Genomic DNA, 57,671 nt, shown 5'->3' on the forward strand with positions numbered 1-57,671 from the left:
CCATGGGACGGTTGTAGGCGGCGCTGCCCGGCTGCAGCTGATCAAGAAACCACAGCCGCTCCTGCGCGAAGCTCAGGCGCATGGCGTCCGTGCGCGCCACCGGCGTCACCGGGGGCAGCAGGCCCTGCTGCTTGCGGCGGATTCCCTCCACCCGCGCCGCCAGCCCGGCCACGGTGGGCGCCTCGAACAGATCGCGCGGCTTGATGGGGGTGCCGAACACGGCCCGGGCCCGCGCGCCCACGCGGGTGGCGTTCAGCGAGTGGCCGCCCAGGTCAAAAAAGCTGTCGTGGATGCTGACCTGCTCCACCTTGAGCACGTCGGCAAAGATCCCGGCCAGCACCTCTTCCACCGGCGTGCGCGGGGCAGCGAAGGCCTGCGCGGCGGGTTCCGGCGCGGGGAGCACGGCGGGCGCGGGCGCCGTCTGCGCGGCGCGGATCTGCTCCACCCGCGCGGCCAGCTTGGCGACGGTCTCCGCGTTGAACAGGTCGACGGGCTTCAGCGCCACGCCCAGCACGCCCTTGGCCCGGGCCAGCACGCGCGTCGCGTTCAGCGAGTGGCCGCCCAGGTCGAAGAAGCTGTCATCCACGCTCACGCGGTCGATCTTGAGGACCTGCGCGAAGATTCCCGCCAGCACTTCTTCCACCGGCGTGCGCGGCGCCACGAACTTGGGTTCCGCGACTTCTTCCGCGTCCGGGCCGGGGAGCACGGGAGGCGCGATCCCCGTTTCCGCCGCGCGGATGTTCTCCACGTGCGCGGCCAGCTTGGCGACGGTCTCCGCGTTGAACAGGTCGACCGGCTTGAGCGCCACGCCCAGCACGCCCTTGGCCCGGGCGAGGACGCGCGTCGCGTTCAGCGAGTGGCCGCCGAGCTCAAAGAAGCTGTCATGCACGCTCACGCGGTCCTTCTTGAGCACCTGCGCAAAGATCCCGGCCAGCACCTCCTCCACCGGCGTGCGCGGCCCGACGATCTTCGGGCCGGCGGGTTCTTCCGCGTCCGGGCCGGGGAGCACGGGAGGCGCGATTCCCGACGCCGCGGCGCGGATGCTCTCCACATGCGCGGCCAGCTTGGCGACCGTCTCCGCGTTGAACAGATCGACCGGCTTGAGCGCCACGCCCAGCACGCCCTTGGCGCGGGCCAGCACACGCGTCGCGTTCAGCGAGTGCCCGCCCAGGGCAAAGAAACTGTCGTGCACGTCCACACGGTCGCGCTTGAGCACCTGCGCAAAGATGCCGGCCAGCACCTCTTCCACCGGCGTGCGCGGCGCGGTGAAGCGCGTGACCGCGTGCGCGGCGGCCGTGGGCGCGGGGAGCGCGGCGCGGTCCACCTTGCCGTTGGCGGTGAGCGGAAGGACGTTCATCGAGACGAACGCCGAGGGCACCATGTACTCCGGCAGCGTGCGGCCCAGCTCGGCGCGCAGCGCGCCCGCCTCGGCGGTCCCCACCACGTACGCCACCAGCTGCACCTCGCCCGCGGCGTCGGGGCGCGCCACCACGGCCGCGTCGTGCACGCCGGGGCGGGCCCGCAGCGCCGCTTCCACCTCGCCCGGCTCCACGCGAAAGCCGCGCACCTTTACCTGCTGGTCCATGCGCCCCAGGAACTCCACGTTGCCGTCGGGGAGCAGGCGCGCGCGGTCGCCGGTGCGGTACAGCCGTCCCGCGCCGAAGGGATTGGGGATGAACCGCTCGTCCGTCAGCTCCGCGCGGCGCAGGTATCCGCGCGCCACGCCGGCCCCGCCGATGAGCAGCTCGCCGGGCACGCCCACCGGCACCGGGCGCAGCCCCGTATCCACCACCATCACCTGGTAGTTGGGAAGCGGGCGGCCGAGGACGAGCGTCCGGGACTGCGTATCGGGACGATCGGGGGTGACGCGGAAGGTGAGGGCGCCGACGGTGGTTTCCGTGGGGCCGTAGTGGTTGAAGACGGCGCACTCCGGCGCGGCGCGGACAATTTCGTCCACCCAGGGGAGCGACGAGGCCTCGCCGCCCAGCACCAGCCAGCGGCGCGGCAGTACCCGGCGCGGATCGCCGCCGGTCTGCAGCGCGGCCAGGTGCGACGGGGTGATCTTGAGGCAGTCGATGCGGTGCCGGGCAAAGTACTCGGCCACGTCGTCGCCGCTCAGAATGCGCGCTTCGGCAATGACGTGCAGCGTGCCGCCCCAGGCGAGGGCGGAAAACACGACGGTGTTGCCCAGGTCCGCGGCCAGCGTGGAAACCGTGGCGTAGCTGGCGCCGGGCTCCAGCCCCAGCGTGTCGCGCAGGCCGAACAGGTAGTTGGACAGGTTGCGGTGCTCCACCGCCACGCCCTTGGGCTGGCCGGTGCTGCCGGAGGTGTAGACCAGGTACGCCAGGTGCTCCGCCCCGGCGCCGCCCTCGGGATTCTCCGCGCTTTCTCCGGCGAACGCCGCGGACTCGTCCAGCAGCACCACCGGTACGGCACCGGCGCCCACGCGGCCGGCCAGCGCGCCGCGCGTGATCAGCGCCGCGGCGCCGGAATCCGCCAGCATGAAGGCCAGCCGCTCCGCCGGATAGCCGGTGTCCAGCGCCACGTACGCGCCGCCGGCCTTCATCACCCCCAGCAGGGCGACGATCATCTCCGGGCCGCGCTCCAGCAGCATGGCCACGGGCACATCCGGCCCCACGCCCAGCCCGCGCAGGTGGTGGGCAAGGCGGTTGGCCCGCTCGTTGAGCGCGCTGTAGGTGAAGCTCTCGTCCTCGCACACCAGCGCCACGGCGTCCGGCGTGCGGGCGGCCTGCGCCTCGAACATCCGGTGCACGGTCGCGTCCGCGGGAACGGCGGATTCGGCGCCCTTCCCCGCGTCCAGCAGTTCGCCGCGCCCGGCGGCGCCCAGCAGGTCCAGCTCGGCCAGCGGCACGTCGGCGGCGGCCATCTGGTCCAGCACGCGCTCCATCTGCCCCATCAGCCGCTCCACCGTGGACTGCTCCAGCAGGTCCGCGTTGAACGTGCAGTGCAGGATGAACTCGCTGCCGGTGTCCGCCGCGTCGATGTGGATGTCCCAGCGGGTGAACGCGGGCCCGAAGCCCTCCACCGGCGCCATCTCCATCCCTGCGAAGCGCGGCGTTCCGTCACCGCCCGGCGCGCCCGGCTCCATGTTGATTTCCACGGAGATGAGCGGCGCGGCCGACGGGTCGCGGCGGCCCTGACGCTTCTCGTGCAGGCGGCCGTAGGCGAACACCTCGTGCTCGTACGCGTCCAGCAGCCAGCCGCGCACCTGCTTCATGAAGCGCTGCGCGCCGATATCACCCTCGGCGCGGCTGCGGACGGGGAGCACGTCCACGCAGTGCCCCACCAGCGACTCGCTCCCGGTGAACGGGCGGCCGGAGGAGGAGATGCCCAGGACGAGGTCGTCCTGCCCCGTGGCGCGGTGCAGCGTGGCCAGCAGCCCCGCCGTCAGCGTCATGAACGGGGTGCACCCCTGCCGGCGGCCCAGCTCGCGGATGCGCGCCGAGACGTCCGCGGGCAGCCACCACGCCGTGTATCCCGCGCGCTGCGTGGGGAACAGGGCGCGCGGCCGGTCGAACGGAAGCGCCGTGGGCCCCGCGCCCTCGAAGCCCGCCAGCCACTCCGCCTCGCGCGCCGCGTAGGATTCCGCGTGCTCCGCAAAGAGCCGCTCGTACTCGCTGAACTGCATGGCCGGCGGAAGGACGGGCGCCCGCCCCGCGCTGCGCGCCTCGTACGCCGTTTCCAGGTCGCGCTTGAGCAGGTCCAGCGACATGCCGTCCGCGGCAATGTGGTGCACCACGAACTGAAGGACGGTGTGCTCCGGCCCGTTGCCGTGCACGTACACGCGGAACAGCGGCCCCGTCTCCAGGTCGAACACGCCGGCCACCCCGTGCGCCAGCTGCTCCGGCCCGGACGCCCCGGCCGGCGCGTCGTTCACGAACAGGGGGATGTCGACCGAGGGGAGGACGTGCTGCACCTCGCCGGACGCGTCGAACACGGTGCGCAGCGATTCGTGGTGCGCCACCAGGTCCGCCACCGCCGCGCGCACCGCCCCCACGTTCAGCGCGCCGCGCACCCCGATGACGAAATGCTCGTTGTAGGCGCGCGACTGCTCATCGCCGAACTGCGCGTGCACCCACACCTGGCTCTGCGCCGGGGTCAGCGCAAAGGTGCGCGGTCCCCGCGCCGCGGCGGGCGCGATCGAATGTCCATCCACCGGTTCGCCGCCCGGGCGCGGGGGAAGGAATCCGCCGTCGCGCAGCGCGTGAATGCTGTCGCGCAGCGCATCCACCAGCGCGTCGCAGTCCTCGTCCGTGTGCGCGGTGCTCAGGAAGCAGCCGCGGCCCTCCCAGACGTAGATCCCGCGCTCCAGCATGTGGTAGAACAGCAGGTCCACGAAGGGGTCCTGCGGGCGGAACACGAAGCGGAACGACGAGTGCGCGTGCGTGACCTCCACCGGCACGTCTTCCTCCGCCAGCACGGCGCGCAGCCCGGCCACCAAGCGGTCCATGCGCGCGTGCAGCCGGTCGTACAGCGCCGGACCCTGCTCCTTGAGGTGCGTGAGGACGGCGTACGCGGCCGCCATCGTCGCCGGGTGCTTGCAGAAGGTGCCCGCGAAGAAGGTCTGGTTGGCGGCGGGATAGCTGTCGTCGCCAAAGGACCACTGTCCGCCGTCGATGGCGTCCATGAACTTCGCCTTGCCCGCCAGCACGCCCGCCGGCATTCCGCCGCCGATCACCTTGCCGTAGGTGGCCAGGTCCGCCTCGATGCCGTAGTGGCCCTGAGCGCCGCGGTGGCCCATGCGCAGGCCGGTGATCATCTCATCAAAGATCAGCACCGTCCCGCTCCGTTCCGTCAGCGCGCGTACCTCGTGCAGGAACTCGCGGGGCTGGTTGCCGGTGTTGTTGTTCTGGATGGGCTCCACCAGCACCGCCGCGAGCTCGCCGGCGTGCGCGCGCAGGTACTCCAGCGTTTCCGGCGCGCCGTAGGGCAGAACGACAATGTCGTCCACCATCCCCTGCGTGGTGCCCGGCGCCACGGGGCGCGAGCGCGGCGCGGCGGCCTTGCCGGGAACGGGGCGGGCCAGGATGCCGTCAAAGCAGCCGTGGTACGACGTCTCGAACATGAGCACGCGGTCCCTGCCGGTGGCGGCGCGCGCCACGCGCAGCGCCGTCATCACCGCTTCCGAGCCGGTGTTGCAGAAGGTGACGCGCTCCATCCCGGTCAGCTCGCGGAACAGCTCGGCCGCGGGGCCCGCCAGGTCCGACTGCGGCCCGGTGTGAAAGCCGCGGCGCAGCTGCTCCTCTACCGCGGCGACGATGAAGTCCGGGCGGTGGCCGAAGAAGTGAACGCCGAAGCCGCTGGTGAAGTCGATGTACTCGTTGCCGTCCACGTCCCACAGGCGCGAGCCCTGGCTGCGCTCGCCCACGATGGGGTACAGCAGCTCCTTGGTGGCTAGGCGGAAGCCCAGCGCGGCGCGGTTGTCGGACAGGTGCGGGCGGTGATGGGCCGCGTACTCCTTGCTGCCGCGGGTGCGCTGCGTGTAGCGCTGCACCAGCGACCGGAAGTGCGCCTCCTGCCGTTCATCAAATCCCCCGCCCTGCCCCATGGTGGCGCTCACGGGGCGGTGCGGGCCGTGCGTGGCCGGCGCCGCCGCGGTTTCCGGCGTGGCGCTGTCCGCCGTCTCCAGCGCGGCCTGCACGCGCTCCAGCCGCGCGGGCGGATGATGGCCGTTGGTGGAGGGATGATGGCCGTTCCCCCCGCCGCCGTTCGTCGCACCGCCGTTCGTCGCACCGCCGTTGGACAGGCCGCCGTTGGACAGGCCGCCGTTCGACGCGCCGCCGTTCGTCACACCGGCGCTGGCAAGGACCGGAGCCGCGGGCGCGCCGCTGATCAGCTCCAGCTGCCGCTGCATGATGGCGAGCTGCTGGGCAAACAGGTCCTGCATGGCCGAACCGCCCGCGGCCACCTGAACCTGCGCCTGCGCCTGCGCCGCGGCGGGCGCGGAGACGATCGCCATCGCCGGGACTTGGTTCACCGGAGCCGCGGGGGCATCGTGCACCGCTTCCGCCGGCGCGGGCGCGGCGGGCTCTTCGCCCGGGAGGGCGAAGTCCGCGGCCACCTCGCCCTCCAGGTGCTCCGCCAGCGCGTCGATGGTCGCCAACTCGCCCAGCAGGCGGCGGAACGGCACGCGCACGCCGTACGCCGTCTCCACGTTGCGGCTCAGCTGCATCAGCAGCAGCGAGTCGGCCCCCAGGTCCAGGAACTCGGCGGCGGGGTCAATCTCCCCCGGCCCCGTCCCCAGCAGGCGGGCAAAGGACTCCGTCAGGTGAAGGACGATCCGGGACAGGCGTCCCGAAAGCCGGGTCGGTTCGGTGTGCACGGGCGGTTGCGTCAGTTCGGGGGAGCGGGGCGCGTCGGAACGCACGGGGTCCGGCATGGGCGTCTCCGCGGCGGGCGCGGGCGAAGCGGCTGCGCGCGGCTGCACCCGGTGCACCGTGCGCTCGAACGGATAGGTGGGAAGGTGAAGCTTGCGTCGCGCCTGGCCCCCGCGCGGCGCGGACCAGTCCAGCGCCACGCCCGCGGCCCACAGCGCGCCCGCGGCGTCCAGAAAGGCCAGGTCCGCCGGGGCCGGCCTGTCCGGACGCGGCAGGCTGCGGACGATCACCCGCCCCGCGCCGCCCGCGCTGCGCCGGGCAAAGGTGCCCAGCGTTTCGCCCGGGCCCACTTCCAGCAGCACGCGGTCCGCGTCTTCCAGCAGCCGCGCCACGCCGTCGCCAAAGCGGACGGTTTCGCGCAGGTGGCGCACCCAGTACCCGGCGTCCGTCGCCTGCGCGGCGGTGATCCAGTCGCCGGTGACGTTGGACAGAAAGGGGATGGACGGCGCGGCCGGACGGGCGGCGCGCACTTCCCCGGCAAAGGCGGCCAGGATGGGCTCCATCGCCGCGGAGTGGAACGCGTGCGAGGTGTGCAGCCGGCGCGCATCCACGCCGCGCCCGGCCAGCAGCGCCTCCATGGCGTCGATCTCCGCCATCCCGCCCGACACCACGCAGTGCGCCGCGCCGTTGACGGCGGCCATCGACAGCGAGGCGGGAAGGAGCGCGGCGAGTTCCGTTTCCGGCATGGGGACGGCGAGCATGGCCCCGGCGGGAAGCGACTGCATCAGCCGCCCGCGCGCCGCCACCAGCCGCAGCGCCGCCTCCAGCGAAAACACGCCGGCCAGGCAGGCGGCCACGTACTCGCCGATGCTGTGGCCCAGCATGGACTCCGGCTGCACGCCGCGGCTCATCCACAGCCTGGCCAGCGCGTACTCCGTCACGAACAGCGCGGGCTGGGTGATGCGCGTTTCCCGCAGCAGCGCGTTGGCCTCGTCTTCGCCGCCCGCGGCGGGAAAGAGGGCGTGGCGCAGGTCCATCTCCAGGGCGGGGGCCAGCAGGGCGGCGCAGCGGTCGATCTCCGCGCGATAGACGGGCTCGCGCTCGTACAACTCGCGCCCCATTCCCGCGTACTGGCTTCCCTGCCCCGGAAAGAGAAAGGCGACCGGCGGCGTGCGGCCGGCGGCCCTGCGCGCGGCGGACGCGGGACGGGCCAGCGCCTCGCGCACGGCATCCACGTCGCGCGCGGCGGCGGCCCAGCGGTACGGGTGCTCGGCGCGCCCGTCCTGGAGCGTGTACGCCACGTCCGCCAGCGCGAGACCGGGATTCTGCTCGAGGTGGGCGGCCAGGTTGGCGCGCATCCGTTCCAGCGCGGCCTCGCTGCGCGCGCTCAAGGCGATGAGCTGCGGCGCGTCCGTGGCGGGCGGGGCGGCGGCCTCCGGCGCTTCCTCAAGCACCACGTGCGCGTTGGTGCCGCCGATGCCGAACGAGCTCACCCCGGCCATGCGCGGCGCGCCATCGCTCTCCCACGGACGGAGCTGGGCGTTCACGTAGAAGGGCGAATCGTCCAGCCCCGTCTCGGGGTTGGCGGAGCGGAAGTGCAGCGTGGGCGGCAGGGCGCGGTGCTTGAGCGCCAGCACGGTCTTGATGAAGCCGGCCACGCCCGCCGCCGTGTCCAGGTGCCCGATGTTGCTCTTGACCGCGCCCAGCGCGACGGAGGCCTTTGCCGCCGGGCCGAACGCGCTGCGCAGCGCCGCGATCTCGATGGGGTCGCCCAGCGGCGTGGCCGTGCCGTGCGTTTCCACGTACGAGATTTCCGACGGATCCACCCCGGCCAGTGCGACCGCTTCGGTGATGGCCCGCGCCTGCCCCTGCACGCTGGGCGCGGTGAAGCCGATCTTTTCCGCGCCGTCGTTGTTGATGGCGGAGCCGCGCACCACCGCGTGGATGGTGTCGCCGTCGCGCAGTGCATCCACCATCCGCTTGAGCGCCACCACGCCGGCGCCGGAGCCCACGATGGTGCCCGCCGCGTCCGCGTCGAACGAGCGGCAGTGCCCGTCCGGCGACTTGATGCCGCCTTCCTGGTACAGGTAGCCGCCCACCTGGTCCGGCCAGATGGACACGCCGCCGGCCAGCGCCACGTCGCACTCGCGGTTCAGCAGGCTCTGGCAGGCCAGGTGAATGGCCACCAGCGACGTGCTGCACGCCGTCTGCACCACCACGCTGGGGCCGCGCAGCCCCAGGCGGTACGACACGCGGGTGGTGAGGAAGTCCTTGTCATTGCTGAAGACGGCAAGCTCGCCCGGGACCGACGACGCGATCTCGGGGTCCGCCATGACCCACGACAGGTACGGGCTGAAGCCGGAGCCCGCGTACACGCCGATGTCGCCGGCAAAGCGCGCCGGGTCCACGCCCGCGTCTTCCAGCGCGCCCCAGGCGCACTCCAGAAACACGCGGTGCTGCGGATCCAGCACCTGCGCCTCGCGCTGGCTTACGCCAAAGAAACCGGCGTCGAAGGCGAAGGCGTCGTCCAGCGCGCCGTGCGCGCCCACGAACCGCGGGTCGCGCAGCAGCTCCGGCGCGATCCCCGCGCGCACGAGTTCGTCCTGCGCAAAGAAGGTGATGGATTCCACCCCCGCGCTCAGGTTCTTCCAGTATTCATCCGTGTCGCGGGCCCCGGGAAAGCGACCGCTCATTCCCACGACGGCGATGTCGCTTTCCCGATCTTCCTGCTGCTGCATGTGACTTCCTCTGTGGTTTACCGGAACCGGCCGTTCACCGCCCCGGCGGGCGCATCAGGTGAATTCCGTCCTCTTTCGGGAGCACCGAACCGCGTGTCGGGCCCGCGCCGCGAAGCATCCGCGGCGCGGAACCCGGGGTCCATCCAAACGCGTGGGGTCCAGCGGGTACTGCCCTGCTTCCAGTCGGATACTGACGATCGGGTACGGCCCGTGATCAGCCGCGTCGGCGCGCGGACCGCCGTTCCTGCGCCCGCGCGCGGCTCGCCGCCAGCGCGGGGTCTTCGCCCTGCTCGCCCTCGCCCAGAAAGGCGGCGAGCGCCTCCACCGTGGTGTGGCGGAACAGGTCCACCATCTTCAGCCCGCCCTTGATCTCCCGCAGGCTGCTGAACACGCGGTACAGCAGCAGGCTGGTTCCGCCCAGGTCAAAGAAGTTGTCCGTCACGCCCGGCGCGGGCACGCCCAGCACTTCCCGCCACACCTCGGCCACCTTGTGCTCCAGCGCGTTGCGCGGCGGAAGCGCGTCCGCCGTCCCCGCGAACTCCGGCGCGGGAAGCGCCTTGCGGTCCAGCTTGCCGTTGGGCGTCAGCGGCAGCGCGTTCATGATGACGAACGCGGCGGGCACCATGTACTCCGGCAGGCTCTGCCGCAGGTGCGCCCGCAGCGCGTCCGCATCCACCTCTCCCGCCACGTACGCGGCCAGACGCTTCTCGCCCGGCGCGTCCTCGCGCGCCACGACCACGCAGTCGCGCACGGCGTCGTGGCGGCGCAGCGCCGTCTCGATCTCGCCCAGTTCGATGCGGTAGCCGCGCACCTTTACCTGCGCGTCCACGCGGCCCAGGTATTCCAGATTTCCGGTGGATGTCCAGCGCACGCGGTCCCCCGTGCGGTACATCCGCTCGCCCGGCGCCGTCGTGAAGGGATCGGGGATGAAGCGCTCCGCCGTCAGCGCCGCGCGTCCCAGGTAGCCGCGCGCCAGCCCGCGTCCGGCGAGGTACAGCTCGCCCGCGACGCCGACGGGAACCGGCCGCTGCCCCGCATCCAGCACGTACGCCCGCGTGTTGCTGATCGGCCGACCGATGGTCGGCGCGGCGCCTGCGAGGCGGTGCGTCCACGTGCTGTACGTCGTGTCCTCCGACGGGCCGTACAGGTCGTATACGCGCTGGATTCCATGCGCGTACAGTGCATCCACCAGCTCCGTGCGCAGCGGCTCGCCCGCCAGGTTGACGGTCGATACGCCCGCCGGGATGCCGCCGTTGGCCAGCAGCGCCGCCGCGGCGCTGGGGACGGTGTTCAGCAGCCGCACCTCCGCGATCGCGGGAGCCGTGGGAAGCGCCAGCGCGTTCTCCACGATGATCACCCGTCCGCCGAGCGAGAGCGGCAGGAACAGCTCGTAGACGGAAAGGTCGAAGCAGATGGAGGTGCAGGCGAGCATTCCGCCCAGTTCCTCCGCCGTGTGCAGATCCGTCGCCCAGGTCAGCAGCGCGACGGCATTCTCGTGCTCGATCGCGACGCCCTTGGGGACACCCGTGCTGCCGGACGTGTAGATCAGATACGCGAGATTACGCGCATCCGCCCGCTTCCCGAGCCCATCCGCCGATTCCGCCGCGATCGCCGCCGCCGTGACGGCTTCATCGACCGAGACGATGCGAACGCCGTCCTCCACCGGCAGCGATCCGCGCAGCGACTCCTGCGTCAGCATCACGGCCACGCGTGCGTCGCGCAGCGTAAACGCGAGGCGGTCCGCGGGATACGCGGGGTCCAGCGGCACGTACGCCCCGCCCGCCTTGAGGACGGCCATCATCGCGACCAGCATCTCCACGCCGCGCACCAGCCCGATCGCCACGCGCGTCTCCGCACCCACGCCCAGCGCGACGAGGTGGTGCGCCAGGCGGTTGGCCCGTGCATCCAGCTCCGCGTACGTCACCGACTGCGTGCCGTCCGTCGCCGCCATCGCATGCGGCGTCCGACTGGCCTGCGCCTCGAACAGCGTGTGAATGCAGGCGTCCGCCGGATACGGCGCTTCGGTGCGATTGAACTCATCCACCACCACCGCGCGCTCGGCGTCGTCCAGCAGGTCCAGCTCGCCGATGCGCACGTCCGCATCCGCCGTCACCTGATCCAGCACGCGGTACAGGCGGTCCAGCATCGTCACGATGGAGGCGCGGTCGAACAGGTCCGACGCGTACTCCATCTCGCCGTGCACCGCGTCGCCGTCCGGCGCCAGCGCCAGGGAGAGGTCGAACTTGGTGGTGGCGATCTCCATCTCCACCGGGCGCGTGCGCGGACCGGCGCCGTCGTCGCCCGCGTGGTCCATGTTGAGCGCGAACGTCACCTGCACGACCGGCGCGTGGCTCAGCGAGCGCTCCGGCTGCAGCGCCTCCACCAGCCGCTCAAAGGGCAGCTCCTGGTGCTCCCACCCGCCCAGCGTCACGTCGCGGACGCGGCGCACCACCTCGCGAAATGTGGGGTTGCCGCCCAGGTCCGTGCGCAGCACCAGCGTGTTGACGAAGAAGCCGATCAGCTCCTCCACCTCGCGGCGCGTGCGTCCCGCGATGGGGCTGCCCACCACCACGTCGTCCGTCGCGGCGTACTTGCCCAGCAGCACCTGAAACGCGCCCAGCAGCACCATGTACAGCGTGGCGCCCTCGGCCCGGGCCAGCGCGCCCAAGCGCTCCACCACATGCGCGGGGATATGCACCGGCTCGTGCCCGCCGCGGTAGCTCTGCATCACCGGGCGCGGGCGGTCCGTGGGCAGCTCCAGCAGCGGCGGCGCATCTCCCAGCCGCTCCGTCCAGTACGCCAGCTGCCGGTGTAGCGCGTCGCCGCGAAGCTGCTGGCGCTGCCACACCGCGAAGTCGGCGTACTGCACCGCCAGCGGGGCCAGCGGCGACGCGCGCCCGGCGGTGAACGCGTCGTACAGCGTCCACAGCTCGCGGAACAGCACCGGCAGGCTCCACCCGTCGGTGACGATGTGGTGCATGCACACCAGCAGCACGTGGTCGTCATCCGCCAGCCGCAGCAGCGCGGCCACCACCAGCGGGCCGGCCGCCAGATCGAACGGCCGCGCCGCCGCCTCGCCCACCATCCGCCGCACCTCCGCCTCGCCATCCACCTCCACCACGGGAAGCGAGACGCCGGCAAAGGGGTTGATGACCTGCACCGGGGCGCCGTTCGCCTCGGGGAACACCGTGCGCAGCGCCTCGTGGCGATGGACCACCTCGCCCAGCGCGTGCTCCAGCGCGGCCGCGTTCAGCGCGCCCTCCACCCGCACCGCGACGGGCACGTTGTACGAGGCGCCGTCCGGCTCCATGCGATCCAGAAACCACAGCCGCTCCTGCGCAAACGACAGCGAAAGCCCGCCGTTACGCTCCACCGGCACCACCGGCGGAAGCTGCGGCAGCCCCGCGCGGCGCAGCGCCTCCACCCGCTCCGCCACGCGCGCCACCGTGGGCGCCTCAAACAGCTGGCGCAGCGGCAGCTCCACGCCGAACACGGCCCGCACGCGGGACACCACGCGCGTGGCGAGCAGCGAGTGCCCGCCGAGCGCAAAGAAATCGTCGTGCACGCCCGCGCGCGGCACGCCCAGCACCTCGGCCCAGATCCCGGCGAGAACCTCTTCCGCCGGGGTGCGCGGGGCGGCGTACGCGTCGGCCTGCGCGGCGAAGTCCGGGTCCGGCAGCGCCCGGCGGTCCACCTTGCCGTTGGGCGTAATGGGGATGGATTCCAGCGCCACGAAGGCGGCGGGCACCATGTAATCCGGCAGCGTCCGCCGCAGGTGCGCGCGCAGTTCCTCCGCGTCCGCGGCGCCCACGATGTAGGCCACGATCTGCCGCGTGCCGGCCGCGTCCACGCGCGTGGTCACCGTGCACTCCGCCACCTGCGGGTGCCGGCCCAGCGTCGCCTCGATCTCGCCCAGCTCGATGCGGAATCCGCGAACCTTTACCTGGCCGTCCAGGCGGCCCAGGTACTCCGTCGCCCCGGCGGACGTCCACCGCACGCGGTCGCCGGTGCGGTACATCCGCGCGCCCGGCTCCGCGCTGAACGGATCGGGGACGAAGCGCTCCGCAGTCAGCGCCGCGCGGCCCAGGTAGCCGCGCGCCACGCCGTGCCCGCCCACGTACAGTTCGCCCGGCACGCCGATGGGCGCCGGCTCCAGCGCGTCATCCAGCACCAGCAGCGTGCTGTGCGCCACCGCGCGGCCGATGGGCACCGTGGCCGCGTCGTCCGCCAGCCCCGCGGGATCGTGCCACGAGCTGAACGTGGTGTTTTCCGTGGGCCCGTACAGGTTCAGCAGACGGGGCGCATCCGCCGCCGCCATCACGCGCCGTACGGCCACCGGGTCCGCCGCCTCGCCGCCGAACATCACCGTCGCCAGCGGGGTGAACACGTCCGGCCGCTCGCGGGCGATGCCGTTGAACAGCGAGGTGGTCAGGAACAGCGTGTTGATGGCGTTCACCCGGATCGCGTCCGCCAGCGCCTCCGCGGAAAGGGCGACCTCGCGGGGGATGACGACCAGCGCGCCGCCGTTGAGCAGCGCCGCCCAGATCTCGAACGTGGCCGCGTCGAACGCCGCGTTGGATGCCTGGCCGATGCGGTTGCCTGCATCCAGCGTCATGTAGTCCGTGCCGCGCACCAGGCGCACGACGGAACGGTGCTCCACCGCCACACCCTTGGGCGTTCCCGTGCTGCCGGAGGTGTAGATGACGCACGCCAGCCCGCGCGGCCCGGTCTCCACGCGCGGATCATCCGCCCGCGCCGCGGCGATCGTGTCGCGCTCCTCGTCGATGCTCACGACCCGGACGACGCCGTCATCCACCGAACCGCGGAGACTCGCCTGCGTCACCAGCACGCGCACGCCGCTGTCCGCGATCATGAAGGCCAGCCGTTCGCGCGGATATTCCGGGTCCAGCGGCACGTACGCGGCGCCGGCCTTGAGAATGCCCAGGATGGCGGCCAGCAGCTCCGCGCCGCGCTCCAGGCACAGCCCCACCCGCGCCTCCGGCGTCACCCCCAGGCTGATGAGGTGGTTCGCCAAGCGGTTGGCGCGCGCGTTCAGCTCGCCGTACGTCACCGGCTGGCCGTCCGCGATCACCGCCACCGCGTCCGGCGCGCGCTCCGCCTGCGCGGCAAAGAGCGCGTGCACCGTCGCGTCCGCCGGATACGTGGTCTCCGTCCGGTTCCACTCCTCCACCACTCGCGCGCGCTCCGCTGCGTCCGGCAGCGCGATGCGGGAAACGCGCACGTCCGCGTCCGCCGCCACCTGCTCCAGCACGCGGCGCAGGTGCCCCGCCATCCGCCGGATGGTTTCCGCGCCGAACAGGTCGGTGCTGTACGACACCTCTCCCGCCAGCCCGTCGCCGTCCGGCGCCAGCGCCAGCAGCAGGTCGAACTTGCTGGTGCCGCTCTCCACCTCCACCGGGGCCATGCGCAGCGCGGGCACGCCGCCCGCCGGCTCCGCGATCTCGTTGAGCGCGAACATCACCTGAAACAGCGGCGACCGGCTCAGGCTGCGGTCCGGGTGCAGCTCGGCCACGAGGCGCTCGAACGGCACGTCCTGGTGCGCGTACGCGCCCAGCGTCACGTCGCGCACGCGGCGCAGCACGTCGCGGAACGTGGGGTCGCCGCCCAGGTCCGTGCGCAGCACCAGCGTGTTGACGAAAAAGCCGATCAGCCCCTCCACCTCCGGCCGCGTGCGCCCGGCGATGGGGCTGCCCACGACCACGTCCTCCGTCCCCGCGTACCGGCCCAGCAGCACCTGAAAGGCGCCCAGCATCAGCATGTACATCGTGGTGCCCTCGCGGCGCGCCACCGATCGCAGCCGGTCCACGAGTTCCGCGGAAAGCTCCACGGGCTCGCTGGCGCCGCGGTAGCTCTGCACGGCGGGACGCGGATGGTCCGTGGGCAGCTCCAGCAGCGCGGGCGCGCCGGCCAGCGCCTGGCGCCAGTACGCCAGCTGCCCGTCCAGCACCTCGCCGCGCAGCTGTTGCCGCTGCCACACCGCATAGTCCGCGTACTGAAGCGCCAGCGCGGCCAGCGGCGACGGGCGGCCCTCCGCAAACGCGCCGTACAGCGTCCACAGCTCGCGAAAGAGCACGCCCAGGCTCCATCCGTCGCTCACCACGTGGTGGATGGAGACCAGCAGCACGTGATCGTCATCCGCCAGACGCAGCAGCCCGGCGCGGAACAGCGGCCCGGCCGTCAGGTCGAACGGGCGCGCGGCCTCCGCGGCGGCGTGGCGGCGCACCTCGGCCTCGCGCTCGTCATCCGCCAGCCCCGACAGGTCGCCCACGCCCAGCGAAAAGCCGGTGAACGGGGTGATGACCTGCACCGGCGCGCCGCCCTCTTCGCGGAACACGGTGCGCAGCGCCTCGTGGCGATGAACGATCTCGCCCAGCGCGCGCTCCAGCGCCGCCACGTCCAGCGCGCCGCCCAGCCGCACCGCGGCGGGGACGTTGTAGAACGGGCTGTCCGGCTCCATGCGGTCCAGAAACCACAGCCGCTCCTGCGCAAACGACAGCGGCAGCCCGCCCGTCCGCTCCACCGCGACGACGGGCGGCAGCTGCGGCACTCCCGCGCGGCGCAGCGCCTCCACCCGTTCCGCCACGCGGGCGACAGCGGGCGCCTCGAACAGGTCGCGCAGCGGCAGCTCCACGCCGAACACGGCGCGGATGCGGGAGACGACGCGCGTGGCCAGCAGCGAGTGCCCGCCGAGGGCAAAGAAATCGTCATGCACGCCGGCGCGCGGCACGCCCAGCACCTCCGCCCAGATCCCGGCGAGAACCTCTTCCGCCGGGGTGCGCGGCGCGGCGTACGCGTCCGCGTGGGCGGCGAAGTCCGGGTCCGGCAGCGCGCGGCGGTCCAGCTTGCCGTTGGGGGTGATGGGGAGCGCGTCCAGCGCCACGAACGCGGCGGGCACCATGTACTCCGGCAGCGTCCGCCGCAGGTGCGCGCGCAGCTCCTCCGCGTCCGCGCCGCCGGTGACGTAGGCGACGATCTGCAGCGTCCCCGCCCCGTCCATCCGCGTCACCACCGCGCATTCCGCCACGTGCGGATGACCGCCCAGCGCGGCTTCGATCTCGCCCAGCTCGATGCGGAATCCGCGCACCTTCACCTGGCCGTCCAGGCGGCCCAGGTACTCCGCCACGCCCGCGGACGTCCACCGCACGCGGTCCCCCGTGCGGTACATCCGCGCACCGGGCTCGGCGCTGAACGGATCGGGGACGAAGCGCTCCGCCGTCAGCGCCGCGCGGCCCAGGTAGCCGCGCGCCACGCCGTGCCCGCCCACGTACAGCTCGCCCGGCACGCCGATGGGCGCGGGCTGCAGGGCGTCATCCAGCACCAGCAGGGTGGAGTGCGCGATGGTGCGGCCGATGGGCACCGAGGCCGCGTCGTCCGCCAGCGCCTCCACGCGGTGCGCCGCGCTGAAGGTGGTGTTTTCCGTGGGCCCGTACCCGTTCACCAGCCGCGCCGGAGCGCCGGCCCGCAGCACGCGCCGCACCGCCACCGGGTCCGCCGCCTCGCCGCCGAATACCAGCGTGCCGAGCGGGCGGAACACCTCCGGCCGCTCACGCGCGATGCCGTTGAACAGCGACGTGGTCAGAAAGAGGATGGTGATGCCGTGCGCACGGATCGTCTCGTCCAGCGCCCGGGCCGAGAGCACGGCGTCGCGCGGGATGACGACCAGCCGCCCGCCGTTCAGCAGCGCGCCCCAGACCTCGAACGTCGCCGCGTCGAACGCCGCGTTGGACCCCTGTCCCACGCAGTCTCCGGCGCCGAACCGCACGTAGTCCGTGCCGCACACCAGCCGCACGACGGAGCGGTGCTCCACCGCCACGCCCTTGGGCGTTCCCGTGCTGCCGGAGGTGTAGATGACGTACGCCAGCCCGCGCGGCCCGGTCTCCATCCCCGGATCGTCCGCGCGCGCCGCGGCGATGGACTCGCGGTCGCCGTCCACGCTCACCACGCGCAGCCCCGCGCCGCCGATCGATCCGCGCAGGCTTTCCTGCGTCAGCAGCACGCGCACGCCGCTGTCCGCCAGCATGAACGCCAGGCGCTCGGCGGGATAGTCCGGGTCCAGCGGCACGTACGCCGCGCCCGCCTTGAGAATGGCGAGCATGGCGACGATCATCTCCGCGCCGCGCTCCACGCACAGCCCCACCCGCGCCTCGGGCGTCACGCCCAGGCTGAGCAGATGATTCGCGAGGCGGTTGGCGCGCGCGTTCAGTTCGCCGTACGCCAGCGATTCGCCGCCCGCGACGACCGCCACCGCGTCCGGCGCGCGCCGCGCCTGCTCCGCCACGAGACGGTGGATGGAGGCGTGCGATGGATACGAGGTTTCCGTGCGGTTCCACTCCTCCACCACCATCGCGCGCTCCGCGGCGTCCGGCAGCGCGATGCGGGAGATGCGCACGTCCGCGTCCGCCGCCACCTGCTCCAGCAGGCGCACCAGGTGGCCGCCCATGCGCCGGATGGTCCGCGCGTCGAAGAGGTCGGTGCGGTACACCATCTCCCCCGCCAGCCCGCCCCCGTCCGGCGTGAGCGCGAGAAGCAGATCGAACTTGCTGGTGACGATGCGCGCGTCCACGGGCGACATCTGCAGCCCGTGGACGGTTCCGGCGCCGCCGCGCGCGCCTTCGTTGAGCGTAAAGACCACCTGGTACAGCGGCGAAATGCCCGGCGTGCGCTCCGGCTGCAGCTCGGCCACGAGGCGCTCGAACGGCACGTCTTGGTGGGCGTACGCCTCCAGCGTGGCGGCGCGCACCCGTCCGATCACTTCGCGGAACGACGGGTCGCCGCGCAGCTCCGTGCGCATGGCCAGCGTGTTGACAAAGAAGCCGATCAGCTCCTCGATCTCCGCGTCGGCGCGGCCCGCGAACGGGCTGCCCACGACCACGTCCTCCGTCCCCGCGTACCGCCCGAGCAGCACCTGAAAGGCACCCAGCACCACCATGTACAGCGTGGCGCCCTCGCGGCGGGCCACGGCCTGCAGCCGCTCCACCAGCGCGGCGGAAAGCGCGATGTGCTCGCTGGCGCCGTCCTGGCGCTGCACCGCCGGGCGCGGATGGTCCGTGGGCAGCTCCAGCAGCGCGGGCGCGCCAGCCAGGCGCCGCTTCCAGTACGCCAGCTGCGTGTTGAGCGCGTCGCCGCGAAGCTCCCGGCGCTGCCACGCCGCAAAGTCCGCGTACTGCAGCGGCAGCGCGCCCAGCGGCGAGGGGGCCCCGTCCGCAAACGCGCCGTACAGCGCCCACAGCTCGCGAAAGAGCACGCCCATGCTCCATCCGTCGCTCACCACGTGGTGCAGGCACAGCAGCAGCACGTGCTCGTCATCCGCCAGACGCAGCAGCTCCGCGCGGAACAGCGGGCCCGCCGCCAGGTCGAACGGCCGCGCGGCATCCGCATCCGCGGAGCGGCTGACCTCGGCCTCGCGCTCCGCGGCGGGGAGCGCGCGCAGGTCGCGCACCGGCAGCGTGTAGCCGCTGAACGGGCGAATCACCTGCATGGGCGTGCCGTCCACCTCGGCCAGCGTGGTGCGCAGCGCCTCGTGGCGGTTCACCACCTCGCCCAGCGCACGCTCCAGCGCGGGCGCGTTCAGCGCGCCGCGCAGGCGCAGCGCCTCGGGCATGTTGTACGTGGCGCCCGCGTTCTGCATGCGGTCCACGAACCACAGCCGCTCCTGCGCGAACGAGGCGGGCTCAGTGCGTGTCCGGCTGATGCGCTCCAGCAGGAGCCGGCGGATGCGCTCCTGCTTTTCGGCCAGCGACAGCGCGGCGGGCGGGGGCGGCACCGTCATCGAAGAGGCTGCAGGTCGGGGTGTGCTTCCAGAAGGCGGTCCAGCTCGTCGTCGCCCATGTCGTCCAGCATTTCCAGCAGGCGGCTGCTGCCGGCGCGGCGCACCGGCGCGTCAACCGCGCGACGCGAGCGGCGCGGCGACAGTCCCGGCGCAATGGCCTCGATGGTCGGCGCGTTGAAGAGGGTGACGACATCCAGCTCCCCTTCCATCGATTCGCGGATGCGCCACACCAGGCGCGTGGCCAGCAGCGAGTGCCCGCCCAGCGCAAAGAAGTCATCCGTCACCCCCACGCGCTCCACGCCCAGCACTTCGGCCCAGATGCCGGCCAGCTCCGCTTCCACCGGGGTGCGCGGCGCGGTGTAGCCCGCGCTCTCCGCGGCGAACTCCGGCGCGGGAAGGGCCTTGCGGTCCAGCTTGCCGTTGGGTGTCAGCGGCAGCGCGTGCAGGATGACGAACGCGGCGGGCACCATGTACTCCGGCAGGCTCTGCCGAAGGTGCGCCCGCAGCGCCTCCGCCTCCACCTCGCCCGCCACGTACGCGGCCAGCCGCTTTTCCCCCGGCACGTCCTCGCGGGCCACGACCACGCAGTCGCGCACGGCGTCGTGGCGGCGCAGCGCCGTTTCGATCTCGCCCAGTTCGATGCGGTAGCCGCGCACCTTTACCTGCGCGTCCACGCGGCCCAGGTATTCCAGGTTTCCGGTGGATGTCCAGCGCACGCGGTCCCCCGTGCGGTACATCCGCTCGCCCGGCGCCGTCGTGAAGGGATCGGGGATGAAGCGCTCGGCGGTCAGCGCGGCGCGTCCCAGGTAGCCGCGCGCCAGCCCGCGTCCCGCGAGGAACAGTTCGCCGGCGACGCCGACGGGAACCGGCCGCTGCCCCGCATCCAGCACGTACGCCCGCGTGTTGCTGATCGGCCGTCCGATGGTCGGCGCGGCGCCGGCCAGCCGGTGCGTCCACGTGCTGTACGTCGTGTCCTCCGACGGGCCGTACAGGTCGTACACGCGCTGGATTCCATGCGCGTACAGTGCATCCACCAGCTCCGTGCGCAGCGGCTCGCCAGCGAGGTTGACGGTCGTCACACCGGCCGGAATGCCGCCAGACGCCAGCAGCGCCGAGGCCGCGGAGGGCACCGTGTTCAGCAGCCGCACGTCCGCCACGGCGGGGGAGGACGGGAGCGCCAGCGCGTTCTCCACGATGATCACGCGCCCACCGAGTGAGAGCGGCAGGAACAGCTCGTAGACGGAAAGGTCGAAGCAGATGGAGGTGCAGGCGAGCATCCCGCCCAGTTCCTCCGCGGTGTGCAGGTCCGCCGCCCAGGTGAGGAGCGCGACGGCGTTCTCGTGCTCGATCGCGACGCCCTTGGGGACGCCCGTGCTGCCGGACGTGTAGATCAGGTAGGCCAAGCTCCGTGCATCCGCCCGCTTCCCGAGCCCATCCGCCGATTCCGCCGCGATCGCCGCAGCGGAAGCGGGTTCATCGACCGAGACGACGCGCACGCCGTTCTCCACCGGCAGCGATCCGCGCAGCGACTCCTGCGTCAGCATCACGGCGACGCGCGCATCGCGCAGCGTAAACGCGAGCCGGTCCGCGGGATACGCGGGATCCAGCGGCACGTACGCGCCGCCCGCCTTGAGGACGGCGATCATCGCGACCAGCATCTCCACGCCGCGCGCCAAGCCGATTGCCACGCGCGTCTCCGCCCCCACGCCCAGCGCGACGAGGTGGCGCGCCAGGCGGTTCGCCCGCGCATCCAGCTCCGCGTACGTCACCGACTGCGTGCCGTCCGTCGCAGCCAAGGCATGGGGCGTGCGGGCAACCTGCGCCTCGAACAGCGTGTGGATGCAGGCATCCGCCGGATACGGCGCGTCCGTCCGATTCCACTCATCCACCACAACCGCGCGCTCGGCGTCGTCCAGCAGCGCCAGTTCGCCGATGCGCACGTCCGCGTTCGCCGACACCTGATCCAGCAGGTTGTGCAGGTGGCGCAGCATGCGCTGGACGGTGCCGCGCTCGAACAGGTCGGTGCGGTACTCCAGGTCCGCGCGCAGCCCGTCCGCCCCGCGGATGAAGGAGAGCGTAAGGTCCAGCTTGGCCGATTGCGGATGGTTCTCGCGCACGGTCGCCGTCATCCCGGGCAGCAGGGGGCCGGGGCCGCCGGTCTGCAGCACCATCATCACCTGAAACACCGGCGAGTGGCTGAGCGAGCGCCCGGGATGAAGGGCGCGCACCACCGCCTCGAACGGCGTCTGCTGGTGCTCGTACGCGCTCAGCGTGACGTCGCGCACGCGGCGCAGCACCTCGCGGAACGCCGGGTCGCCGCCCAGGTCCGTGCGCAGCACCAGCGTGCTGGTAAAGAAGCCGATCATCTCCTGCAGTTCGCGGCGCGTGCGCCCGGCGATGGGGCTGCCCACCACCACGTCGTCGCTCCCCGCGTACCGCCCCAGCAGCACCTGAAAGGCGCCCATCAGCACCATGTACAGCGATCCGCCCGTGGCGCGGCCCAGCGCCTCCAGCCGCTCCGCCAGCTCCGGCGGAAAATCCACCGTCTCTCGCGCGCCACCAAAGCCGCGCGCCGTGGCGCGGGGATGGTCCGTGGGCAGCTCCAGCAGGGCGGGCGCACCCTCCAGCCGCGCCTTCCACCACGCCAGCTCCGCGTCCATCACCTCGCCGCGCAGGCAGGCGCGCTCCCAGGCCGCGTAGTCGGCGTACTGCAGCGCCGGTTCCGCCAGCGGCGACTCGCGCCCGTCCAGGTACGCGGCGTACAGGTCGCCCAGTTCGCGGTACAGCACGTCCATGCTCCACCCGTCGGTCACGGCGTGGTGCAGGCTCAGCAGCAGCACGTGCTCGTCATCCGCCAGCCGCAGCACGCGGCCGCGCACCAGCGGCCCCGCGGCCAGGTCGAACGGCACCGCCGCCTCCTCCGCGGCGCGGCGGGACGCCGCGGCGCGACGCTCCTCCCCATCCAGCGCGGACAGGTCCTCCACGGGAAGATGGAAGCCGATAAAGGGGTTGATGACCTGCACCGGCTCGCCCGCGCGGTCCTGGAACACCGTGCGCAGCACCTCGTGGCGGCGGATGATCTCCCCCAGCGCGCGCGCCAGCACCGGCACATTCAGCGGCCCGGAGATGCGCATCTCCACCGGCACGTTGTACGAGGCGGGCGCCTGCTGCACGCGGTCCAGAAACCACAGCCCTTCCTGCGCGAACGAGAGCGGCGGCGACACGCTCCGTTCAACCGGCACCAGGGCGGGAAGCCGGGGCGCGTCCGCGCGGCGGGCGGCGTCCACACGCCCGGCCAGCAGTGCCACGGTGGGCGCCTCGAACACCGCGCGCACCGTCATCTCCACGCCGAACACCTCGGCCACGCGCGCCACCACGCGGGTGGCCAGCAGCGAGTGCGCGCCCAGGTCGAAGACGTTGTCGTCCACGCCCACCCGCGCCACGCCCAGCACCTCCGCCCACGCTCCGGCCAGCACCTCTTCCACCGGCGTGCGCGGCGCCACGTACGCCTCGGCGGAGGTCATCGCCGGCGCGGGGAGCGCCTTGCGGTCCAGCTTGCCGTTGGGCGTCAGCGGCATCTCGTCCAGCGCCACGAAGGCGGAGGGGACGAAGTGCGCGGGAAGGGTGCGGCGCAGCTGCTCGCGCAGCGCGTCCACGTCGGCGGCGCCCGTCAGGTATCCTACGAGACGCTTGTCGCCCGGCTCGTCCTCGCGCGCCACCACCACGCAGTCGCGCACCCCGGCAAAGCGGCGCATGGCGCTCTCGATCTCCCCCAGCTCCACGCGGAATCCGCGGATCTTTACCTGGTGGTCCAGGCGCCCCAGGTACTCCAGCTCGCCGTCCTCCGTCCACTTCACCCGGTCGCCGGTGCGATACATGCGCCCGCCGGGCCCCGCGGAAAACGGATCGGGGATGAAGCGGTCCGCCGTCAGCCCGGGACGCCCCAGGTAGCCGCGCGCCAGCCCCAGCCCCGCCAGGTACAGCTCGCCGATCGATCCCACCGCCACCGGGCGCAGCGCCTCGTCCACCACGTACGCCCGCGTGTTGCTGATGGGCCGGCCGATGGTGGCCGGGGCACCCGCGCGCCGCAGCGTAAAGGTGCTGTAGGTGGTGTCTTCCGACGGGCCGTACAGATCGTACACGCGCTGAACGCCCCGCGCGTAGAGCGCGTCCACGATCTCCGTGCGCAGCGGCTCGCCCGCCAGGTTGACGGTGGTGACGCCCGCGGGAATGCCGCCCGTCTTGAGGAGCGTGGCCGCGGCGCTGGGAACGGAGTTGATGAGCCGCACCTGGTCCGCCGCCGCGCACGTCGGCAGGGCCAGCGCGTTCTCCACGATGATGCAGCGGCCGCCCAGGGAAAGCGGCAGAAAGAGTTCGTAGATGGACAGGTCGAAGCAGATGGAGGTGGAGGCCAGCATGCCGCCCAGTTCCTCCGCCGTGTGCAGCGCCGACGCCCACGCCAGCAGCACCACCGCGCTCTCGTGCTCGATGGCCACGCCCTTGGGTACGCCCGTGCTCCCCGAGGTGTAGATCAGGTAGCCCAGGTTGCGCGCCGCGACGCCGCTCTGCGGGTTGTCCGCGCGTTCCCGCGCGATGTCGTCCGCGGCCAGGTCCACGCTCAGCACGCGCAGCCCGTCCGGCACGGGGAGCAGCGCGCGCGACGCCTCGTGTGTCAGCAGCACCGCCGCCCGCGCGTCGCGCAGGATGAACTCCAGGCGGTCCGCGGGATACGCCAGGTCCAGCGGCACGTACGCGCCGCCGGCCTTGAGCACGGCCATCAGCGACACCAGCATGTCCAGCCCGCGCGCAAAGCCCACGGCCACGCGCACCTCCGGCCCCACGCCCATGCCCCGCAGGTGGTGGGCGAGGCGGTTGGCCCGCTCGTTCAGCCCGGCGTAGGTCAGGGACCGCGTGCCGCACACGGCGGCCTGGGCGTCCGGCGTGCGCAGCACCTGCTGTTCAAAGAGTTCGTGCATGCACGTGCCGGCCGGGAACGGGGCGTCCGTGCGGTTCCACTCTTTCAGCACGCGGCGGCGCTCCGCCCCGCTCAGTTCCACCGGCTCCGGATTGCCCACCACGCCCGTTCCGGGCGCCAGCCGCACCGCGGCCGTGTCGACCGGACCGTTCATCCCGCGGTCTCCTCCGGACGGCCGCCCACGCCAAAGCACAGCACGCAGTTCACCCGCCCGCCGGTGCCCGCTTCGGGGATGGGAGCCCCGGCCAGCGCCTCGGCCTGGCGGCGGCGCTCGCGGCTGATCAGCGCGCCCAGTTCCGCGTGCGGCGCATCGTCCGCGTCCTGGGGCTCGCCCTGGACCACGGCCACGCCGGAAAGGCGGATCTGGGCGGTGCCGGCGGCGGATGCCGGCCCGGGCTCGTTCATGTCGACCATGTGACGCTCTTCCTGATGCCGTTGGACGCGCGGGCCCGTCCCGGACCCGCGTCGAAACCCCTCGTCCCCCACGTCCCGCCGCCCCGGAGCGGGGCGCGGGAGTGCTACGCGCCGGCCTGGGCCATGCGCTCGCGCAGGCTCAGCGGGCGCATGTCGGTCCACACCTCTTCCACGAACGCCAGGCACTCTTCGCGCGTTCCGGTGCGGCCCGCGTCGCGCCACCCGGCGGGAAGCTCGCGGTCCGCGGCGTAGATGGAGTACTGCTCCTCGTGGTTCATGACGACGCGGTACGTTTCGCCAGTCGTTTCCGTATCGGACATCTGCATCTTCCCGTCATTGAAATTGTTTTACGCCACTGTGTGCTCACATTGGATGCACGCTGACGCGAAGAGAGTCCAGAAAAGTCATTCCGCGGGCGGCACGCGTCGCGCACCGGCCCCGGCGGCCATGCTCCGGCCGTACCGCCGCGCTCCGGCGTGCGGAAACGACGGGCTCCACGGGTGCGGCAGCGCCGCACTCGCAGGCGGATTCGCGAATCCGCCTTCCTGCTCAGGATCTGTCGGCTTCAGAAAGGGGCAGTGAATGCAACGCTGTTCCCTGCGGAAAAGCCCATGAAGTGCGGAGCCGCCGCAAACCCTCTTTCGCAGACAGTATTTCTGGGATGGATGACGTTACGCTACTTGTTTACCGCCGTCAAGGCGCACTCCGCACTTTGTTGCGCAACCTTTACCGCGGGTGCGCCCCGCATTCCCGCGGAGGTCCGCGCCCGTCCGGCGGCGGCCTTCCCCGCTCTGCCGCGGGGGAGGCCGCGCGCCGGAAACGCGCGGTTCTGCTGGGAAACGGCCGTGCTACGCCAGCACTTCGTCGCCCACGAAGCGGCTGAGCAGCACGCGGATGGAGCGGGGCGGCGTGTAGCGCCGGCGGGCGTGCGCGTAGGCGATGTTGTCCACCACCACCACGTCGCCGGGCTCGTAATCGAACGCAATGGCCGTATCCACTTCGGCCTGCAGCACCTGCTCGATCACATCATCCGGAATGGGCGTGCCGTCGCCGTACGTCACCGACCGGGGAAACTCGCCGTCGCACAGTGCCAGCAGGTCTTCGCGCGTTTCCTCGTCCAGCACCGCCGGGTGGTGCAGCAGGATCTGGTTGAAGAACAGCTCCTCGCCGCTCCGGGGGTGCCGCACGATGGCCGGGCGGTCCGTTTCGATGCGCAGGCCGCCGTCCTCGCGCCAGAAGAACTGCGTGCCGTTGGCGCGGCACTGCTCCTCCACATTTTCACGGTCGGTGGTCGCAAAGAAGCGCTCCCAGGGCACGTCCAGGCCGGGGATGAAGTTGCGCACGTAGCGCAGCCCGCGCGTGGCGAACTCGGTGCGGATGTCGGCCGGCAGACGGTCCAGCACCTTGTCGCAGGGCAGGATGGGCGTTTCGCCCTCGGCGGCGGCGGGCACCTGGCAGAAGAAGCAGATGCGCTCCGGCCAGCCCGGCGTGTGGGAAGCCTCGTTGTGGAACAGGATGGCGCGGTCCGGCGGGTACGGCGTGGCTTCCTGCACGAAGTTGGTGTTCTGCACCTTGTGCGAAAGGTCGCCGTACTCGGTGTTCAGGTCCGGCACCAGCGACTGAATGGCCTCCTCGAACTGCGCGGGCGATTCCACCGAAAATCCGCGGAACAGGATGAGCGTGTGGTCGGCCGCGCCGTCGCGCACGTCGTCGGCGTTCTCGTTCAGCCATTCCACCAGGTTCTGCCCCGGAACGGAGGGACGGATCACCTGAATGAGCGGCTCCGCGTCCGGATCCACCTTCCGCACGCCGTTCAGCTGCAGGAGTTCTTCTGTCATCGTCTTGGGTTCGGTTCAGGATGGTTTTCAGCAGACGCAGCCGCGTCCGCCAGCGGGCGACTGCGCCAGATGATTGCTATCACATCGTCTGCAAAGGATAGCCACAACGGAGAACCGCGCCGGAGTACCCGTGGGCGTGACTCTCCAGGGGAAGTGGCGCGTCCAGCAAAACAAGACTGGTAAAGAGGGTTGATGCGGCGAATATAGATACAAAGATTCAGGCGTGCAAGCGCTCCCGATGCGCCATATGACGCATCCCGCCAAGGCAATTTTCACGGAGTGAACAGCGCAAGCATCCGTCCCGGCGGCCGTGCCGACAGCCCGCCCCCGGCGAGCGAGATGGCCCGCGCCAGCGTAAACAGCCGTCGTGGAACGAGATGCGGAAAACGCCTATGGAGCGGACGGGAACCACGGGTGTTGCAGACGAAGGGCGAGAGGCGCCCGTGAGGGGTCATGACGTGGGGATCGGAGGATCGCTACTGCATGCGTCATGGATGTCCAATCGCGCATTTACGGCCGTAATGATGATGATAAACAAACGACTCTGCACCCGGTCGCGCCGTGGAATCCGCGGTCCGGCTCCGGCGCTGGACCGCCGCTTCGGTGCGCACCCCGGGATGCGTCCCGCCGTGCGGACCGGCGGCGCACAGGCTGCCGGAGCTGGGCCCCGCCACCGCGCGCCCGCACCGATGGCGCGGTGGCGGGCGGGGCGGCAGATTGCGGCCGCCCCGCCGTTCTCCATTCGCACGCCCCTCCGCCCGTCCCCGTGACTGACATTTCTCCGTCTTCCCCCGGCGCGCCCGCGTCCGTGCGCCACGTGCTCACCCCGCGCGAAGAGCGCTTCGCGGCCCTGCGCCGCCGCGCCGCTCAGCGGTGTGGGACCACCGGCAGTGCGGGGACGCGTTGATGACCCGCCGCGACGCCGCCCGCGCGCTCGACGCCAGCGGCGACATCGTGGGTGCCGTGCGGGCGTATGAGCTCGCGCTCGCGGAGGAACCAGACGCGACGGATCTTCGGCTGGATCTCGCGGCGCTGTACGTGGCGGCCAACGATCCCGGAGCCGCCGCGGCTCATCATCTGCCGAAACCGTTCGTGGATGCCGCGTACGGCCGCTGCGTGGCGGTGCTGCAGGAGGGACTTCGGCGCGGCGGTCCGCATCCGGAGCTGCTCGCGTGGCGGCTCCACCTGAAGGAGCGCGTCGTGGGAGAGCCGATCCCGCCGGGAGCGCTGGAAGCCCTCGCGCGTGACGAACGCGCGGAGTTCGCCCGGCTGCTGATCTACGCTTCCTCGGGCCGTACTCTGGAACAGGCATCCGCCGCGGCGACCTTTCGCGCGGCGTCGGCCCGCCGCACGGAACGGGAGCGCTGCTGCATGAGCTACGCGCCGCCGGCCCGGGGTTTCAGCAGCGGGGCGCCGGCCTGATCCGGTGAACAGCGCCGCGTCCCGCTCCCCCGCACCGATGGCGCGGCGGCGGGCGGGGCGGCAGATTGCGCGCGCCCGCCGTTCTCCATCCGCACGCCCATCCGCCCGTCCCCGTGACTGACATTTCTCCGTCTTCCCCCGGCGCGCCCGCGTCCGTGCGCCACGTCCTCACCCCGCGTGAGGAGCGCTTCGAGGCGCTGCGCAACCGCGCCGGCTTCGTGCTGGCGCCGCTGGCCTTTGTCATCATCCTCCTGCTGCCGATGGAGGGGATGAAGCCGGAGGCGCACCGGCTGGCGGCGGTGATGGCGGCCGTGGTCATCCTGTGGATCACCGAGGCGCTTCCCATGCCCGCCACCGCACTGCTGGGCGCGGCGGCCGCCATCATCCTGCGCGTGGCGCCGGCGAAGGAGGTGTTCGCGCCGTTTGCCGATCCGCTCATCTTTCTGTTCATCGGCTCGTTCATCATCGCGCGCGCCATCTTTCTTCACGGGCTGGACCGGCGGATGGCGTACGGGGTGCTGGGCATGCGCTGGATCGGCGGGCGGCCGTCGCGGGTGCTGCTGGCGTTCGGCGCGGTGACGGCCACGCTCAGCGCCTGGATGTCCAACACGGCCACGACGGCCATGATGTTCGGCATCGGCATGTCCATTCTGTCGGTGATGATGGCCGGCGCCGCGGACGGCAAGCCCACCGTTGATCCGCGGTACGCCACCGGACTGATGCTGATGACGTCGTTCGCCGCCTCCATCGGCGGATTGGCGACGCCGGTGGGCACGCCGCCCAACGTGATCGGCATCGGCTTCATCCGCGGGCTGCTGCACCAGGAGATCACCTTCTTCGAGTGGATGGCCATCGGCGTTCCCGTGGTGGTGCTGCTGTTCATCTGCCTGTACCTCTACCTGAACGCCCTTTCGCCCGCCGGGATCGATACGCTTGGCGAAAGCGCCGAGGTCATCCGCCGCGCGCACGCCGAGCTGGGGGCGTGGACGCCGGGGCAGCGGTCGGTGATGATCGCGTTCGGGGTGACGGCGGTGCTGTGGATCACGCCGGGATTGTTCGCGCTGACGCTGGGGGAGACGAGCGCCGTCTACAAGGCGATGAGCGCGCGGCTGCCGGAGTCCGCGGCGGCGCTGATCGGCGCCATCATGCTCTTTGTCCTTCCCGGGAATGACGGAGCGCGCGCGATCACGTGGGAGGACGCCGCAAAGATCGACTGGGGCGTGATTCTGCTGTACGGCGGCGGGTTTGCGCTGGGCGTGCTCTCGTTCCAGACGGGGCTGGCGGAAAGCGTGGGTCGCGGGCTGACGGGCGTCATTCCGCTGCACGGTGAGTTCGGGCTGCTGGCGGCGTCGGTGATCGTGGCGGTGATGGTGTCGGAGACCACGTCCAACACGGCGTCGGCCAACATGGTGGTGCCGGTGGTGATCAGCATTGCCGTGGCGCAGGGGGTGGATCCGCTGATTCCCGCGCTGGGGGCCACGATGGCGTCCAGCCTGGGCTTCATGCTGCCGGTGTCCACGCCGTGCAACGCCATCGTGTACGGCAGCGGATACGTGCCGCTGATGCGCATGGTGCGCTACGGCATCATCCTGGACCTGATCGGCATCGTGGTGATCATCGGCGCCATGTGGGTCCTCGGCCCGCTGATCCGCTGATCCGCTGATCCGCTGACACGTGCCGAGCAGATGAATCCACCACGACGGCGGGGATAGCCACACGAACGGGTGGCCCACGTTGACCGCGGGCGCCGCCCGTCGAGAGCGAATGAATCCGCCACTCGAACAGCGGGAACCCCCGACTCGGGGCCGCTGACGCGTCCACGATCGGGGCTTCAACCGCATCGCAGGGACGGGTGCCGGGCCGCCGTTCTCCCCTCTCCGTGCGGCAGTTTGCACGGGGAGGGGCCGGGGGAGGGGCCTCCCGGCCCGCCGACGAGCAGAACCTTCCGCAGCAGAAACGCACCCGGGAACGACGACAAACGGCCCCGCATCGAAGCACGATGCGGGGCCGTCGTCCGTCCGGTGGACGTGGTTCAGTTGAAAAACTGCTTGACGTCGTAGTTGGAAATCGTGTTCGCGAGATCGATGGCGGAAACGCCGTGCGCATTCTTGATCTGGGGATCAGCTCCCTTGGAGAGGAGCATCCGAATCACTTCCCCCCGGCCCTGAGAGTTGAAGGTGGCACGAGACAGGGGACCGTTCCCGTGCTCGTCCTGCGCATTGGGGTCTGCCCCATGATCCAGCAGGAGACCCGCGACCTCGAGCTGGTAGTCCTGTGCGGCAAAGTGAAGCGCGGTCCAGCCACGCTTGTCCTTCGCGTTTACATCCGCACCCCGGGCGAGCACCGCTTCGGCCATGTCCCGCCGCCCCGCAAGCACCGCGGCCATCAGAGCCGTGCCGCCGGCCCGGTCCCGCGTATTGAGATCCTCCGCGGGGGCACTGCGAACCGCTTCAAGATCACCGCCCGCGATTGCAGAAAAGATCCCGGTCATCCCCTTCCCCGGCTGCTTCATGTCGGTGACTCCCGCCCCCCGGCCGGCGGGGCGGACGGGGCGGCCAGGCGGATCTGGTCGAGGATGTGGGGATCCTTGATCTCCCGGTCGCGCGCCAGCAGCAGCACCTTGGACATCACCTCCGCCGTCCGCGGATCATCATCCGCAAACGGCAGAAACATGCGCCCGCGGTGCTGCGAGTGCACCGCCACGATGAACAGCGCCGTCCCCGGCAGCACCGTGGCGCCCGCGCTCCCCAGGTGCACCGCGTAGTCCGCCCGCGTGCCATGGATGAGGGCGTGGCTCCCCTGCACCTCCACGTTGTCCATCCCCAGCAGCTCGCACGTTTCCCGCAGCAGCGCCGCCCTCATCTCCACCGTGGACGCCGTCGCCTCCGGGTCCACCCCGCCCTGGTGCGCCACACTCACCACCAGATCCAGGTCGCGCATGGCCTCGCTGAAGACGCGCGGCGGCACCTCCGCCAGCGGCACGTGCTTCCACTCGCCCTTTCGCGTGAAGACGACGACCTCCAGCGTGAGCCCCTCGATGTCCGCCGGCGTGTAGAACGCCTCCTGGAAACCAAGCCGCGCCGTCAGCCCGGCGTCGTGAAAGGTGCGCGACACGCCCTCCTCCGGGTGCGCCACCCAGCCCCGCCCGCCCAGCAGCGCCAGCGCCTGCCGCGGCTGCACCTGGTGGCCTGCGTAGCGCCGCGAATAGGTGGAGTCCGCCTCCGCATCCACCATGGGATACAGCTCGCGGAACACCTGCTTGAACGGCTGCACCCGCTCCGCGCGGAAGCAGTCGCGCTGCCACGCGGACCAGTCGCCGCGCCGGAACAGGTCGTCCGGGTGCGCCAGGCGAACGGACTCGTCGGCGCCCAGCGCGTGCAGCGCCCCGTCCGCGCCCCGCAGCGCCAGCCCGCCCTGTGCGGGATAGCCCGCCGCCTCGTCCCCCACGAACACCAGCCGCTCCAGCGCCGGGCGCAGGATGGGGTGCCCCAGCAGAACCCGGAGCTCCGCACCGGTGAACAGGTCGCCGCGGCACATGGCCTCCTCCAGCGCGCCCCGCACGCGCGACGCCTGCCGCCGCAGTTCCTTCAGCCGGTCCTTGAGTTCCGCCGCCTCCGGGTCCTTGCCCACCGCGGCGGGGATGGACTTGAGCGCCTTGCCGCCGCGCGCCGCGGACAGCTCCGGCGTCCCGTCCTCCCCGATGGAGAGGGTGATGGTCACCCCCGCCACCTCGCGGACCACCGGCCCGGCGGCCAGGTCCGCCACCGCTTCCCGCTCCATCGCCCACTGCAGGCGCTGGGGATCGCGGTAACCGGCGGTGCGCGCCAGGTTGGCCATCCCGATCTCCACCGCCCGCCCCTCGCTCGCCTGCCGCTGCGAGCCGAACCTGCGGCTCTCCCGCCGATACTGCTGCAGCAGCTGATAGCGGGCCAGAAGCTCCGCGGCACGCTCCCCGTCCGCCGGGAGCGGAACCAGGCCCACCGCGCGCACCGAGTCCTGGTGGCGCTTGTCCGCGATGCGCGCCGCGAGCTCCTCGCGCGTCACCACGCCCCCCATCGCGCGGCCAAAGAGCTGGGCCCGCGTGTGCCCGCCCGCGCTGGAGCCGTACTTGGCCGCGGCCTCCACCGTCTTCCACCGCTCCGCCCCCAGCCGCGCGTGCGCCTCGCGGAACCACGCCACATCCACGGCGCCCTCCGTGAGGTCCGCGGCGGACAAGGGCGTGTACTCGCTCACCTCCGCGGCCCACACCTCCTTGAGTTCGTTCAGCGACCACGAACGGTCGTCCTTAGTGTGCGCCCCCATCCACCACACCGCGGAATCCAGCCCCGGCCAGCCCAGCGTGTGCGCCACGTGCCCGGCCCACTGCGGCGCGTACAGCGCAAGCTCCACCAGCTTCGCGGGCTTGAGCCTGGTGCCCGCGGCCCAGGCGGCGAACGCGTCGTGCGTGTCCTCCGCGCGGGGGATGGAGCGCAGCACCAGGTGGCTCAGCGTGTCCTGCCGCGAGGCGCCGTCCCGCGTCCATCCCATCGTCCGCGCGAAGTTGGTGGAGCCCAGCGCGGGAAGGGCGGGCGACAGCGTTTCCAGCCCGCCCGTCCAGCGCAGATGGAGCGCGTGGCGCGAGGCCTCCGTCGGACGGTCGCCGCGGGCGCACTCCACTTCCACGATGCGCCGCCGGCACGCCTCCACCGCGTCCAGCAGCTCCGCGTGCGCGGCCAGTTCCGGCGGCGGCTTGCGGGATGAGACGGCGTGGATCAGGGGCGGAAGACCGGCCCCGCTCGCCCGTCCCAGGATCAGGGTGATGAAATCGTCCCGGTCCGCCGCGCCGGCGCGGTACGCCGCCAGAAAGTCGGCGAGCGAAACATCCATCGCCAGAAACCCGCCCGTGTGGTGCCGGAACCAGCGCAGGATTCCATGAATGCGCGACGCCCCCGACGCGGCGGAGAACTCCTCCGGCCGCGCGCTCTGCCACCAGCGCAGACGGGCGAGCCACGCGGTCGCGGCGTTCACGCGCGGCTCGTAGCCCGCCTCCGCGCTGCGGCGGAAAACGTTGACGTGGCGCGCCTGCTCCGGCTCCGCCGCCATCTCCCGCAGGTCCGCGGGGGTGAAGTCCGCCATCGCGTTCTCCACCCCGTCCACCAGAAAGGCGGCGGCGGATGCGGGCGCCTGCCACCACGCGCACCACTCCAGCACGCCGGTGAGGAACCCGCGGCCGCTGTTCCACGGCGCGGCACCGATCAGCCGCCGTGCGTTGGGCCCGCTCCACGCCGCCGCCTTGTCGCCGGCCAGGAGCGCGCGGAACAGCTCCATCCCGTCCGCGTCGCGGGTGTTGGCCGGGCGGTCGGCCAGCCACGCCTTCCACACGTCGCGCAGCGGCAGCTTCTCCTCCGCGTCCGGCATGGCGGCGGGGTTGCGGGGAGGCATCATCTGATAGGCGCGCTCCAGCAGCAGCCACGTGTCGCCCCCGGTCGCCGCCCGCACCTCCACCGTCTGGTGGGCGAGGGCCACCGCGGCGAGCGACTCGATGGCGGCCTGTGCGGCGCGCGTGTCCACGGTGACGGCATGGCGCGCGGGCGCGGGCCAGACGCGGCTCTCCGCGCCCGGAACCAGGCCCAGCGCGTCATCCAGCACCGGCACCTCCATCGACGCGCCCAGAACCGCGTCCAGGTGCGCGGCCTCCGGCTCGGAGACGGTGTCGTGCGAGGCGCGGTAGGCGCGCATCCGCTCGCGCACCTCGTCCACCGCGCGTCCGCCCTCCGCCGCGTCGCGCAGCAGTTCCAGCCCGGCCAGCCGCCGCAGCGGGTCCGCGTCCCCGGTCAGCCGGCCGGCGGCGTCGAGCAGTTCGGCGTCGGGCAGCGCGCGCAGCCGCCGGAGCGCGCCCGAGCGCAGGTCGCTCGGCTTGCGGGCAAGCAGATCGATCAGCCGCGCCGACTCGTCCGCCGCGGGCGCGCCGTCCCCCATCGCGCGGAAGGCGGCGCCGCGCACGTCGGCGGAGGTGTCGCCCAGCAGCTCCAGCACCAGCGCGCGCTGCTCCGCCGTCAGCTTCTTCCGCTCCGGGGCCGGGCCGGAACTCCACCGCGGCCGGACCCCGGCGATGCGGCAGATGAAGTGCTCGCGCTGAAACGGGTCCATGTCGCGGACGTACGGAAGCATCCGCTCCGCCGGAACGTTGGCCGCGTTGGCGCCCATGGCGGCCGCCACCTGCGTGCGCTCCAGCTTGCGGGCCGTCCACGGCCACACCAGCGCGCCCACCGTCTGTGACCGCTTGGGAAGGCGCGCCAGCAGCGATTCCAGCGCGGCAAACAGCTCCGCGCCGTCCACGTACGCGCTCGCGTCCCCGCTGAACTGATCCAGCGCGCGCGCCGCCACCCGCAGGTTGGGATCGCGCAGCGCCGCCAGAAGGTGCGGATGGGAAGCGGACCAGAGCGATTGGCCGAGCAGGTGCACGGCGGCGAAGCGCACCTCGTCCGACGGGGACGACATCAGCCGCGCGGCGTGCGCCACCGCCGCGTCCACGTCCAGAAACGCCGTGCTCCACAGCGCCAGGTACACCGTTTCCGCGTCGGATTCGCCGAGCGCGGCGTCGCGGGCGGAAGCGTCGTCCAGAAAGGTGGATACGCGATCCAGCACCGTATCCACCTTGATCCCGCTGGCGCCGTCCCACGCGAATCCGAACCACGTATCCATCGCGCGCACGACGGACGAAAAGCGGCCCAGGTTCTCGTCGCGCACCAGCCGGATCATGCGGCGGAACGCGTCCGGGTGCGATTCATCCACGGCTTCCAGAATCACCTGCCGCAGCCCTTCCTGGCGCTGCGCGGCCAGGAGGAGGCGCTCCACGTACTCCCACGCGCCCGGGCGCGCGGAGCTCAGAAAGGCGCGCACCACGTGCCGCCCCATCTGCCCCACCGGGTGCTCGCACGCGGCGGAGGCGCGGAGGATGTTGAACACCTCGTCCCCCGCCGCGCCGCCCGCCTGCATTCCGCCCGCCAGCAGCCAGCCGAGCTCGTCCGCGCCCCACCACTGCGCCAGGTGCGGCGCCCACGCGGCCACCCAGGCGATGTCGCCGTCGTACTCGCCCAGCAGCATGGCCGTCTGCAGCAGCCAGCGCCCGCGCACCCGGGCCAGCGTGGGCGGCGAGTGGCGGGAGCGAAAGGGAAGCCGCGACATCCCCGTCTGAAAGGGCCGCAGAGCCAGCAGATCCCACGCGGCCTCGGCGGCGGCCACCTTGCCGGGGAGCAGCGCCTCCATCAGCCGTCGCCGGCCGGCATCGTCCAGCTCCATGAACGCGGGGCCGATGCGCTCCACGTGCTCGTTCAGGAAGTGGTAGCGTTTGTGGACGTCCTCCTGGCCGAACGCCTCCTCCACCAGCGCGCCCACCCCGGCCGGCAGGGCGCGGCCGGTGACCGAGGCCATGATGCCGCGCGACGACTTCAGCCGCTTCATCACGGCGCCGGGGGCGCGCTGGCGCGCGAGTTCGCTCTGAATCTCCTTGGGATCCATCAGGCACCCGCCAGAAAGGTGAGGCGCAGAAAGGTGAGGCGGCTGTCGGGGCGGACGAACACCTGCGCGTCCAGGTCCCGCTGCTCGGTGCCGTCGATCACCACCAGGTACAGCCCGTCCTCAAAGCCGCTCAGCGCCACGGCCACGGCGCTTTCCTCGTCTACCTCGGGCGATGCGGGGCGGCCGCCGGGGAGCACGCGTCCGCGCGCGGCGGCGTCGTCGATCTCGGACGGGGACAGGACGCGCAGCAGGGAGTCGCGCCGCTGCCGCTGCCGGAACGCGGCCACCTCCGCGCGCACGACGCGCGCGATCAGTTCGCGCAGCGTAAGCCCGCCGCCCTCCTCGCCGCGGCCGTCGTCCGGCGGCAGGTCCACGGACCAGTCATCCAGCAGGGGAGCGCGCCGGCCCAGCGCGCGCGTAATGATGAGGACCATGAGAGCGGCGGCGGAGGCGATTGAGGAGCGTAGCAGGAAAGTACAGCGCGCCCCGCCTGCACGGTAGCCGATCCGGGGAGGGGGACGGATGAACGAACGCCCCGCGACGGAAATCGTCGCGGGGCGTTCGGCATCGGCTCGAGGCTGATTACCGGCAGCGTCAGTCCGTGATCGGGTCCTGCGTGCAGATGAACCAGCTGGGGCATGCTCCCGCCAGCGTGCACCAGAGCGAGTCACCCGCGGCCAGCAGGCTGGCTTCGCCCGCGGCGGGGGAGACGGCAAAGGTGTGCACGGCCAGGGTGTTGAGATCCAGCTTCAGCTTGTTCATCGGGAAGTCTTCCGGTGGACGGGAGGGTGCCGCAGCCCGCCGGCACGGTGGCCGGCGGGTATGGATGGGTGGGATGACACCATCCTAATCCCGACAGGATTGACCGGCAAGAGCACGGAAACATTCGTCTGCCCGCGCCTGCGGGTGATGTGCGCCGCGGGGCGGGAAGCGTACTCCCATGGCAGGCCGGTGGAGCCCGTCATGCGCGGGACGGACGGGATGAAGGCCGGGCATGAGAGAAGCCCCGCGACAGATCGCCGCGGGGCTCTCCTCCTTCAGCAGAACGTGATCCGATGAACAATCCGGCCCACCTCAAGCCTGTTGATCGCGATCAGAACGGTGCGCCCAGCGCCTTCAATGCATTGCTGATCAATCCACTTCCGTCGACGCTCAAGCCACCGACGAATCCGCCGTTCCATCGCCATGCCGCCTGAAGCTGGAGCGGCAGGCTCTCCAGCTCTGTCGCTCGCAGTGGAAGCAACGTCAATCCTACGAAGAAATTCTTTTGCGGTTCAACAAAGGTCGAACCGGCGACAACGCGAACATTCGTCTGAAGATACTGTCCAATGGGGTTTGTGGATTGGTCCCACCCCAGGAACGGTGGCGTCTCCACGGCAAAGAAGGGTTGCCACTCTTTGTCGTGGGTTTCCATCCGCGTCTTTTTCACCGAGTCGGAAAATGACACGCGATCTTCACTGCAGACATCAAAATCGTCACTGTAGGAATTGCAGTAGCGCGTATCTTTGCTGGTGTGGCGGGAGAACCAGGCGATGCCGGCGGCAATGCGCGGACCTTCGCGAGCGACACCGGGAATCCGGACAGACTCATCTCCCACGCGTATGCCAAGATCCTGCCGGCCAGTCACCTCGGCGAATTTCCACCTCGGCTCCACGAAGCAGGTGTAGCCTGACCGGTTCGGATAGTAGCTGGCACGTCCCGTATCCGGTGATGCGTCACCGTCGGGAAGGGGCTGAAGAGCGAAGCGGACCTTCTCGCACTCTGCTTGGGTGAGCTGTGCACCCTGGGCTGTCCCGACCCCGATTCTGAGCGTCAGCGGAAGCCACTGATTTCGAATCCAGACATATGGCGCGAGGTTGTCCTGCAATGCCAGAGTACGGGCCGCGGCGACGTGGGGGTAGATGCGAACCGTGTCCCACTGCACGATGGGAGCGCCCGCCGTTTCAACCAGGATGAGCACGGTGTCGGTCGGCGGAGCAGCCTCGATCCACCGGAAGTTCGCGGTCATGTCACCGTTCAAGCTGACCTTCTCGTTCAGACCTCCACCGCGGATGGTGAAGGTAGTCGGACCGAGTATCGTAGGCCGAAATCGAATAAGTGCGGAACTCTGCCCGGCCTCGAGCTTTACTTCGCAACCTGCTCCATGGCCGCCTGGAGAGCAGTCGATGGTGCCTTGAGATTGGCCGCCAAGCGGAACCGAAGCGATGAAGATGGCGGCCAGCGACATGACCGCACGGCGAAGCGCAACTACGGGTTGATGCATTCTGCAGACTCCGCAATGAAGATGGAGCCCCGGTCCGGCTGGTACTTGGGGGTAGATCTGAAAGGCGGGGCATTCATGAAGCGCGGCTCGTTCATGGCCAAGCCATGCGCGAAACGGGAGCCGGACACAACAGAGTATGCTGCGCCCGAATTGGCGGGTCAAGAACTTTCATTTCTGCCCCTTCCGCTCCGCTCAACGCACCTCATGCCATGTCCTCTCCGACATGGCATTGACCTCGTCCATCCCCGTACAAGCGAAGAGGCCCCGCGACGACGGTCGCGGGGCCTCTTTTCACGATGGAGATGATCACGCCGGACGTACCGCCGGCGTCAGGCGATGACCGCCTCCGGATCTTCCGTCAGCCCGTCCAGCGCGGCGCTCAGGCGGTCGCGGTCCAGCGCGCCCTCCCAGCGCGCCACGACGATGGTCGCCACGGCGTTGCCCATGAAGTTGGTAAGGCTGCGGCACTCGCTCATGAAGCGGTCCACGCCCAGAATGAGCGTCATCCCCGCCAGCGGCACCGAGGGGACGATGGAGAGCGTGGCCGCCAGCGTGATGAACCCCGCGCCCGTCACCCCCGCCGCGCCCTTGGACGAGATCATCGCCACGCCCAACAGCAGCAGCTGCTGCCCGAAACTCAGGTGCGTCCCCGTGGCCTGCGCGATGAACAGCGCGGCAAGGGTCATGTAGATGTTGGTGCCGTCCAGGTTGAACGAGTACCCGGTCGGCACCACCAGCCCCACCACCGACTTTTCGCACCCGGCGCGCTCCATCTTCTGAATCAGGCTGGGGAGCGCCGCCTCGGACGACGACGTGCCCAGCACCAGCAGCAGCTCCGCCTTCAGGTAGCGCACCAGCTTGAGGATGGAAAAGCCGGTCAGCCGCGCCACCGCGCCCAGGATCACGAGCACGAAAAGGAGCGACGTCAGGTAGAACGTCGCCACCAGCACGCCCAGACTGGCCAGGCTCCCCAGCCCGTACCTGCCCACTGTAAAGGCGATGGCGCCCAGCGCGCCGACCGGGGCCGCGCGCATCAGAATGCCCACCAGGCGAAAGATGACCAGGCTCAGCCGCTCCATCCAGTCGATGAGCGGATCGGCCTGCACGCCCACCATCGACAGCGAGATGCCGAACAGAATGGCTACCAGCAGCACCTGCAGGATGTTGCCGCCGGTGAACGCGCCCACCAGCGTGTCGGGGATGATGGAAAGCAGAAAGCCGGTGAGCGTGGTATCGTGCGCCTTGGCGGCGTATTCGGCGATGGCGGTGGTGTCGAGCGTGGCGGGATCGATGCGCATCCGCGCGCCGGGACGGATCAGGTTGGCGGCGGCGAGACCCACGAAAAGCGCCAGCGTGGAGAAAAACAGGAAGTAGGCGAACGCCTTGGCCGCCACCCGCCCCACCGTCCGCAGCTCCTTCATCCCCGCGATGCCGGTGGCGAGGGTGAGAAAGATGACGGGGGCGATCACCATCTTTACCAGCTTGATGAAGCCGTCGCCCAGCGGCTTGAGCTGCACGGCGAATCCGGGCGCGAAGTGGCCCAGCAGCGCGCCGATGGCGATGGCTACCAGCACCTGCACGTACAGGTGCGAGGCAAGGCCGCCGTGCCCGGCGGGCGGCGAGGCTTCCGCCTGGGGTTGTACCTTCATCGGGTTCGCGGGGGGTGGCGGGATGTGGATGGCGCGCGGTCATCCACCGCACCCGTTCCGAATCTCCGCCCTCCCCCGCCCCGCGCGCAACCCGCCGCGAAACGTTTGTCGCACGGCTGCGACACGCTGGCTCCCGTCGCGGTCTCAACAAGTCGCCACCCTGAGCGCCTCGGCTTGCTTGCCCTCTCCAGCGCGCACCACAACAAAGGCGTCATCCAGAGCGCCCAAGCTCGCCCGGCCTCCACCCCGTACTCGCCGAAAGCCGTCATCCTGAGCGCCCGCACTCGCCCGGCCTCCCCACCGCGCATCCCTCCACAAGGCGCCACCATGAGCGCCCTAGCTCGCCCGCGCCGCTCCACCGCGTACAACGCCAAAAGGCGTCATCCTGAGTGAGCGTGCGCCGGTCCTTCCTCCGCGCCGAAACGTGCGCGAGCGAAGGATCTACTATTCGCAAAGCCAACACTGCGATCGGCTCACAGACGTTCCGCGGGACAGGTCCGCGCCAGCGAGCGCGGCATCACGTCCATCCCGCGACGCGCTTGCCGGGCGGAGGGCGGCCCGTATCTTCGGCGCTCGCTCGCGATCAACCGCCTCCGCCCATCATCCCCATGACCCGACCCGTTCGCCGTGGAAGCCGTGCGGCGCTGCTGCTCATCACCATCCTCGGCGCGGGGTGCGTGCGGCCCGGCGCGCCATCGCCATCCACCGCCGTGCAGGGCGCGCCGCCGTCCTGGCTTGCTGGCGAGTTCGAGGACGATTACGAGGGCCATCACACCGTCACGCGCGACCGTTGGCGCCACGAGGCGTACGCCAGCTACCACGTCGTCCGGTGGAACGCGGACGGCCAGTACCTGATCGCGCGCAACGACAGCACCAACCCGTCCGCCCGCGGCCTGTGGACGCGCATCGACTGGATGCGCCTGCCCGGAATGCCGCCTTACGAGTGGGCCTTCTGCCTCAGCGCCTACGAAGCCGCGACGCAGGCGGAAGCCGAAGCCGCCACCATCGCCCGTCGCGACACGCCGCGCACCGGCTGCAACGGCCATCCCTTCACGCGGATGAAGCGCGCCGCGACCGCATCGCCGCAGGCGCGCTGACCGTTGATCGACTGATCGGCATCCGCGGATCGACTGATCAACCCGTCGCTGATTGATCGCTCTGCCGATCCACGATCATCCACGAAGCGGCTGATCGACAGACTGATCGGATGGACTGATAACCCGGCCCGCGGCTCCACGCTCGCGGGCCGGGTTTCGTTCATCAACCAAAGAAATCCGCATCAACGCTGGCCTGATCCGCCCATCCATCGATCCATCGAACGACCTCGTTGACAGGAGTCTCTGGCCTGAGTAGAATGAGAATGATTCTCAACCACATCTACTCCGGCCTGTGATGAAACAGAATCAGGAACCCTTTGCCCGGACGGCGCACGGAAGCGCGCTGTTCTGCGGCTGCTGCGGAAAGGTGGAGGTCACGCTGGGCAACGCCGTGCTCTGCATGGAGCGCGACGACTTTGCTTCCGTGCTGCAGGTGATTGACGGGTTTGATCCGGACACCGCCGCCGACAGCCGCACGCGCGCCTTTGTGATCCGTACGGAAAGCGGCGACGCGGCGTTCGTGTTTGACCGGCGCGAACTGCTGGAGCTGCGCGAACTGGTGCACCGCGCAGAGGACTACGTGACGCGCGAAGAGCCGTCCGCCGGTCCGCGTCCGCGCTTTTCGCGATCGCTTCTCAACTGATTTCCCATACCGAACAACAGGATCGTCATGCCGCAACGTGGGCCGCGCCTCAAGCGCATCCGCCGCCTGGGAACGCCGCTTCCCGGGCTTACCCGCAAGGCGCCCGAGTGGAAGTCGTACCCGCCGGGCGCGCACGGCCCGGACCCCAAGCGCCGCCGCAGCACCCCGTACCGCGCGCGCCTGGACGAGAAGCAGAAGCTGCGCTGGAACTACGGCGTCTCCGAACGGCAGCTGCGGACGTACTTTGAGCAGGCCGCGCACTCCGGCGGCGTCACCGGCGAGGAGCTGCTGGCCCTGCTGGAGCGGCGGCTGGACAATGTGGTGTTCCGCCTGGGCTTTGCGCCCACCATTCCCGCGGCGCGGCAGCTGGTGGCGCACGGGCACATCCGCGTGAATGGCGCGCGCGTGGACCGTGCGGGGTTCCTGGTAAAGCCCGGCCACTCCGTCGCGGTGGGCCCCAGGGGCCGCGCCATTCCCGACGTGATGACGGCGGTGGAGCGCGGGCCGGAGGTGCGGCTTCCCGGCTATCTGGCGCTGGATCCGTCGGACAAGTTCACCGGCCGCGTGGTGGCCACCCCCATGCGCGGCGACGTGCCGTTCGTGGTGGAAGTCGCCGCGATCGTGGAGTTCTACGCCCGCTGACGCGGGGGCTGTCCGGCAGAATCGTGATCGAACCCGAAACCTGTTCGGGCCGCGGTCTATCCTGAGCGGATAAATCCGCCGCTCAAACAGCGGTAACCCCCGACACCGGCCGCTGGCGCGTCCGGTTCGGGGCTTCAACCACAACGCAGCGACGCGCCTCGAGCCGAACGCCGCGGCCACGCTGAGGTCTCCCTTTCTCCCGCGGAGCGGGGGAGAGGGCCGGGGAGAGGGGGCCCATCCGCGTGAGCCGAACCGCCCGAAGCCCACCGTTCCGTCGTTCTCCCCTCTCCGCGCTTCTGCTTCGGCCGGGAGGGGAGCGGGGAGGGGCCGGGGGAAGGGCCCGCCCGCGGCCGCGCCAAACTATCCGGGACGTACGATACTGGTGTGTGCTCCCTCTCCCACATCCGTTCGTGGGAGAGGGTCGTCGTGCGCAGCACGCGGGGTGAGGGCCCCAGCCCGCCGCCGCGCAACAATCCGGCCCTCCTCCACACCATCCCCATCGACAGGCCCCTTCCGCCCCCGCGCGGAACGGGGCCTCTCCGTCGTGCGAACCGCGACGGGATCATGGCATTCACGTTACGGTCCCGTGCTCGCACACGGGCCGGGGCGACTGAGATTGAGGCCTTCCCCGGCCGGGACGCGGCCCGGGGCAGACCCCTCTCCTCTCCCTGGAAACACCGATGAAGGCAAGCACCCTGCTCACCATGGGCGCCACCGCCGCCCTCGCCGCGGGCGCCGCCGCCGCGTGCGACAGCGCCACCGAGCCCGGCCGCCGCATCACCTTCGCCGCCACCTCGGTAACGCCGGCGCTGCTCAAGAGCCTGCCCGCCGGCGTGCAGGCCATTCCCGTCATCAGCAGCGACGACCAGCTGCCGGGCTCGCCCAACTTCATCTTCGGCGGCTCCGCGGACGGCATGGGCATTCTGCGCGGCACCGACGGCGTCTACACCCTGCTCGTCAACCACGAAGACAACTTTTCCGTCTCGCGCCTGACGCTGGATGCGGACTTCCGCCCCATCACCGGCGAGTACGTGCTGCAGAGCGACGCCGGCCGCTACCGCCTGTGCAGTGCCACCATGGTGCGCCCGGAAGTGCACGGCTTCGGGCCGCTGTACATCACCGCCGGTGAAAGCAACGCCGAGTCGCAGATTCACGCCGTAAACCCGTTCGGCGCGCGCAACACCTCCACCTTCCTCACCGCGCTGGGCCGCTGGAACACTGAAAACGCCGTTCCGCTCCCCGCCGAGGCGTACGGTGACCGCACCGTCATCGTCATCGGCGACGACGACTCTTCTTCCGCCGCGGGCGGGCAGTTGGCGCTGTACGTGGGCAACTCCATCGGCGACCTCACCACCGGCAGCGTGTACGTGATGGCGCGCGCCAACGACGTGGTCCGCGAGCGCGACATGGTGCCGGGCACCACCTATCCCGTGGTCTTCCGCAAGCTGGAGGGCAGCGTTCCGGCCATGACCGGCGCCGATATCAACGCGCGCAGCCTGTCGCTCAAGGCCATTCAGTTCGGCCGCGTGGAGGACATCGACTACCGCAAGGGCAGCGGCGGCGGGCGCGAGGTCTACTTCAACGTCACCGGCCAGGCCAATACCGGCGTGAACGCCGACTACTCGCGCAGCAAGTACGGCCGCGTGTACCGCCTGGTGCTGGACCGGCAGGACCCCACGCGCGGCACGGTGGAGGTGCTGCTGGACGGCGACGACCGCAACGGGCCCGCGCGCGAGTTCCAGAATCCCGACAACATCATGGTGGCGCGCAACTTCGCCTACATCAGCGAAGACCCCAACGGCTACGGCGACGAGACGCACGACGCCCGCGTGTACCAGTACGACCTGCGCTCCGGCGCGCTGCGCGTGGTGGCGGAACTGGATCACCACCGCGGCGACGCCAAGTACAACAACGTGGCGGGCGCGCGCAGCAGCCTGGGCGCGTGGGAGTTCGGCGCCATGCTGGACCTGACGGAAGAAGCGGGGATCCGCGACGGCTTTCTGCTCGCCATTCAGCCGCACACGTGGACGGGCGACCGCTACCGCGCGGCGGACGGCGGCACGGGGCGCCCCAACGAGTCGCAGGCCAGCCAGCTGGTGGTGCTGACCGGCCTGGAGCGCTGATTTCCCGATCGATGGACCGCGCGGCGCCGCCCCTCCGGCGGCGCCGCGCACGCATTTTCCCGTCATCCGCCATGACCCGCATCATCCCGATCCGCGCCGCCGCGCTGTTCCTGATCGTTTTCGCCACGGCCTGCTCGCGCGGCGTCCCATCCACCGTGCCCGCGGAAGGCTCGCCCCGCGCCGCGGCCGCGCGCGCCTCCGCCCTGACCGCGCTGGACCGGCTGGACGCGACGCTTCTGTGGCTGGAAGCGAGCGCCGCCAAGGCCGGGCCCGACTCGCTGCGCGCCCAGTTTCTGCGCGCGCGGCTGGCATACAAGGGCGCGGAGCACCTCGTGGAGTTGTACGCGCCCACGACCGCGGAGGGGATCAACGGCCCGCCCATCGACGAGGTGGAGGAAGACGACCCCAACCGCACGGTGATCGAGGCGGAGGGGTTCCAGGTGATGGAGGAGCTTCTGTGGCCGGAATGGGATGAGGCGAGCCGCGCCGAACTCGCGCGCGAGGCGCGGATCACGCGCGCCAACGCCCGCCGCGCGCGCGGAATGCTGGAGGCCACGCCGCTGACCGACGCCGTGGTGTGGGACGCGGCGCGGCAGCAGATCGCGCGCATCGTGGTGCTGGGGCTGGCGGGATTCGATACGCCCCTCGCCGGCACTTCCCTGCCGGAAGCCGCCGCCTCGCTGCGCGCCCTGCGCGAAACCGTGGCCCCGTACGCGGATGAACTGCGCACGGCGGATGCGCGGCTGGCGGACGAGCTCGACGGCTCCTTCTCCCGCGCGGTCGCCACGCTGGACGGCGCGCGCTCCGCGGACGACTTCGACCGCCTGGCGTTCCTGACCGATCGCGCCGATCCGCTGGCCAGGGCGCTGTGGCGCGCCCGCGAGCGGCTGCGCATTCCCGCGCCCCCGGACCGGCGGGCGTGGCGCGGCGCGGCGCCCACGCTGTGGGGCGCGGACGCCATCGATCCGCTCGCCTTTGCGCCCTCCGGCGCGGAGGACGCGCCGGCCCGCCGGGCGGAACTGGGGAAGCTGCTCTTTTTCGACCCCGTGCTGTCGGGAGACGGGAGCCGGGCCTGCTCCAGCTGCCACCTTCCCGAGCGCGCCTTCGCGGACGGGCGCGCGCGTCCGGCTCCGCTGCGCGCGGGCGGCCCCGTCCCGCGCCGCAACACGCCCACGGTGATCAACGCGGGGCTGCAGGCCGGCGCCTTCTACGATCTGCGGACGACGTTTCTGGAAGACCAGGTCAACGACGTGGTGCGCAACCGCGACGAGATGCACGGCGATTTTGCGCGCGCGGTGGCGCTTCTGGAGGGAAGCCCGGAGTACGTGGCGCACTTTCGCGCGGCGTACGCGGACGGCGGCTCGCGGGTGACCGCGGACCGGGTGCGCGGCGCCGTAGCGGCGTACATCCGCTCGCTGCAGGGGATGAACGCGCCGTTCGACCGCTACGTGCGCGGCGACAGAAACGCGATGGGCCCGGCGGAGCGCCGCGGCTTCAACCTGTTCATGGGGCGCGCGCGCTGCGGAAGCTGCCACTTTGCCCCGCTGTTCAACGGCACGGTGCCGCCCGCGTTCGGCAAGGCAGAGGTGGAGGTGCTGGGCGTGCCGGACCGCGCGGCGCGGACGGCGGCGCGCGTGGACGCGGACGAGGGGCGCGGGGCGGTGGCGGGCGTTTCGCTGCACCGCCACGCCTTCAAGACGCCCACGGTGCGCAACGCCGCGCTCACCGCGCCGTACATGCACAACGGGGTGTTCGCCACGCTGGAGGAGGTGGTGGATTTCTACGATCGCGGCGGCGGGCCGGCGTGGGGCATTCACCTGGACAACCAGACGCTGCCGGCGGATTCGCTTCACCTGTCCGCGCGCGACCGGGAGGATCTGGTGGCGTTCATGCGCGCCCTTTCCGACACCGCCGGGCTGACCGCCCGCCCCGTGCGCCTCCCCGCCCTTCCCGGCGCGCCCGGCATGCGCGGCGCCGTCGCGCGGCGGTACTGATTGGGCGGATCGGGACCGGGGGGATGATCCGAGGACGATCGGGCTCCGCGGCCGCTCCGAGATGATGTCGAGCGGTTGGTTTGATGGAGGGATGCGGCGCGAGCGAGCGATCAATGATCGAGCGCAGGCCCCGATGAGCGAATAAATCCGCCGCTCAAGAAGCGGGAAGCCCCGACTCGTGGCCGCTGACGCGTCCACGATCGGGGCTTCAACTGCATTGCGGGGATGGTGCCGCGCGTCCGGCCGGAGTTGGAACGGGGGAAGGCAGATCCTTCGTCGGCGCCATGGTACGCTGCGCCGGACAACGCGGCTGGCGCCTCCTCAGGATGACGCCGGTGGCGTTTAATCCGCAGCGGCAACACGCGTTGCATCCTGGGCCGCCCTACCCACCATGTCATCCTGAGGGAGCGTGCGCCGCACTCTCCCGCGCGCCGAACTCCGCGCGACTGAAGGATCTACTCTCCGGCCGAGCCAACGTCGCGCAACGCACACCCGTCCGCCCTCGCACAAAGCGCCTCGCGGCACGCCCTCAGCGCCAGTCGAACGGGGCCTCCCAGCTCGCGTCGGTGGTGATGCGCACGCCGGCACCACCATCCGCGGGAAAGCTGTAGACGTTCCGGTTCAGGTCATTGATGCGCGCGGCCAGAATGCGCCGGCCATCGGGCGACCAGACGGGCTGGCTGTCCACTCCGGGACGGCCCGGCTCGCTCGGATCCAGCCGCCGCTCCCCCGTGCCGTCCACCCCGATGACGTACACATCCCCTTCCGGCCCGGAACCGCACACAAACGCGAGTCGCGACCCATCCGGCGACCACGACGGATCGGACGAATATCCCGCGCACGACTCGCCCACCGCGCGGCGTCCGCTCCCGTCGGCGTTCATGATCCACAGCTTCAACTCCCCGCTCTCGCCGCTGAGGAACACGATCCTACGTCCATCGGGCGACCACCGCGGGGAATTCGACGCCCACGAATTCCGCGTCAACTGAACACGGTTCCCGCCACCGGCGTCCATCACGTAAACGTTCACTGCCGCTACCTGAAAGTCGGGCGCGTCGTACACGAGCCGTCGTCCATCCGGCGCCCAGTCCGCGCAGGCGCCGCTCCGGTCCAGGGAGATGCGCCGGACCCCTGATCCATCCGCGCGCATCAGGTGGATCTCACGGGTGCGCGATGTCGATCCCGGCTCCAGAACGCGCTCGCGGGTGAACGAGATCGTCCGTCCGTCGGGCGACCAGCGCGGGCAATCATCGTCATTGCCTAGGGTCAGTTGCACCTCGCCGCTCCCGTCCGGGTGCATGGCGAATATGCTGGCGCTCGTGCCGTCCCGGCGGACGAACAGAACCTCCGGACGGGCGGCGCCGGTGCCTGCGGGATTGTCACAGGCGGCCAGCAGAAAGGCGGCGGCGCAGGCGAACGAGCGGCCAAGTGTCTTCATCGCGGTGCGGGGTCGTGCGTGACGGGAGAGGATAGCGGGACGAGGATGATAACGTGCGTCGCCGCGAATGCGGACGCCACCAGCGAACGCACGCCCGGTGTCTGATTCAGGATGATGATTGCGGGCCGGATTGCCCACGCATCCAACCTCCCGCCCGGCCCCGCTTGCGCCGGATCGGCCGATCCCGTACGATTGTTCCAAGTGGGAACAATATGCATCAGCCGGTGATCCGTCGCGTGTTCGTGCCTGATTTGATGTGCACCGCGCGACGGTGCCTCAGTCCACCCGCTACGGTCCGTACCGATGGCCCGCTCCATCCTTCGCACGTTCGCGCTGGTCCTCGCGCTCACCTTCATCGGTGGGCATGCAGCCGCGCAGTCCGGCCGCTACCACGCCGTCGTCGATGCCGCGCACCGCGGAACGGACGGCGCGCGCACCGCGGGCGTGCCCACGTGGCGCACCATCGGCGCCGCGCTGGCCGCCGCGCCCGCGGGTGAGGCGCCGTACCGCGTGCTGGTGCGCAACGGACGCTATCACGAAAAGCTCAGCGTCACCCGCCCCAACGTGCACCTCACCGGCGAGAGCCGCGACGGCGCGGTCCTCACCTATGACGCCGCGGCCGGGCACGCCGCGCCGGGCGGCGGAACGTGGGGAACGCGCGGCAGCTTCACCCTTCGCGTCGCCGCGCCGGGCTTTCGCCTGCAGCGCATGACGGTGGAAAACGCCTTTGACTACATGGCCAACAGGCGCAAGGCGGCGGACGATCCCACGCGGCTGGAGGGCTCGCAGGGCGTGGCGGTGCTCACCGACAGCGCCAGCGACCGCTCGTTCTTTGGCGACTGCGTGCTGCGCGGGCACCAGGACACGCTGTTTACGGACGGCGACCGGGCGTACTTCACCGGGTGCACCATCCTGGGGAGCGTGGACTTCATCTTCGGCGGCGGGCGGACGGTGTTTGAGGACTGCGACATCGTCTCGCTGGACCGCGGAAGCCGCACCAACAACGGGTACATCACCGCGCCCAGCACGCCGCTCAGTCAGCCGTTCGGCTTGGTGTTCATCCGAGGCCGGCTGCGCAAGGAATCGCCATCCATGGCGGCAAACAGCGTGGTCCTGGGGCGGCCCTGGCACCCCGGCGCGGACCCCACGCTGGTGGGCAGCGCCGTGTTCATCGGCACGTGGATGGACGATCACGTGAGCGCCGCCGGATGGACGCGCATGTCGATGATGAACGCCGCGGGCGAGCGGATGTGGTATGAGCCGGAGATGTCGCGCTTCTTTGAGTACGGCAGCACCGGGCCGGGCGCCGCACCCAGCCCCTCTCGCCGCGTGCTGACGGAGCAGGCCGCCGCGTACTTCACCGTCGCGCAGGTGCTGCGCGGGTGGAATCCGCGCGCGGAGTGATGCGCGCCTTCGGCGGATAACGATCGTCCACGGCTCCGGGCGGGCGGAGCAGCGCGACGGACGAGAGCCCGGTCGTGGCGTGAAAACGCCTGTCCAGGAGCGAATGAATTCGCCGCTGGAAAAGCACGAAGTCCGCCTGCGCGGACTGTGGCCGAAAGTGCGGCGCGCGTTCCCACCGGCGGAGTGGGGCGCGTGAATCGTCGATCCGAACGATACGTTGCGTCGAACCGTCCGAGGCTCATGTCCTCATCGATTGAGCGTTCAGAGTCGGGCGAGGAACGGTGGCCCGGTCGTGGCGGGAGACGCCCGGCATCCACAACACTTCCAGTCATCGGGGGACGATGAAAGGCAGATCGGCGGCGGTGCTGCTGGCGCTCGCGATGGCGGGAACGGCGCACGCGCAGGCGTGGAGCCCGGACGCGGGGAACGGGATGTATCGCAATCCCATCATCTACGCCGACTACTCGGACCCCGACGTGGTGCGCGTGGGCGACGACTTCTACATGACGTCATCCAGCTTCAACTCCGTGCCCGCGCTGCCGATTCTGCACTCCACCGACCTGGTGCACTGGACGCTGATCAACCACGCCATCCCGCGCTTCGCCGATCCCGCGTTCAACGTTCCGCAGCACGGCAACGGGGTGTGGGCGCCGTCCATCCGCTACCACGATGGCTGGTTCTGGATCTTTTACGGCGATCCGGACCGCGGCATCTACCGCGTCCGCACGCGCGACATCCGCGGCGCGTGGGAAGCGCCCGTCCTGGTTCACGCCGCGCGCGGGTGGATCGATCCCGCGCCGCTGTGGGACGACGACGGAAACGCGTATCTCGTTCATGCGTTTGCACGTAGCCGAAGCGGCATCAAGCACGTGCTGCACGTGAACCGGATGAGCCCGGACGGCGACCGGCTGCTGGACGAGGGGCGGCAGGTGTTCATGGACTCGGTCGCGCACCCGACGATGGAGGGGCCCAAATTCTACAAGCGCGATGGCTGGTACTACATCTTTGCGCCCGCCGGCGGTGTGCCCACGGGATGGCAGACCGTGCTGCGCTCGCGCAGCATCTACGGCCCGTACGAGGACCGCATCGTCCTCGCCCAGGGCGCGACGGAGGTGAACGGGCCGCACCAGGGCGCATGGATCCAGACACCGCGCGGCGAAGACTGGTTCATCCACTTTCAGGACGTGGGTGCGTACGGCCGCATCGTGCACCTGCAGCCCATGGCGTGGCGCGACGGCTGGCCGGTGATCGGCACGGACCCGGACGGTGACGGAAAGGGGGAGCCGGTTTCCACCTTCCGCATGCCGGACGTTGCACGGCGCGGTCGTTCGGTTCCGCAGACGACGGACGATTTCCGCCAGCGCGCGCTCGGGCTGCAGTGGCAGTGGGCGGCCAACCCGCGCGCGGACGCGTACTCGCTCGTGTCGCGAAGCGGATGGCTGCGGCTCAATTCACAGGCGGCGCCGGACAGCACCGGCGGCCTGTGGAACGCGCCCGGGCTGCTGCTGCAGATGCTGCCCGCGCCGCGGTTCCAGGCCACCACGCGCATCGACGCACGGGGCATCGCAGCGGGCGAGCAGGCCGGCCTTATGGTGATGGGGATGGATTACGCGTACCTCGCGGTCCGGCGGAACGCGGACGGTCTCGTACTGGCGCAGGGCCGCGCCGCCAACGCGCACCAGGGCGGGCGGGAAACGGTGGTGCAGATTGCCGCGCCGTCAGCGTCCACCGTTCAACTGCGGGTGCGGATGATGGATGGCGCGCGCGGACAGTTTTCGTACAGCGCGGACGGGCGTACGTGGCGCGACATCGGCGCGCCGTTCACGGCGCGCGAGGGGCGCTGGGTGGGCGCCAAGGTGGGCCTGTTCGCGCTCGCGCCGCACGGCGCCACCCGCACAGGATACGCGGACTTCGACGACTTTCGCGTGGAACCGGTCGCACCCTCTGCAGCCACCGCGCGGGACTGATCCGGGGCGGCCTCCGGGCTCGCCGGGGCGACTGAAGTCGCGGCAACAACGGCGCGAAGTCCGCCTGCGCGGACTGCAGCCTACACGCGGGTGCGCCGCGACGGCAGTCGCGGATCGCCCCGCGCCGCCACCCGGATTTGTCATCCTGAGCGGAGCGCAGCGTCGTACTTTCCGCCATGCCGGACTATGGCGCGCAGTCGAAGGATCTTACCACGGCAGACGCAGGGCGCCGGCAGGAGGGGAACGGATCAGACTCGAGGCCCGGTGATCGAGGCGGGCAATGTGGCAAGATCCTTCGACTCGCTGCAGGCTGCGGTGCACCGGAAAACGCGTCGCCGCCGCTCGCTCAGGATGACAGCGGATGGCTCTGGCGCGGGGGATCACACCCCAGCGGCGGATGCAGTCCGCGAAGGCGGACTTCGTGCCTTTCCAGCGGCGAATTCATTCGCTCCTGGACAGGCGGACGCAACAAACCGCGTCGACGCACGGAACCTGTTCGCTCCGGCGGGTCTCCGCCTGAACCGGACACGTCGACCCGCGCCGAAGTGTCGGATGCAGTCCGCGAAGGCGGACTTCGCGCCGTTGTTGCCGCGACTTCAGTCGCCCCAGCGGACTTCCGGTTCTCCAGCGTACCCGCATCCACACGGATCGGGGAAAACCCCAGCCCCATCGCTCGATGCGCACGCTCCGCCTGATGCTGCTGCCGCTGCTGCTCCTGCTCACCGGCTTCGCCCTGTGGGACCGCCCGGTCACGCTGTACCTGGCCGGCGACTCCACCATTGCCCAGAAGCTGGTCACCCGGCGTCCGGAAACGGGATGGGGAGAGCGGCTGCAGCAGTACTTCGACATCGATCACGTCCGCGTCGCGAACCTGGCGCGAAACGGCCGCAGCACGCGCACCTTCATCTCCGAAGGCCGCTGGCAGGAGATCGTCGACGGGATGCACGCCGGCGACTACGTCTTCATCCAGTTCGGCCACAACGACGCATCGGTAGAAAAGACCGACCGGTACACGCCACCGGCGGACTTCCGCGCCAACCTCACGCGCTTCGTCAACGAGGTGCGCGCCAAGGGCGGATATCCCGTGCTGATGACGCCGGTGATGCGCCGCCGCTTCAACGCCAGCGGCGAGTTCTACGACGCGCACGGCGAGTATCCCGGCATTACCCGCGCGGTCGCGGCCGAGCTGAACGTGCCCCTCATCGACGTGCACCGAGCCAGCGAGCGCGTGATCCGCGAGTATGGCCCGGAGCGCTCCAAGTCGCTCTTTCTGCACCTCGCGCCGGGGGAGAACCCCAACTATCCCCAAGGCCTGTCGGATGATACACACTTCTCGCCGCTGGGCGCGGAAGTGATGGCCGGGCTCGTCGTCGACGGCATCCGTGAGGCGCGCCTGCCCATCGCCGCGCGCATCGCCCGGCCGGACAGCACGCCCGCCGCGCCGCGATGACCGTGCGCTCCGCCGCGTTCCGCCTGCTGATCCCCGCCCTCGCCGCCGCGGGGATGATCACCCGATCCGCCGCCGCGCAGCCGCCAGTGGAAGGCCCCGCGCAGCCGCTTGCCGCGGAGCGCATCGCCGCGCTTTCCGCCACCGAGCGCACCGCGTGGCAGACGTATCTCCGCGCCTCACGCGCGGCCATGGCGGCGGACCGCGCCGCGCTCGCCGCCGAACGACGACGTGCATCACCCACCTCCGCGCCCAACGGCCCGGACCTGAGCGGGTTTGACGAACGCCCGGACTCGTGGTTCGCCGGGGACGAGGCGCGCCGCTTGGCGAACGCCATCGCGAGCTACCAGACGCCAAATGGCGGCTGGTCCAAGCACATCAATTTCACCGCCGGGCCGCGCCGCCCGGGCCAGAGCTACGCGCCGGGCGAGTCGTGGCACTACGTGGGCACGTTCGACAACGGCGCCACCACCACGCACCTGCGCTTTCTTGCACGCGTGATGGCGGCGAACGGATCATCCGTGCACCGCGCCGCCTACCTGCGCGGGGTGGATTACGTGCTCGCCGCGCAATTCCCCAATGGTTGCTGGCCGCAGGTGTACCCGCTGGAGGGCGGCTACCACGACGCGGCTACGTTCAACGACGACGCCATGCTGCGCATCCTCCGCTTTCTGGGCGAGGTGGCGGATGGGCAGCCGGGGTTCGTTCCATCCGCGACCCGCGAGCGCGCGCGCCACGCGGTGGCGCTCGGGACCGAGTGCATCCTCGCCAGCCAGGTCATCGTGGACGGGCGGCGCACCGGGTGGGGCGCGCAGCACGACCCGCTCACGCTCGCCCCGATCGGCGCGCGGCGGTACGAGCACGCGTCGCTCAGCGGCAAGGAGGGCGCGGCCATCTTCCGCTGGCTGATGGAGATGGAGCGCCCCTACGAGCGCGTGCAGACCGCCGTGCGCGGCGCCGCGGCGTGGCTGCGCGAGCAGATGCTGTGGGGATACACGCGCCAACCCGGCCGGCCCCCGGTCGTGACGCCGGGCGCGGGCCCGCTCTGGGCGCGCTTCTACGAGGTGGGGACCAACCGGCCCATCTTCAGCAACCGCGATGGCGTGATCCGGTACGACTGGCGCGAACTGGCGGACTCCGCCTGGGGATACGGCTGGTTCACGGACGAGCCCATCCGCGCGCTGGCGGAATACGATAACCGGTGGTCGCGCGAACACTCCGGATCGCCCATCGCGCCGGCCCCCGCCAGAGCGGCGAATGCCATCGTGGACGCAGCGTATCGCGGGATGGATGGAGAGCGCAGGGGCGGGATCCGGACCTATCGCTCCATCGGCGCGGCGCTGGAGGCGGCAACGCCCTCATCCGACACCCCGTGGACCATCCGCGTACGCGACGGGCGGTATCGGGAGAAGCTGAGCGTCACCAAGCCCAACATCCACCTGATGGGTGAGAGCCGGCGCGGAACCGTGCTCACCTTTGACGCCGCCGCGGGGCAGCCGTCGCCGGGCGGGTGGACGTACGGAACGCGCGGCAGCTTTACCCTGCGCATCGCCGCGCCGGGGTTCCGGCTGGAGGGGATGACGGTGGAAAACGCATACGACCTTCCCGCCAACGCCGCGCTCGCGGAGGACGATCCCGCCAAGCTGCGCGGCACGCAGGCCGTGGCCGTGATGCTGGATGAAGGCAACGACCGCGCGGTGTTTCGCGACTGCGCCATCACCGGCTATCAGGACACGCTCTTTCCCAACGCGGGCCGCTCGTACTTCAACGGCTGCGAAATCGTCGGCAGCGTGGACTTCATCTTCGGGTGGGGGCGCGCGCTGTTCGAGGACTGCGACATCATCTCGCGCGACCGCGGCTCATCTACCAACAACGGGTACGTGACGGCCCCCAGCACGGCCATCACTCAGCCGTACGGCTTTGTGTTCCTGGGCGGGCGGCTGCGCAAGGAAAACCCGTCCATGGCGCCGGGATCAGTCACGCTGGGGCGGCCGTGGCACCCGTCGGGAAAGCCGGACGCCATCGGCAGCGCCGTCTTCATCAACGTGTGGATGGACAACCACATCGCCGAGCGCGGGTGGGACCCCATGAACAGCACCGACGCCGCGGGCCGCCGGGTAGAGAACCAGCCCGAGGACGCCCGCTTCTACGAGTTCGGCTCCACCGGACCGGGAGCCGCCATCAATCCCAGAAGGCGCCAGCTCACGGCCACCGAAGCGGCCGCCGTCACCGCCGCCGAAGTGTTCGATGGATGGATTCCGTGACGGGCGAGGACCGGGGCGCTCAGCCTGGAAGGCTGACGCTCCACCATCCGAGCCCGGCCACCGCACGCACATCTACGGAGTTCTGATGAACCGCAGCCTCTTCGCATTGCGCCGCGCCCGGATGGCGGCGCCGCTGCTGTGCTCCGCCAGCGTGCTCCTGGGCGCGTGCGCACCCGCGCAAGCCGCCCCCGCGGACAAGCCCGCATCCGTTGCCGCCACGAGCGCGCCCGCGCCCGCCGCCCGCGCCGCGCAGGACACGTTGCTGGCGATGTCGCGAATCGTGTCCCTGCCGGCCGCCGAGCGCGCCGCGTGGACGCGCTACGTGCAGACCTCGGCGGAGAACCGGCGGCGGGACCGCGCCTTCATCGACGCGGAGCTGCGCGCGGCGGGAAAGGATGCGTTCACGCCCGCGCCGCAGGGTAACGGTTTTTCCGTGCGCTCGGCGATGAACGAGGCCTGGTTCCGCACGGACGAGGCGCGGCGGCTGGCGGACATCCTGGTCAGCTACCAGACGCCCACCGGCGGATGGAGCAAGCGCACCGACTACGTGCACGCGCGGCAGCCGGGCGAAAGCTTCGGCAGCGACGACCGGTGGACGTGGATCGGCACGCTGGACAACGGATCGACGACGGAGCAGCTGAACTTCCTAGCCCGGGCCAACGCCGCGCACAACGTTGCCGCGTACCGGGATGCGTTCGCGCGCGGCATCGAGTACCTGCTCGTTTCGCAGCAGCCGAGCGGGTGCTGGCCGCAGATCTACCCGCTGGAGGGCGGCTACCACGACGCCGCGACGTACAACGACGACGCCACCGTGCACGCGCTGCAGGTGCTGCGCGCCACCGCCACCGGCGAGCACGCGTTCGTCCCCGCGGAGCTGCGGGCGCGCGCGGCGGCGGGGGTGGAGCGCGGCGTGGGATGCATTCTCGCAACGCAGGTGGCGGTAAACGGCAGAAAGACCGTCTGGGGCGCCCAGCACGATCCCATCAGCCTGGTGCCGGTCAAGGCACGCGCGTACGAGCACGCCTCGCTCACGGGGCGGGAAAGCGCCGCCATCCTGGACTTTCTGCTGGGCGTACAGAACCCGTCACCGCAGGTGACGGCGGCCATCCATGCGGCGGCGGCGTGGTTCCGGGAATCGGCCATCACCGGCTACGCATATGTTCCGCGCGGCAACCTGACGCCGCAGGCGGGCGCCGGGCCCATCTGGGCGCGCTTCTACGAGATCGGCACCAACCGGCCCATCTTCAGTGACCGCGATGGCGTGATCCGGTACAATCTGTCCGAGATCGGCGACGAGCGGCGGACCGGGTATCTGTGGTATACGGACGAGCCGGCGACGTCGCTGCGGCGGTATGAGCGGTGGATGCAGAGGCAGACGGCAGGGAATAGGGAATAGGGAATAGGGAATAGGTGGGGCGGCGATCGGGTTGGGCGCCGCCCTCCTTCTTTGCCGAGACCGCGGCTTCGGCATGAGTTCGCCGATCGGCTGCTGATCGGAGGACCCGCTGTACTCTCGTACTGTCGTAACTTCGCGCGCTCGCCCTCCACCCGGGAGATCCTCCATGCGCCCTTCTTCCCTTCCCCGCCACGCGGCGCGTGTTGTCGCGCTTCTCGCGTTCGCCATCATCCTTGGCGCCTGCCGCCACCAGGAGCCGGAAACCGAGCCGTCCACGGGCGAAGAGGTGGAGGAGGAGCGGCAGGAGAGCTACGGTGCGGGGCGACCCGTGGCGCGCGCGGAGGAACTGATGGCGGGGCGGTTCTCGGGCGTGCAGGTGATCCAGATGCCGAACGGCGAGATCGCGGTGCGGGTGCGCGGACGCAGTTCGTTCCTGGGGAGCGGCGACCCGCTGTTCGTGGTGGATGGAACGCCGATGGATCCCGGGCCCGGCGGCGCGCTGCTGGGCATCAACCCCGCCGACATCGTCGACATCCAGGTGCTGCGCGACATCTCATCATTGGCGGAATATGGCGTGCGCGGCGCCAATGGCGTCATCCTCATCACCACTCGGCGGCCGTAGAGCCAAGCGGTCGGCATCCGGAAAATGCGCCCAGAGTCGAAACGTTTCGCGCCGATCATTGAACGGATATGTTGTGGATGGGAATCGCTCGCGGTCATCTTTCGGTAGTCACGATCCCGACACTTCTGGCACTCGGGGGGCGCGTCCACCGTGGCGAGCCGCCCTTCCTTTCACGACGATGGAGGACGCGATGAAGAAGATGAAGCTGGATGTGGAGGCGCTGCGCGTGGAGTCGCTCGAGGCCGCCCCGGCCACGGCTGGCTGCGGGACTGTGCGGGGTCACGCCTCGCCCGCCTATCCCACCTACGAGCTGACCTGCACCGGCGACTGCAACACGCTCCAGTACGGGGTTGAGAGCTGCTGGTACGTCTGCCCTTGAACGCGTGAGGCGGGGAGGGGAGAACGACGACTCAGCGCGCTCTGGATGGTGTGGCGCGGCCGCGGGCAGCCCTCACCCCCCGGCCCCCTCTCCCGCAAGCGGGAGAGGGGGAGACCTCAGCGCGGCGGCTGGCCACGGCACAGGTGGCAATCTGTCGAGCAGTTGAAGCCCCGAACGGCGCCTGTGGGCGCCGTGTCGGGGCTTTCCGCTGTTGGAGCGGCGGATTCATTCGCTCCAGACACTCGCCGCCACACTCGACTCCGCAGCACGCACCGAGTCTTCTGCCCCGCCCCAACCCTCCCCCAGTCTTTTTTGGGGGAGGGTGGGCCGGTGGTGCCGGCCCGGGTGGGGGCCGCCCGCGAACCCGCCGGAACGCCCCAATCCCCATCGATTCCTCCGACAAAGAAGGGGGCGCCTCCCCGAACCGGGAAGGCGCCCCTTTCACATCATCCATCCAAACCCTTACCAGCCCGGCGTCTGCACCAGCTGCGGGTTGGTGGCCAGCGCGGCGGCCGGCACCGGGTAGAACTTGTAGCGGTCCTCGATGTTGCCGTTGTTGGCCCCCACCTTGGGCACGCTGTTGCCCCACGGGCTGGCGTTCAGGTTCTGCCCGCCGTTGGCGACCGTCTTGCCCGCCTGGATGTTGGCCTGCACGCGCGCCTTGCTCCACTCCCAGTGGCGCTGCATGTCGAAGAACGCATGCCCTTCCAGCACCAGCTCGTACCGGCGCTCGATCTGGATGGCGTCGCGCAGCTGCGACTGGTTCATGGTGCGGGGCAGCCGGCCCAGCCCGGCGCGCAGACGCACCGCGTCCACCGCGTCAAACGCGTCGCCCGTGGGACCCTGCAGCTCGTTCAGCGCCTCGGCCCGCGCCAGCAGGATGTCGGCGTAGCGCAACAGGATGTAGTCCGTTTCCTCGCCCGCGCCCGTAAGCGCCTGCGGATCCAGGTACTTGCGGGGGCTGGGGCCGCCGCCCGGCGTGCCGTAGTTGGTCTGCTGCGTGGCCGTCATCGTGCGCGACCAGGTCAGCGCGCCGCGCGTGGGGTGCGTGTACGACGTAAGCCAGGTGGCCGCCTTGCGCTTGTCCGTGTCAGACCAGTCGCGGTAGAACGGCCACTCCGAGTAGAACGACACGCCGCCCGCGTTGGCGCCCGACAGCCCGCTGCCAATGGGCGCCACGTGCTGCGCCAGGCGCCCGCCCTGCCCCGTCACCCGCGTGTTCTGGATGGCGAAGATGATCTCGGCGTTGTTCTCGTTGTCCAGCGCGAACACGCGGGCAAAGTCCGGCAGCAGCTGGTAGCGGCCGCCGTCCATCACGGTCTTGGCCT

The 57,671-nt window shown here is 71.0% G+C and carries 28 protein-coding genes (2 of these 28 cut by a window edge); 14 read left to right on the forward strand and 14 right to left on the reverse strand.

All coding sequences use genetic code 11. The features are described 5' to 3' along the window. The 6 genes from HNQ61_RS03420 to HNQ61_RS03445 all read right to left on the reverse strand — a co-directional run. Positions 1 to 9,076, reverse strand: the 5' portion of a protein-coding gene (locus tag HNQ61_RS03420; RefSeq protein WP_170031856.1) for a non-ribosomal peptide synthetase/type I polyketide synthase. 6,293 nt of this gene lie to the left of the window's left edge; the window shows 9,076 of its 15,369 coding nt (coding positions 1-9,076); it begins with the start codon at positions 9,074 to 9,076; its stop codon lies off the left edge, out of view. Between the two features lie 214 nt (positions 9,077 to 9,290). Continuing rightward, positions 9,291 to 18,866 (reverse strand): non-ribosomal peptide synthetase, encoded by a 9,576-nt coding sequence (locus tag HNQ61_RS03425; protein ID WP_170031858.1) that lies wholly within the window; start codon positions 18,864 to 18,866, stop codon positions 9,291 to 9,293. Next, on the reverse strand, positions 18,863 to 23,995 hold the full coding sequence (locus tag HNQ61_RS03430; RefSeq protein WP_170031860.1) for a non-ribosomal peptide synthetase: 5,133 nt from the start codon (positions 23,993 to 23,995) through the stop codon (positions 18,863 to 18,865). The genes HNQ61_RS03425 and HNQ61_RS03430 overlap by 4 nt, the downstream gene beginning before the upstream one ends. Then, positions 23,992 to 24,255 (reverse strand): hypothetical protein, encoded by a 264-nt coding sequence (locus HNQ61_RS03435; protein ID WP_170031862.1) that lies wholly within the window; start codon positions 24,253 to 24,255, stop codon positions 23,992 to 23,994. Before HNQ61_RS03435 ends, HNQ61_RS03430 begins: the two co-directional genes overlap by 4 nt. Before the next feature lie 104 nt (positions 24,256 to 24,359). Further along, positions 24,360 to 24,575, reverse strand: coding sequence for an MbtH family protein (locus HNQ61_RS03440; protein ID WP_170031864.1), 216 nt, complete (start codon positions 24,573 to 24,575; stop codon positions 24,360 to 24,362). 528 nt (positions 24,576 to 25,103) lie between these two features. Next, a complete protein-coding gene (locus tag HNQ61_RS03445) occupies positions 25,104 to 26,093 on the reverse strand; it encodes a TauD/TfdA family dioxygenase (protein ID WP_170031866.1) in 990 nt (329 codons plus the stop codon). 906 nt (positions 26,094 to 26,999) lie between these two features. Between HNQ61_RS03445 and HNQ61_RS03450 the strand changes: the two genes are divergently transcribed. Together HNQ61_RS03450 and HNQ61_RS03455 are read left to right on the forward strand one after the other, a co-directional pair. After that, positions 27,000 to 27,515, forward strand: a complete 516-nt coding sequence (locus tag HNQ61_RS03450; RefSeq protein WP_170031868.1) for a tetratricopeptide repeat protein — start codon at positions 27,000 to 27,002, stop codon at positions 27,513 to 27,515. Between the two features lie 113 nt (positions 27,516 to 27,628). After that, positions 27,629 to 29,170 carry a DASS family sodium-coupled anion symporter gene (locus HNQ61_RS03455; RefSeq protein WP_170031871.1) on the forward strand — a complete coding sequence of 514 codons (1,542 nt, stop codon included), beginning with the start codon at positions 27,629 to 27,631 and terminating at the stop codon, positions 29,168 to 29,170. A gap of 377 nt (positions 29,171 to 29,547) precedes the next feature. Here HNQ61_RS03455 and HNQ61_RS03460 read toward each other — a convergent pair whose 3' ends face one another. The 6 genes from HNQ61_RS03460 to HNQ61_RS03485 all read right to left on the reverse strand — a co-directional run bounded on the left by HNQ61_RS03460 (position 29,548) and on the right by HNQ61_RS03485 (position 38,927). After that, positions 29,548 to 30,027, reverse strand: a complete 480-nt coding sequence (locus HNQ61_RS03460; RefSeq protein ID WP_170031874.1) for an ankyrin repeat domain-containing protein — start codon at positions 30,025 to 30,027, stop codon at positions 29,548 to 29,550. Then, positions 30,024 to 35,015: a DUF4132 domain-containing protein gene (locus HNQ61_RS03465; protein WP_170031877.1), complete on the reverse strand. Its 4,992-nt coding sequence runs from the start codon at positions 35,013 to 35,015 to the stop codon at positions 30,024 to 30,026. The genes HNQ61_RS03460 and HNQ61_RS03465 overlap by 4 nt, the downstream gene beginning before the upstream one ends. Then, positions 35,015 to 35,449, reverse strand: coding sequence for a hypothetical protein (locus tag HNQ61_RS03470; protein ID WP_205761167.1), 435 nt, complete (start codon positions 35,447 to 35,449; stop codon positions 35,015 to 35,017). Before HNQ61_RS03470 ends, HNQ61_RS03465 begins: the two co-directional genes overlap by 1 nt. 160 nt (positions 35,450 to 35,609) lie before the next feature. After that, a complete protein-coding gene (locus HNQ61_RS03475) occupies positions 35,610 to 35,777 on the reverse strand; it encodes a hypothetical protein (RefSeq protein WP_170031880.1) in 168 nt (55 codons plus the stop codon). Positions 35,778 to 36,108: 331 nt separating this feature from the next. Then, the gene (locus tag HNQ61_RS03480; RefSeq protein ID WP_170031883.1) at positions 36,109 to 37,278 is read right to left on the reverse strand and encodes a hypothetical protein; all 1,170 of its coding nucleotides are present in this window, start codon (positions 37,276 to 37,278) and stop codon (positions 36,109 to 36,111) included. A 329-nt stretch (positions 37,279 to 37,607) separates the two neighbouring features. Beyond that, a complete protein-coding gene (locus HNQ61_RS03485; RefSeq protein WP_170031886.1) occupies positions 37,608 to 38,927 on the reverse strand; it encodes a dicarboxylate/amino acid:cation symporter in 1,320 nt (439 codons plus the stop codon). A 608-nt stretch (positions 38,928 to 39,535) separates the two neighbouring features. Here HNQ61_RS03485 and HNQ61_RS03490 point away from each other — a divergent pair. The 5 genes from HNQ61_RS03490 (at position 39,536) to HNQ61_RS03510 (ending at position 45,426) form a co-directional block, all read left to right on the forward strand. Next, positions 39,536 to 40,024, forward strand: coding sequence for a hypothetical protein (locus HNQ61_RS03490; protein WP_170031889.1), 489 nt, complete (start codon positions 39,536 to 39,538; stop codon positions 40,022 to 40,024). A 295-nt stretch (positions 40,025 to 40,319) separates the two neighbouring features. Then, positions 40,320 to 40,667 (forward strand): DUF6686 family protein, encoded by a 348-nt coding sequence (locus HNQ61_RS03495; RefSeq protein ID WP_170031892.1) that lies wholly within the window; start codon positions 40,320 to 40,322, stop codon positions 40,665 to 40,667. 27 nt (positions 40,668 to 40,694) lie between these two features. After that, positions 40,695 to 41,309 carry a 30S ribosomal protein S4 gene (rpsD, locus tag HNQ61_RS03500; RefSeq protein WP_170031895.1) on the forward strand — a complete coding sequence of 205 codons (615 nt, stop codon included), beginning with the start codon at positions 40,695 to 40,697 and terminating at the stop codon, positions 41,307 to 41,309. Between the two features lie 680 nt (positions 41,310 to 41,989). Further along, positions 41,990 to 43,432: a PhoX family protein gene (locus HNQ61_RS03505; protein ID WP_170031898.1), complete on the forward strand. Its 1,443-nt coding sequence runs from the start codon at positions 41,990 to 41,992 to the stop codon at positions 43,430 to 43,432. Positions 43,433 to 43,503: 71 nt separating this feature from the next. Beyond that, positions 43,504 to 45,426: a cytochrome c peroxidase gene (locus HNQ61_RS03510; RefSeq protein ID WP_170031901.1), complete on the forward strand. Its 1,923-nt coding sequence runs from the start codon at positions 43,504 to 43,506 to the stop codon at positions 45,424 to 45,426. Positions 45,427 to 45,955: 529 nt separating this feature from the next. Here HNQ61_RS03510 and HNQ61_RS03515 read toward each other — a convergent pair. Beyond that, on the reverse strand, positions 45,956 to 46,864 hold the full coding sequence (locus HNQ61_RS03515; protein WP_170031904.1) for a PD40 domain-containing protein: 909 nt from the start codon (positions 46,862 to 46,864) through the stop codon (positions 45,956 to 45,958). Between the two features lie 303 nt (positions 46,865 to 47,167). Here HNQ61_RS03515 and HNQ61_RS03520 point away from each other — a divergent pair, with 303 nt between their 5' ends. From HNQ61_RS03520 to HNQ61_RS03550, 7 genes are all read left to right on the forward strand, one after another. Then, positions 47,168 to 48,268 carry a pectinesterase family protein gene (locus HNQ61_RS03520; protein WP_170031907.1) on the forward strand — a complete coding sequence of 367 codons (1,101 nt, stop codon included), beginning with the start codon at positions 47,168 to 47,170 and terminating at the stop codon, positions 48,266 to 48,268. A 341-nt stretch (positions 48,269 to 48,609) separates the two neighbouring features. After that, positions 48,610 to 50,235: a glycoside hydrolase family 43 protein gene (locus HNQ61_RS03525; RefSeq protein ID WP_205761169.1), complete on the forward strand. Its 1,626-nt coding sequence runs from the start codon at positions 48,610 to 48,612 to the stop codon at positions 50,233 to 50,235. A gap of 676 nt (positions 50,236 to 50,911) precedes the next feature. Further along, positions 50,912 to 51,685: a rhamnogalacturonan acetylesterase gene (locus HNQ61_RS03530; RefSeq protein WP_205761171.1), complete on the forward strand. Its 774-nt coding sequence runs from the start codon at positions 50,912 to 50,914 to the stop codon at positions 51,683 to 51,685. Further along, positions 51,682 to 53,946 (forward strand): pectate lyase, encoded by a 2,265-nt coding sequence (gene pelA, locus HNQ61_RS03535; RefSeq protein ID WP_170031910.1) that lies wholly within the window; start codon positions 51,682 to 51,684, stop codon positions 53,944 to 53,946. The genes HNQ61_RS03530 and pelA (HNQ61_RS03535) overlap by 4 nt, the downstream gene beginning before the upstream one ends. An 85-nt stretch (positions 53,947 to 54,031) precedes the next feature. Beyond that, complete coding sequence (gene pelA, locus HNQ61_RS03540; RefSeq protein ID WP_170031913.1) at positions 54,032 to 55,342, forward strand: pectate lyase; 1,311 nt, start codon at positions 54,032 to 54,034, stop codon at positions 55,340 to 55,342. A gap of 166 nt (positions 55,343 to 55,508) precedes the next feature. Next, the gene (locus tag HNQ61_RS03545) at positions 55,509 to 55,964 is read left to right on the forward strand and encodes a TonB-dependent receptor plug domain-containing protein (RefSeq protein WP_170031916.1); all 456 of its coding nucleotides are present in this window, start codon (positions 55,509 to 55,511) and stop codon (positions 55,962 to 55,964) included. A gap of 190 nt (positions 55,965 to 56,154) precedes the next feature. After that, complete coding sequence (locus HNQ61_RS03550; RefSeq protein ID WP_170031919.1) at positions 56,155 to 56,343, forward strand: hypothetical protein; 189 nt, start codon at positions 56,155 to 56,157, stop codon at positions 56,341 to 56,343. A gap of 462 nt (positions 56,344 to 56,805) precedes the next feature. Here the strand turns inward: HNQ61_RS03550 and HNQ61_RS03555 are convergent, their stop codons facing one another. After that, a protein-coding gene (locus HNQ61_RS03555; protein WP_170031922.1) for a RagB/SusD family nutrient uptake outer membrane protein crosses the window boundary here: on the reverse strand, positions 56,806 to 57,671 show its 3' portion. It continues 748 nt past the right edge of the window; 866 of the gene's 1,614 nt are visible here — the last part of the coding sequence; its start codon lies off the right edge, out of view; the stop codon is at positions 56,806 to 56,808.

Source organism: Longimicrobium terrae (assembly GCF_014202995.1).
In the GTDB taxonomy this organism is placed as follows: domain Bacteria; phylum Gemmatimonadota; class Gemmatimonadetes; order Longimicrobiales; family Longimicrobiaceae; genus Longimicrobium; species Longimicrobium terrae.

What these genes read in the sequence shown, in the direction of transcription:
- HNQ61_RS03425 (WP_170031858.1), bottom strand. Translation starts at nt 18,866, where the DNA reads ATGACGGTGCCGCCCCCGCCCGCCGCGCTGTCGCTGGCCGAAAAGCAG.
- HNQ61_RS03430 (WP_170031860.1), bottom strand. Translation starts at nt 23,995, where the DNA reads ATGAACGGTCCGGTCGACACGGCCGCGGTGCGGCTGGCGCCCGGAACG.
- HNQ61_RS03435 (WP_170031862.1), bottom strand. Translation starts at nt 24,255, where the DNA reads ATGGTCGACATGAACGAGCCCGGGCCGGCATCCGCCGCCGGCACCGCC.
- HNQ61_RS03440 (WP_170031864.1), bottom strand. Translation starts at nt 24,575, where the DNA reads ATGTCCGATACGGAAACGACTGGCGAAACGTACCGCGTCGTCATGAAC.
- HNQ61_RS03445 (WP_170031866.1), bottom strand. Translation starts at nt 26,093, where the DNA reads ATGACAGAAGAACTCCTGCAGCTGAACGGCGTGCGGAAGGTGGATCCG.
- HNQ61_RS03450 (WP_170031868.1), top strand. Translation starts at nt 27,000, where the DNA reads ATGACCCGCCGCGACGCCGCCCGCGCGCTCGACGCCAGCGGCGACATC.
- HNQ61_RS03460 (WP_170031874.1), bottom strand. Translation starts at nt 30,027, where the DNA reads ATGAAGCAGCCGGGGAAGGGGATGACCGGGATCTTTTCTGCAATCGCG.
- HNQ61_RS03465 (WP_170031877.1), bottom strand. Translation starts at nt 35,015, where the DNA reads ATGGATCCCAAGGAGATTCAGAGCGAACTCGCGCGCCAGCGCGCCCCC.
- HNQ61_RS03470 (WP_205761167.1), bottom strand. Translation starts at nt 35,449, where the DNA reads ATGGTCCTCATCATTACGCGCGCGCTGGGCCGGCGCGCTCCCCTGCTG.
- HNQ61_RS03475 (WP_170031880.1), bottom strand. Translation starts at nt 35,777, where the DNA reads ATGAACAAGCTGAAGCTGGATCTCAACACCCTGGCCGTGCACACCTTT.
- HNQ61_RS03480 (WP_170031883.1), bottom strand. Translation starts at nt 37,278, where the DNA reads ATGCATCAACCCGTAGTTGCGCTTCGCCGTGCGGTCATGTCGCTGGCC.
- HNQ61_RS03485 (WP_170031886.1), bottom strand. Translation starts at nt 38,927, where the DNA reads ATGAAGGTACAACCCCAGGCGGAAGCCTCGCCGCCCGCCGGGCACGGC.
- HNQ61_RS03490 (WP_170031889.1), top strand. Translation starts at nt 39,536, where the DNA reads ATGACCCGACCCGTTCGCCGTGGAAGCCGTGCGGCGCTGCTGCTCATC.
- HNQ61_RS03495 (WP_170031892.1), top strand. Translation starts at nt 40,320, where the DNA reads ATGAAACAGAATCAGGAACCCTTTGCCCGGACGGCGCACGGAAGCGCG.
- rpsD (WP_170031895.1), top strand. Translation starts at nt 40,695, where the DNA reads ATGCCGCAACGTGGGCCGCGCCTCAAGCGCATCCGCCGCCTGGGAACG.
- HNQ61_RS03505 (WP_170031898.1), top strand. Translation starts at nt 41,990, where the DNA reads ATGAAGGCAAGCACCCTGCTCACCATGGGCGCCACCGCCGCCCTCGCC.
- HNQ61_RS03510 (WP_170031901.1), top strand. Translation starts at nt 43,504, where the DNA reads ATGACCCGCATCATCCCGATCCGCGCCGCCGCGCTGTTCCTGATCGTT.
- HNQ61_RS03515 (WP_170031904.1), bottom strand. Translation starts at nt 46,864, where the DNA reads ATGAAGACACTTGGCCGCTCGTTCGCCTGCGCCGCCGCCTTTCTGCTG.
- HNQ61_RS03520 (WP_170031907.1), top strand. Translation starts at nt 47,168, where the DNA reads ATGGCCCGCTCCATCCTTCGCACGTTCGCGCTGGTCCTCGCGCTCACC.
- HNQ61_RS03525 (WP_205761169.1), top strand. Translation starts at nt 48,610, where the DNA reads ATGAAAGGCAGATCGGCGGCGGTGCTGCTGGCGCTCGCGATGGCGGGA.
- HNQ61_RS03530 (WP_205761171.1), top strand. Translation starts at nt 50,912, where the DNA reads ATGCGCACGCTCCGCCTGATGCTGCTGCCGCTGCTGCTCCTGCTCACC.
- pelA (WP_170031910.1), top strand. Translation starts at nt 51,682, where the DNA reads ATGACCGTGCGCTCCGCCGCGTTCCGCCTGCTGATCCCCGCCCTCGCC.
- pelA (WP_170031913.1), top strand. Translation starts at nt 54,032, where the DNA reads ATGAACCGCAGCCTCTTCGCATTGCGCCGCGCCCGGATGGCGGCGCCG.
- HNQ61_RS03545 (WP_170031916.1), top strand. Translation starts at nt 55,509, where the DNA reads ATGCGCCCTTCTTCCCTTCCCCGCCACGCGGCGCGTGTTGTCGCGCTT.
- HNQ61_RS03550 (WP_170031919.1), top strand. Translation starts at nt 56,155, where the DNA reads ATGAAGAAGATGAAGCTGGATGTGGAGGCGCTGCGCGTGGAGTCGCTC.